54 protein-coding genes, 1 other RNA gene and 1 pseudogene (2 of these 56 only partly in view) are annotated in these 56,093 nt (G+C 59.2%); 29 read left to right on the top strand and 27 right to left on the bottom strand.

The window, feature by feature from the left end:
* Positions 1 to 315, top strand: partial view of a PA5502 family lipoprotein gene (locus BLR20_RS16785; protein ID WP_010431313.1) — the end only. The gene continues 402 nt to the left of window position 1, outside the view; only the last 315 of its 717 coding nucleotides appear in the window; its start codon lies off the left edge, out of view; it ends in the stop codon at positions 313 to 315.
* A gap of 154 nt (positions 316 to 469) precedes the next feature.
* Here BLR20_RS16785 and katE read toward each other — a convergent pair whose 3' ends face one another.
* A complete protein-coding gene (gene katE / locus BLR20_RS16780; RefSeq protein ID WP_032614348.1) occupies positions 470 to 2,620 on the bottom strand; it encodes a catalase HPII in 2,151 nt (716 codons plus the stop codon).
* A 307-nt stretch (positions 2,621 to 2,927) separates the two neighbouring features.
* Between katE and BLR20_RS16775 the strand changes: the two genes are divergently transcribed.
* Genes BLR20_RS16775 through BLR20_RS16765 form a run of 3 tightly spaced genes read left to right on the top strand, consistent with a single transcriptional unit; the run spans position 2,928 to position 5,434 of the window.
* Positions 2,928 to 3,935: a methionine ABC transporter ATP-binding protein gene (locus tag BLR20_RS16775; protein ID WP_010431307.1), complete on the top strand. Its 1,008-nt coding sequence runs from the start codon at positions 2,928 to 2,930 to the stop codon at positions 3,933 to 3,935.
* Complete coding sequence (locus BLR20_RS16770; protein WP_003317371.1) at positions 3,935 to 4,609, top strand: methionine ABC transporter permease; 675 nt, start codon at positions 3,935 to 3,937, stop codon at positions 4,607 to 4,609. Before BLR20_RS16775 ends, BLR20_RS16770 begins: the two co-directional genes overlap by 1 nt.
* Before the next feature lie 51 nt (positions 4,610 to 4,660).
* Positions 4,661 to 5,434, top strand: coding sequence for a MetQ/NlpA family ABC transporter substrate-binding protein (locus BLR20_RS16765; RefSeq protein WP_010431304.1), 774 nt, complete (start codon positions 4,661 to 4,663; stop codon positions 5,432 to 5,434).
* Between the two features lie 172 nt (positions 5,435 to 5,606).
* On the opposite strand, the gene BLR20_RS16760 is transcribed toward BLR20_RS16765, so the two are convergent.
* Positions 5,607 to 6,239 (bottom strand): SCO family protein, encoded by a 633-nt coding sequence (locus BLR20_RS16760; protein ID WP_054992829.1) that lies wholly within the window; start codon positions 6,237 to 6,239, stop codon positions 5,607 to 5,609.
* Between the two features lie 63 nt (positions 6,240 to 6,302).
* Positions 6,303 to 6,797, bottom strand: a complete 495-nt coding sequence (locus BLR20_RS16755; protein ID WP_032614344.1) for a cytochrome c oxidase assembly protein — start codon at positions 6,795 to 6,797, stop codon at positions 6,303 to 6,305.
* A gap of 278 nt (positions 6,798 to 7,075) precedes the next feature.
* Here BLR20_RS16755 and BLR20_RS16750 point away from each other — a divergent pair, with 278 nt between their 5' ends.
* On the top strand, positions 7,076 to 7,726 hold the full coding sequence (locus tag BLR20_RS16750; RefSeq protein WP_010431296.1) for a hypothetical protein: 651 nt from the start codon (positions 7,076 to 7,078) through the stop codon (positions 7,724 to 7,726).
* Positions 7,727 to 7,846: 120 nt separating this feature from the next.
* On the opposite strand, the gene BLR20_RS16745 is transcribed toward BLR20_RS16750, so the two are convergent.
* The 5 genes from BLR20_RS16745 to BLR20_RS16725 form a co-directional block, all read right to left on the bottom strand.
* Complete coding sequence (locus tag BLR20_RS16745; protein ID WP_010431294.1) at positions 7,847 to 9,376, bottom strand: SulP family inorganic anion transporter; 1,530 nt, start codon at positions 9,374 to 9,376, stop codon at positions 7,847 to 7,849.
* 104 nt (positions 9,377 to 9,480) lie between these two features.
* Positions 9,481 to 10,221 (bottom strand): carbonic anhydrase, encoded by a 741-nt coding sequence (locus BLR20_RS16740; protein WP_003432243.1) that lies wholly within the window; start codon positions 10,219 to 10,221, stop codon positions 9,481 to 9,483.
* Positions 10,222 to 10,428: 207 nt separating this feature from the next.
* Positions 10,429 to 11,487: a PA0069 family radical SAM protein gene (locus BLR20_RS16735; protein ID WP_010431289.1), complete on the bottom strand. Its 1,059-nt coding sequence runs from the start codon at positions 11,485 to 11,487 to the stop codon at positions 10,429 to 10,431.
* A 119-nt stretch (positions 11,488 to 11,606) separates the two neighbouring features.
* Positions 11,607 to 12,275, bottom strand: coding sequence for an isoprenoid biosynthesis glyoxalase ElbB (gene elbB, locus BLR20_RS16730; RefSeq protein ID WP_010431288.1), 669 nt, complete (start codon positions 12,273 to 12,275; stop codon positions 11,607 to 11,609).
* A 224-nt stretch (positions 12,276 to 12,499) separates the two neighbouring features.
* The gene (locus tag BLR20_RS16725; protein WP_010431285.1) at positions 12,500 to 13,162 is read right to left on the bottom strand and encodes a DedA family protein; all 663 of its coding nucleotides are present in this window, start codon (positions 13,160 to 13,162) and stop codon (positions 12,500 to 12,502) included.
* A 231-nt stretch (positions 13,163 to 13,393) separates the two neighbouring features.
* Here BLR20_RS16725 and hemB point away from each other — a divergent pair, with 231 nt between their 5' ends.
* Both hemB and ppk1 read left to right on the top strand, forming a co-directional pair.
* Positions 13,394 to 14,404, top strand: a complete 1,011-nt coding sequence (gene hemB / locus BLR20_RS16720; RefSeq protein ID WP_010431281.1) for a porphobilinogen synthase — start codon at positions 13,394 to 13,396, stop codon at positions 14,402 to 14,404.
* A 16-nt stretch (positions 14,405 to 14,420) separates the two neighbouring features.
* Positions 14,421 to 16,631, top strand: a complete 2,211-nt coding sequence (gene ppk1 / locus BLR20_RS16715; RefSeq protein WP_074594863.1) for a polyphosphate kinase 1 — start codon at positions 14,421 to 14,423, stop codon at positions 16,629 to 16,631.
* On the opposite strand, the gene ppx is transcribed toward ppk1, so the two are convergent.
* From ppx to BLR20_RS16690, 5 genes are all read right to left on the bottom strand, one after another.
* Positions 16,618 to 18,120, bottom strand: a complete 1,503-nt coding sequence (ppx, locus tag BLR20_RS16710) for an exopolyphosphatase (protein ID WP_010431275.1) — start codon at positions 18,118 to 18,120, stop codon at positions 16,618 to 16,620. The genes ppk1 and ppx overlap by 14 nt on opposite strands.
* Positions 18,121 to 18,409: 289 nt before the next feature.
* Positions 18,410 to 19,144, bottom strand: a complete 735-nt coding sequence (locus BLR20_RS16705; RefSeq protein ID WP_003432251.1) for an amino acid ABC transporter ATP-binding protein — start codon at positions 19,142 to 19,144, stop codon at positions 18,410 to 18,412.
* Positions 19,131 to 19,781 carry an amino acid ABC transporter permease gene (locus tag BLR20_RS16700; protein WP_054994424.1) on the bottom strand — a complete coding sequence of 217 codons (651 nt, stop codon included), beginning with the start codon at positions 19,779 to 19,781 and terminating at the stop codon, positions 19,131 to 19,133. Before BLR20_RS16700 ends, BLR20_RS16705 begins: the two co-directional genes overlap by 14 nt.
* Entirely contained in the window at positions 19,778 to 20,443 is a 666-nt protein-coding gene (locus BLR20_RS16695) for an amino acid ABC transporter permease (RefSeq protein WP_003317350.1), read from the bottom strand. The genes BLR20_RS16700 and BLR20_RS16695 overlap by 4 nt, the downstream gene beginning before the upstream one ends.
* 29 nt (positions 20,444 to 20,472) lie before the next feature.
* On the bottom strand, positions 20,473 to 21,258 hold the full coding sequence (locus tag BLR20_RS16690; RefSeq protein WP_010431270.1) for a transporter substrate-binding domain-containing protein: 786 nt from the start codon (positions 21,256 to 21,258) through the stop codon (positions 20,473 to 20,475).
* Between the two features lie 250 nt (positions 21,259 to 21,508).
* Between BLR20_RS16690 and BLR20_RS16685 the strand changes: the two genes are divergently transcribed.
* The 6 genes from BLR20_RS16685 to BLR20_RS16660 all read left to right on the top strand — a co-directional run bounded on the left by BLR20_RS16685 (position 21,509) and on the right by BLR20_RS16660 (position 27,591).
* The gene (locus BLR20_RS16685) at positions 21,509 to 22,213 is read left to right on the top strand and encodes a FadR/GntR family transcriptional regulator (protein WP_004409077.1); all 705 of its coding nucleotides are present in this window, start codon (positions 21,509 to 21,511) and stop codon (positions 22,211 to 22,213) included.
* A 120-nt stretch (positions 22,214 to 22,333) separates the two neighbouring features.
* Entirely contained in the window at positions 22,334 to 22,663 is a 330-nt protein-coding gene (gene trxA / locus BLR20_RS16680; protein ID WP_010431266.1) for a thioredoxin TrxA, read from the top strand.
* Between the two features lie 231 nt (positions 22,664 to 22,894).
* Positions 22,895 to 24,154: a transcription termination factor Rho gene (gene rho, locus BLR20_RS16675; RefSeq protein ID WP_002551560.1), complete on the top strand. Its 1,260-nt coding sequence runs from the start codon at positions 22,895 to 22,897 to the stop codon at positions 24,152 to 24,154.
* A gap of 127 nt (positions 24,155 to 24,281) precedes the next feature.
* Positions 24,282 to 25,748 carry a 4-hydroxy-3-polyprenylbenzoate decarboxylase gene (gene ubiD, locus BLR20_RS16670; RefSeq protein ID WP_010431263.1) on the top strand — a complete coding sequence of 489 codons (1,467 nt, stop codon included), beginning with the start codon at positions 24,282 to 24,284 and terminating at the stop codon, positions 25,746 to 25,748.
* A complete protein-coding gene (locus BLR20_RS16665; RefSeq protein WP_054994425.1) occupies positions 25,748 to 26,716 on the top strand; it encodes a CDP-6-deoxy-delta-3,4-glucoseen reductase in 969 nt (322 codons plus the stop codon). Before ubiD ends, BLR20_RS16665 begins: the two co-directional genes overlap by 1 nt.
* A 206-nt stretch (positions 26,717 to 26,922) precedes the next feature.
* The gene (locus BLR20_RS16660; RefSeq protein WP_003317342.1) at positions 26,923 to 27,591 is read left to right on the top strand and encodes a gamma-glutamylcyclotransferase; all 669 of its coding nucleotides are present in this window, start codon (positions 26,923 to 26,925) and stop codon (positions 27,589 to 27,591) included.
* On the opposite strand, the gene glpT is transcribed toward BLR20_RS16660, so the two are convergent.
* Complete coding sequence (gene glpT, locus BLR20_RS16655; RefSeq protein WP_004414477.1) at positions 27,592 to 28,941, bottom strand: glycerol-3-phosphate transporter; 1,350 nt, start codon at positions 28,939 to 28,941, stop codon at positions 27,592 to 27,594.
* A gap of 273 nt (positions 28,942 to 29,214) precedes the next feature.
* Between glpT and BLR20_RS16650 the strand changes: the two genes are divergently transcribed.
* Both BLR20_RS16650 and BLR20_RS16645 read left to right on the top strand, forming a co-directional pair.
* Positions 29,215 to 29,880 carry an energy transducer TonB gene (locus tag BLR20_RS16650; protein WP_412778640.1) on the top strand — a complete coding sequence of 222 codons (666 nt, stop codon included), beginning with the start codon at positions 29,215 to 29,217 and terminating at the stop codon, positions 29,878 to 29,880.
* Positions 29,877 to 30,512 (top strand): energy transducer TonB, encoded by a 636-nt coding sequence (locus BLR20_RS16645; protein WP_025990948.1) that lies wholly within the window; start codon positions 29,877 to 29,879, stop codon positions 30,510 to 30,512. Before BLR20_RS16650 ends, BLR20_RS16645 begins: the two co-directional genes overlap by 4 nt.
* A gap of 70 nt (positions 30,513 to 30,582) precedes the next feature.
* Here the strand turns inward: BLR20_RS16645 and BLR20_RS16640 are convergent, their stop codons facing one another.
* The 6 genes and pseudogenes from BLR20_RS16640 to BLR20_RS16615 form a co-directional block, all read right to left on the bottom strand.
* Positions 30,583 to 31,365 (bottom strand): hypothetical protein, encoded by a 783-nt coding sequence (locus BLR20_RS16640; protein WP_054994426.1) that lies wholly within the window; start codon positions 31,363 to 31,365, stop codon positions 30,583 to 30,585.
* A gap of 47 nt (positions 31,366 to 31,412) precedes the next feature.
* Positions 31,413 to 31,682 carry a bacteriocin immunity protein gene (locus tag BLR20_RS16635; RefSeq protein ID WP_010413539.1) on the bottom strand — a complete coding sequence of 90 codons (270 nt, stop codon included), beginning with the start codon at positions 31,680 to 31,682 and terminating at the stop codon, positions 31,413 to 31,415.
* A pseudogene (locus BLR20_RS28285) lies at positions 31,679 to 32,017 on the bottom strand (HNH endonuclease signature motif containing protein); the annotation flags it as partial. The gene BLR20_RS16635 and the pseudogene BLR20_RS28285, both read right to left, overlap by 4 nt.
* A 31-nt stretch (positions 32,018 to 32,048) precedes the next feature.
* Positions 32,049 to 32,321 carry a bacteriocin immunity protein gene (locus BLR20_RS16625; RefSeq protein ID WP_054994427.1) on the bottom strand — a complete coding sequence of 91 codons (273 nt, stop codon included), beginning with the start codon at positions 32,319 to 32,321 and terminating at the stop codon, positions 32,049 to 32,051.
* The gene (locus tag BLR20_RS16620) at positions 32,318 to 34,237 is read right to left on the bottom strand and encodes an S-type pyocin domain-containing protein (RefSeq protein WP_054994428.1); all 1,920 of its coding nucleotides are present in this window, start codon (positions 34,235 to 34,237) and stop codon (positions 32,318 to 32,320) included. Before BLR20_RS16620 ends, BLR20_RS16625 begins: the two co-directional genes overlap by 4 nt.
* An 85-nt stretch (positions 34,238 to 34,322) precedes the next feature.
* The gene (locus tag BLR20_RS16615; protein ID WP_054994429.1) at positions 34,323 to 35,324 is read right to left on the bottom strand and encodes an NADPH:quinone oxidoreductase family protein; all 1,002 of its coding nucleotides are present in this window, start codon (positions 35,322 to 35,324) and stop codon (positions 34,323 to 34,325) included.
* Between the two features lie 130 nt (positions 35,325 to 35,454).
* On the opposite strand from BLR20_RS16615, the gene BLR20_RS16610 reads away from it, so the two are divergent.
* Positions 35,455 to 35,862 (top strand): flagellar basal body-associated protein FliL, encoded by a 408-nt coding sequence (locus BLR20_RS16610; protein WP_003403230.1) that lies wholly within the window; start codon positions 35,455 to 35,457, stop codon positions 35,860 to 35,862.
* A gap of 6 nt (positions 35,863 to 35,868) precedes the next feature.
* Here the strand turns inward: BLR20_RS16610 and BLR20_RS16605 are convergent, their stop codons facing one another.
* Entirely contained in the window at positions 35,869 to 36,318 is a 450-nt protein-coding gene (locus tag BLR20_RS16605) for an EVE domain-containing protein (protein ID WP_010431235.1), read from the bottom strand.
* A gap of 193 nt (positions 36,319 to 36,511) precedes the next feature.
* Between BLR20_RS16605 and BLR20_RS16600 the strand changes: the two genes are divergently transcribed.
* Positions 36,512 to 36,664, top strand: a complete 153-nt coding sequence (locus tag BLR20_RS16600) for a hypothetical protein (protein WP_003317333.1) — start codon at positions 36,512 to 36,514, stop codon at positions 36,662 to 36,664.
* Between the two features lie 45 nt (positions 36,665 to 36,709).
* On the opposite strand, the gene BLR20_RS16595 is transcribed toward BLR20_RS16600, so the two are convergent.
* From BLR20_RS16595 to BLR20_RS16580, 4 genes are all read right to left on the bottom strand, one after another.
* Entirely contained in the window at positions 36,710 to 37,321 is a 612-nt protein-coding gene (locus BLR20_RS16595; RefSeq protein WP_054994430.1) for a 5-formyltetrahydrofolate cyclo-ligase, read from the bottom strand.
* A gap of 94 nt (positions 37,322 to 37,415) precedes the next feature.
* Positions 37,416 to 37,594: non-coding RNA, 6S RNA (gene ssrS / locus BLR20_RS16590), on the bottom strand.
* 30 nt (positions 37,595 to 37,624) lie between these two features.
* Entirely contained in the window at positions 37,625 to 37,954 is a 330-nt protein-coding gene (locus tag BLR20_RS16585; protein WP_003317331.1) for a cell division protein ZapA, read from the bottom strand.
* Positions 37,951 to 38,160 (bottom strand): TIGR02449 family protein, encoded by a 210-nt coding sequence (locus tag BLR20_RS16580; protein WP_002551573.1) that lies wholly within the window; start codon positions 38,158 to 38,160, stop codon positions 37,951 to 37,953. The genes BLR20_RS16585 and BLR20_RS16580 overlap by 4 nt, the downstream gene beginning before the upstream one ends.
* 150 nt (positions 38,161 to 38,310) lie before the next feature.
* Here BLR20_RS16580 and BLR20_RS16575 point away from each other — a divergent pair, with 150 nt between their 5' ends.
* From BLR20_RS16575 to BLR20_RS16560, 4 genes are all read left to right on the top strand, one after another.
* The gene (locus BLR20_RS16575; protein ID WP_004414488.1) at positions 38,311 to 38,865 is read left to right on the top strand and encodes a YecA/YgfB family protein; all 555 of its coding nucleotides are present in this window, start codon (positions 38,311 to 38,313) and stop codon (positions 38,863 to 38,865) included.
* A 75-nt stretch (positions 38,866 to 38,940) separates the two neighbouring features.
* Positions 38,941 to 40,275 carry a Xaa-Pro aminopeptidase gene (pepP, locus tag BLR20_RS16570; RefSeq protein WP_010431220.1) on the top strand — a complete coding sequence of 445 codons (1,335 nt, stop codon included), beginning with the start codon at positions 38,941 to 38,943 and terminating at the stop codon, positions 40,273 to 40,275.
* Entirely contained in the window at positions 40,272 to 41,459 is a 1,188-nt protein-coding gene (gene ubiH, locus BLR20_RS16565; protein ID WP_011266319.1) for a 2-octaprenyl-6-methoxyphenyl hydroxylase, read from the top strand. Before pepP ends, ubiH begins: the two co-directional genes overlap by 4 nt.
* A gap of 51 nt (positions 41,460 to 41,510) precedes the next feature.
* Entirely contained in the window at positions 41,511 to 42,740 is a 1,230-nt protein-coding gene (locus tag BLR20_RS16560; RefSeq protein ID WP_054994431.1) for a 2-octaprenyl-3-methyl-6-methoxy-1,4-benzoquinol hydroxylase, read from the top strand.
* Between the two features lie 330 nt (positions 42,741 to 43,070).
* Here BLR20_RS16560 and BLR20_RS16550 read toward each other — a convergent pair whose 3' ends face one another.
* Positions 43,071 to 44,063, bottom strand: a complete 993-nt coding sequence (locus tag BLR20_RS16550; protein WP_010437586.1) for an AraC family transcriptional regulator — start codon at positions 44,061 to 44,063, stop codon at positions 43,071 to 43,073.
* 637 nt (positions 44,064 to 44,700) lie between these two features.
* On the opposite strand from BLR20_RS16550, the gene BLR20_RS16545 reads away from it, so the two are divergent.
* The 5 genes from BLR20_RS16545 to BLR20_RS16510 all read left to right on the top strand — a co-directional run bounded on the left by BLR20_RS16545 (position 44,701) and on the right by BLR20_RS16510 (position 50,754).
* Positions 44,701 to 45,984: an MFS transporter gene (locus tag BLR20_RS16545; protein WP_054994432.1), complete on the top strand. Its 1,284-nt coding sequence runs from the start codon at positions 44,701 to 44,703 to the stop codon at positions 45,982 to 45,984.
* Positions 45,985 to 46,197: 213 nt separating this feature from the next.
* On the top strand, positions 46,198 to 46,779 hold the full coding sequence (locus BLR20_RS16540; protein WP_054994433.1) for an alpha/beta hydrolase: 582 nt from the start codon (positions 46,198 to 46,200) through the stop codon (positions 46,777 to 46,779).
* An 83-nt stretch (positions 46,780 to 46,862) separates the two neighbouring features.
* A complete protein-coding gene (locus BLR20_RS16535) occupies positions 46,863 to 47,813 on the top strand; it encodes a sigma 54-interacting transcriptional regulator (RefSeq protein ID WP_054994434.1) in 951 nt (316 codons plus the stop codon).
* A 202-nt stretch (positions 47,814 to 48,015) separates the two neighbouring features.
* Positions 48,016 to 48,798, top strand: a complete 783-nt coding sequence (locus BLR20_RS16530) for a MetQ/NlpA family ABC transporter substrate-binding protein (protein WP_003403204.1) — start codon at positions 48,016 to 48,018, stop codon at positions 48,796 to 48,798.
* Positions 48,799 to 49,506: 708 nt separating this feature from the next.
* A complete protein-coding gene (locus tag BLR20_RS16510) occupies positions 49,507 to 50,754 on the top strand; it encodes an MFS transporter (protein WP_054994435.1) in 1,248 nt (415 codons plus the stop codon).
* A gap of 101 nt (positions 50,755 to 50,855) precedes the next feature.
* Here BLR20_RS16510 and BLR20_RS16505 read toward each other — a convergent pair whose 3' ends face one another.
* A complete protein-coding gene (locus BLR20_RS16505; protein WP_054994436.1) occupies positions 50,856 to 53,954 on the bottom strand; it encodes an autotransporter domain-containing protein in 3,099 nt (1,032 codons plus the stop codon).
* A gap of 218 nt (positions 53,955 to 54,172) precedes the next feature.
* Here BLR20_RS16505 and BLR20_RS16495 point away from each other — a divergent pair, with 218 nt between their 5' ends.
* From BLR20_RS16495 to BLR20_RS16485, 3 genes are all read left to right on the top strand, one after another.
* Positions 54,173 to 55,069, top strand: coding sequence for a TauD/TfdA dioxygenase family protein (locus tag BLR20_RS16495; protein WP_010437570.1), 897 nt, complete (start codon positions 54,173 to 54,175; stop codon positions 55,067 to 55,069).
* Between the two features lie 16 nt (positions 55,070 to 55,085).
* A complete protein-coding gene (locus tag BLR20_RS16490) occupies positions 55,086 to 55,967 on the top strand; it encodes an ABC transporter ATP-binding protein (protein WP_032613608.1) in 882 nt (293 codons plus the stop codon).
* Positions 55,968 to 56,058: 91 nt separating this feature from the next.
* A protein-coding gene (locus BLR20_RS16485) for an ABC transporter permease (protein WP_010437567.1) crosses the window boundary here: on the top strand, positions 56,059 to 56,093 show its start. 832 nt of this gene lie beyond the right edge of the window; only the first 35 of its 867 coding nucleotides appear in the window; its start codon is at positions 56,059 to 56,061; its stop codon lies off the right edge, out of view.

Below are 56,093 nucleotides of genomic sequence, written 5' to 3'. Positions count from 1 at the left end.
GAAGCGGATTTGAAGGCGGCCGAAGCCAGAAGGGTTGCCAAGCTGATTGATCCGTCCGCAGAAAGCACGACGATTGAGCTCAAGATCGGCGATATGCGGGCACTGCGTCGTCAACTGGACGATATCGCAGCGGATACCGTGGCGTTCAATTGTGAAGTGCTAATGGTGGTGCCACGCACCGAAGACTATCCGTGGCTGGCGACGTTGCTGACCAAACGGGTGGTCAAGGCCAATCCGGATTTCGAACTGCAACTGCGCCGCCAGATCGAGCGCAATGAAAAAGCGCAGATCATCCTGACGCCAGCCAAGTCCTGAGTCGATCCTTCAAAGCGGACGCAGAGCGTCCGAAACTGCATTCCCACGCGGAACGTGAGGAACGAGAAGTGTTCGGGAGTCTATGCGGGGAGTGAGCATTCAGAAAAACGCTCCCACGCCGGAGCGTGGGAGCGATAGGCTTAGCAGCGTCAGATCAAGCCGGAACAGCCTTGGCTTTCACTTCACGATCCCACACACGGTGCTGAGCAATCGCGTTGAAGAACGCTTTGAACGATTTGCTATCGGATACCTCCAGCAGACCCGCATCTTCTTCCAGGCGTAGCAGTTTCAACAGCTCTTTGGCTTCCCCGGCAAAGGAGATGGCCTTGAGGTGCTTGTAGGCTTCCAGGATGAAGTGCAATGCCACACCGTCGCCTTGTAGCGCTTCGATCGAAGCCTTGCCACCCGGCACGAAGACTGCGTCGAACGCTACCGAAGGCAGGCCTTCAGCCGATGCGTCCACTGGCAGGCTCTGGCCATCAGCGGTCTTGACCGGTGCGGAGGTCGGGCCCAATACCTTGGCGTGTGCGCCTTCAGCAGTCAGAGCAGCCTTCATGGCTTCGACCGCTTTACCGTCGACGCCGTCAGCCACGAGAATGGCAACCTTGCGCGAAACGATGTCGCCAGACAGCAGGTTGACCTGGCTCAGTGCCGGCGACTCTTTAACCGAAGTCTGACGCGCAGGTACGGTACCGGCAGTCGGTGCTGGCAAGCCGAGGTTGGCAGCTACACGCTTGGCCAGCTCCAGATCGATGTTGGCCAGAATCTCGTTGACCTGACGGGCACGAATGTACTCGCGCTCGACCTTGCCCAACTCGAAGCTGTAGGCCGCGATGATGTGCTCTTTCTCGTGGTGGCTCATGCTCTGGAAGAACAGGGTGGCCTGCGAGAAGTGATCGCCAAAAGATTCGCTGCGCTCACGTACCTTGTGCGCTTCAACGCGCTCAGGGTAGGTCTCGAAACCGCCATCTACCGGGCCGGCAGGAGTTTCCTTCGGCCAGCCGCCATCGATCGAATTCGGCTCGTAGGAAGCGCGACCCTTGTCGATCGTGGTGCGATGCTGTGCGTCACGCTGACCGTTGTGGTTCGGCGCGATCGGACGGTTGATCGGGATTTCGTGGAAGTTCGGCCCACCCAGACGGCTGATCTGCGTGTCGGTGTAGGAAAACAGGCGACCTTGCAGCAGCGGATCGTTGGAGAAATCGATACCTGGCACGATGTGCCCCGGGCAGAAGGCAACCTGCTCGGTCTCGGCGAAATAGTTGTCCGGGTTACGGTTCAAGACCATCTTGCCCAGCGGGGTGACCGGCACCAGTTCTTCCGGGATGATCTTGGTCGGATCGAGCAGGTCGAAGTCGAACTTGTGCTCGTCTTCCTCGGCAACGATCTGTACACCCAGTTCCCATTCCGGGTAGTCGCCCATCTCGATGGACTCCCACAGGTCGCGGCGGTGGAAATCAGTGTCCTTGCCGGCGAGCTTCTGCGCTTCGTCCCAGACCAGCGAGCAGACGCCGAACTTGGGCTTCCAGTGAAACTTCACGAAGCTCGACTTACCTTCAGTGTTGATGAAGCGGAAGGTGTGGATACCAAAGCCCTGCATGGTGCGCAGGCTTTTCGGGATCGCCCGGTCGGACATGGTCCACAGCACCATGTGCGCGGATTCCGGCACCAGCGAGACGAAGTCCCAGAAGGTGTCGTGAGCCGAGCCGCCAGTCGGGATTTCGTTGTGCGGCTCGGGTTTCACCGCGTGCACGAAGTCAGGAAACTTGATGGCGTCCTGAATGAAGAACACCGGCATGTTGTTGCCCACCAGGTCGAAGTTGCCTTCGTCGGTGTAGAGCTTGACGGCAAAGCCACGCACGTCACGCACGGTGTCGCCCGAGCCACGTGGGCCCTGAACGGTGGAGAAACGCACAAACACCGGGGTCTTCTTGCCCGGATCACGCAGGAAGCCTGCTTTACTCAGCGCGCCGTGGTCTTCGTAAGTCTGGAAATAGCCATGCGCTGCAGTACCGCGGGCGTGGACGATACGCTCCGGAATACGCTCATGGTCAAAGTGCGTGATCTTTTCACGCATGATGAAGTCTTCGAGCAGCGATGGGCCGCGGCTGCCGACTTTCAGGGTGTTCTGGTTATCGGAAATCTTGACGCCGTGGTTGGTGCGCAGGGCCTGCTGGGTGGCGTCCGAGCGAAACTGCTCAAGACTTTCCAGCTTCTCGTTGGTATTGCCACGGTCCAGGGTGTCGGTGCCTGCCATTTCGCTCTTGGGCGTTTCGGTTACAGGTGGTGCGTTCTTGCTAGCCATCAGAGACTCCTTATCTCGCCCCAATCATTGAGTTGGGTTCGCTGATTACGACTTCCCTGGCGTAAGCGGGAAATCACGGTATCGAAGAAGTGACCGGAGCAAAAAACAGCCGTTCCTTTTATTTTCGGCATACGATCACCAACGGTCGTGTTATGCCCATTGCGCAGGACAGCCGGTAAATAAATGCTAAGCACAGCGGGCCGGACAGGCTAAAATGCGCGCCCGGCTTTATCCGGCCGAGGTAACGAAGCAGGTGGCGCCCTAGCCACTGCGCTGATTTTTTAACGCGCCCCACAAGGTTCGCTCCGTGATCGAGTTTCATAACGTCCACAAAACCTATCGGGTGGCAGGCAAGGAAATACCGGCCCTGCACCCCACCAGCCTGCGCGTCGACAGCGGCCAGGTGTTCGGCATCATCGGCCACTCCGGCGCGGGCAAAAGTACCCTGCTGCGCCTGATCAACCGCCTGGAAACCCCGAGTGGTGGACAGATTGTGGTCGATGGAGAAGACGTCACTGCGCTCGATGCCAACGGCCTGCGCCGCTTCCGCCAACAGGTCGGGATGATTTTCCAGCACTTCAATCTGCTGGCGTCGAAAACCGTGGCCGACAACGTCGCCATGCCGCTGACCCTGGCAGGCGATATGCCGCGCAAGCAGATCGACCAGCGCGTGGCCGAGTTGCTGGAGCGGGTCGGCTTGTCCGATCACGCCAAAAAGTACCCGGCACAACTGTCGGGCGGCCAGAAGCAACGCGTCGGCATCGCCCGCGCACTGGCCACCAAACCAAAAATCCTGCTGTGCGATGAAGCCACCAGCGCGCTGGATCCGCAGACCACTGCGTCGGTCTTGCAACTGCTGGCCGAGATCAATCGTGAGCTGAAGCTGACCATCGTGCTCATCACCCATGAGATGGACGTGATTCGTCGCGTCTGCGATCAGGTGGCCGTGATGGACGCCGGGGTGATTGTCGAGCACGGCAAGGTCGCCGATGTGTTTTTGCATCCACAACACCCGACGACCAAGCGCTTTGTGCAGGAAGACGAGCAGATCGACGAGAACGAGCAGCGTGACGACTTCGCTCACGTTCAAGGCCGTATCGTGCGTCTGACGTTTCAGGGCGAGGCCACTTACGCGCCGCTGCTCGGCACGGTGGCGCGGGAAACCGGCGTCGATTACAGCATCCTTGCCGGTCGCATCGACCGCATCAAGGACACCCCTTACGGGCAGTTGACGCTGGCCATCACCGGCGGCGACATGGACGCCGCCTTTGCGCGCTTCACCGCCGCTGATGTTCATATGGAGGTGCTGCGCTGATGGACGCTTTTTTGAACCTGTTTTCCAATGTCGACTGGTACGAGATCTGGGTGGCCACTGGCGACACGCTGATCATGCTCGGTGTATCGCTCGGTTTCACCATCCTGCTCGGCCTGCCGCTGGGTGTGCTGATGTTCCTCACCTCGCCGCGTCAGTTGCTGGAGCACAAGCAGCTGTATGCGACGGTCGGGGTGATCGTCAACATGCTGCGCGCGCTGCCGTTCATCATCCTGCTGATCGTGATGATGCCGTTGACCGAGATCATTACCGGTACGTCGCTGGGCATCCTCGGTACGTTGCCGCCGCTGATCGCCGGCGCCACGCCGTTCTTTGCGCGTCTGGTAGAAACAGCCTTGCGCGAAGTGGATCGCGGCATCATCGAAGCCACACAGGCCATGGGCGCGACGACTCGGCAGATCATCGTCAAGGCGCTGCTGCCCGAGGCGCGCCCCGGCATTCTGGCGGCGATCACGGTGACTGCCATTGCGCTGGTGTCGTTCACGGCCATGGCCGGTGCGGTGGGCGCTGGCGGGCTGGGCGACCTGGCGATCCGTTACGGTTATCAACGCTTCCAGAACGATGTGATGTTCGTGACGGTCGTATTGTTGCTGGTGCTGGTGCAGATTCTGCAGACCATCGGCGACAGACTGGTCGCGCATTTCACACATCGTTGATCGAATCCGTTGGTATTGGCCTGTCTCGTACGGGCCCAAAGGAGTTGTTGCATGAAAAAACTATTGGCCATATTCGCCGCTGTCACCGCCTTGTCCGCGCAGGCCAACGAAACCCTGACCGTCGCGGCCTCTGCCGTGCCGCACGCCGAGATCCTGGAGTTCGTCAAACCGACCCTGGCCAAAGAAGGCGTGGATTTGAACATCAAGGTGTTCAATGACTACATCCAGCCTAACGTGCAGGTGTCGCAGAACCGTATGGACGCGAATTTCTTCCAGCACCAGCCGTATCTGGATGAGTTCAACAAGGGTAAAGGCACTGATCTGGTAGCCGTGGCCAAGGTTCACATCGAGCCTTTCGGCGCTTACTCGGACAAGTTCAAGACGCTGGAAGAGCTGCCCACTGGCGCCAATGTCGCCCTGCCCAATGACGCCACCAATGAAGGCCGCGCCTTGCTGTTGTTGGCCAAGGCAGGTCTGATCACCCTGAAGGATCCGGGCAACATCCTGTCCAAGCCTTCGGATGTCGTGAATAACCCGAAAGACCTGAAATTCCGTGAACTGGAAGCCGCTACGCTGCCCCGCGTGCTGACTCAGGTCGATCTGGCGCTGATCAACACCAACTATGCCCTGAGCGCCAAGCTCGATCCGACCAAGGATGCGCTGATCATCGAAGGTGCCGATTCGCCCTACGCGAACATTCTGGTGGCCCGCCCGGACAACAAGGATTCGGATGCGATGAAGAAGCTGGTTGCCGCCTTGCAGAGCCCGGAAGTGAAAACATTCCTGGCCGAGAAGTACAAAGGCGCTGTAGTCCCGGCGTTCTGATCTGATCTGATCGCACCTCGCGGTTCTCGTGCCAGTGTTCTGCGTCCCTTGCGACGCAGAGCGTCGAGAACTGCTTTCCCACGCTGCGCATGGCCCTATCGCTCCCACGCTCTGCGTGATAGCGCCCTTCAGGACGCCCCGCGTTCCTGGCGATTTAGTGTCAGTGCACTGACTAATCCCTTTCCAGCAAACCCGGCAACTGCTTCACCAGTTTCTGGTTGTTCAGCGGTGCGCGGATAAAACCTCGTTGCGTGCCGTCCGGGCCGATCAGGGCCAGGTTACCGCTGTGGTCGACGAAGTAGTTCGGTTTACGGGTATCGGCCGGAATAAACGGAATGCTCACGGCATTGGCCAGTGTCTGGATATCCGCGACAGGTGCCGTCAGGCCGATGTACTGCTTGTCGAAGTAGCCCAGGTATTGCTTGAGCTGCTGCGGTGTGTCGCGGTTCGGATCGACGCTGACCAGTACCACCCGCATGCGCTTGACCGTCTCTTCGGGCAGTTCGGTCCTGATCTGCTTTATCTGCGCCAGCGTCGTGGGGCAGATATCCGGGCAGAAGGTATAACCAAAGAACATCAGCGTCCATTGGTCTTTCAAGCCATCAAGGGCCACGGCCGCGCCGTTCTGGTCGGTCACGCTCAGGGCCGGCAATTGGCGGCTTTTGGGGAGCAGGACAATACCGGCGTCGTTAAGCGCTGCCTGATCCGGCGAGCTGCGGCCAGGCAGCACCTGACTGAGGATCACGCCCAGAAGCAGGGCGACAATAGCGGCAGCAATGAAAACGGTTTTCTGAGTACGGGTCATGGTGTCAGCGCGAGTAGTGATCGGCGTGCGGCCGGGGATGATGGCCTATATTGCGTACCGAGCCTAGTGCGTGGTGACATCGAACAGCGTATAGGCCAGCGTCAGACGTTTTACATCGTCGGGCATGTCACGGTCGACGATGAAGCGCACCGGCATCTCGATGCGCTCGCCCGGCTGCAACGTCTGCTGGGTGAAGCAGAAGCATTCGGTCTTGTGAAACCACGTTGCGGCCTTTCCGGGCGAAATACCCGGTATGGCTTGGGCTTTCATGGGTCTGTCGGTCGGGTTCTGCGCGATGAAGATCATCTCGTTGACCGCACCGGGGTGGACCTGCATCTGGCGGGACTGCGGGTAGAACGCCCAGGTCATCCCGGCAGCGTTGCCAGCGGTGAACTGCACCTCGACCTGGCGCGAAGCGTCCTGACCCGGCATGCCGTTATTGTCATGTCCGGTCAGCAAGCCATAGAGCGACGGCAATGCCGATCCGCAGATCAACATCATCACTACTAAACACGTCAAACGCAGAACGAGCGGTTTGGACAAAAGAGGCTGGCCCATGCGTGGCTCACTTTTTATATCGGACAGCGTGTCGAAATAGCTGCGGGCGACTTCAGAGTAGCCTGCTTATCCAAAACGCGAGCTGCCTGGCAGCCGCATAGCCGGTATGGCAGTCATTTTCGCTTAGAAACTGAGCGAAAAATGTCTTGATAGAGCAAATGTATCTAAATGTGAGCCGCATATAGCAAAACCGTCTTAGGCATTTAGTTATGCAAGCTAACGTATGACTCTCCATCAACGAGCCAAGAGGTCTGACGCCTCAAGGAGTCCCAGCAGCCATGAACACCGCCGCATTGCGCGAGCAGATACAACTAGCCCATCAACATGAGGCCCGGACCGGCCACTTGCTGCAACAGTTGGAACAAAAGCTCCCACATCTCCATCCCGCCATCCACCTGCCGGAGGTCGACGCGAAAGACGTGCTGGCGCGTTTCGTCACGGTCTACATCGATCTGGTACCCGATCTGCTGGACGCTGCCCATGAGGTCGCGCTGGAAGCCGGGATCGAAGGGCAGATAAAGCCGGTGCTGAAAATCGCCGAGCATTTTTTTGCGGCTCCACCGTCCATCATGGATGGACATGAAGGCCTGGAAAGCCTGTTGGACGAGGCTTATCTGGCCCATCGGCTGGTCGAGGAGGTGAATGACCTGTACATCAAGCATTTCGGTCAGCCGCTGATACCGTCGAATACCACGGTTGCCAGCGTGATTGCCCACCAGTTGATCGGCGAGCAATTTGCCAACCAGCTGGACGAAGCGGTGCACCATGCTGTCGATGAACTGCTTGATGAGGAGAGTTTCGCGCTGGACTCGGTCGAGGCCTACCGCGAAAAGCTGATCAGCCCTGAAACGGACGCGGCCTGGCAGCGCTGGCCAAGCCTGTCACGGCAATTGGGCGTCGGCCTGGAGCTGGAGCACTCCGCGGTCTGATTCAGAAGCCCGAATCACTGTCTTCGCCGGCAATGGAAGGAGCCGGATATCGCTCCGCTGCTACGCGAAGACCCATCCGGCTCCCAGGTGTCCAGAGCTGTGATAACAGGGTAGCGACTATCAGGTGGCGGCCGAGCCGATCCCCGTTGTCGTGTAGACCCGCCCTTCAAGACGACGCTTCAAGCCACGCGATTCGATCAGCAACCGGGTGCCATGAGCGGCATTGGAACGACCCCATTCTTCCAGCAGTTCCAGACACGAGTGGTCGATGTAGGACAGATTGCCCAACGGCACATGCACCGTGCTGCCCTGCGGGATAGTGCCCAGTGCCTGAGTCAGCGCCGGCACCTTAAGGAAGGTTGCGGCACCGACCAGACGCAGCTCGAATTCCTTCTCGCCCAGTCCGACCACATTGATCTTCAGGCGCGAAGCCTTGAACGCCAGCTTCACCAGGGTCAGGCCGAAACCGACCAGTACACCGGTCAGCAGGTCGGTGAAGATGATCGCCACGGCAGTCGCCGCGTACGTGAACATCGGCATCCGTCCATAGCGGCCCAGACCGCGAAACGCCTTCAGATCGACCAGTTTCAGGCCGGTGTAGACCAGCACGCCAGCCAGACTCGCGACCGGAATGCTCTGCAGTACGCTCGACAGCAGCAACACGAACGCCAGCAGCCACAGGCCGTGGAAGATCGTCGAGAAGCGTGTGGTGGCACCGGCCTGGACGTTGGCCGAGCTGCGCACGATAACGCCGGTCATCGGCAGCGCGCCGAGCAGGCCGCAGAGCATGTTGCCCACGCCCTGAGCGCTGAGTTCCTTGTCGAAGTCCGAACGCTGGCCACTGTGCATGCGGTCGACCGCCGACGCGGAAAGCAGCGTTTCGGCACTGGCGATGAACGCTACGACGATAGCCGCCACCAGAATGGCCGGATCGGCCAGATTCATCAGGTCGGCCGGGCGAAGCCAGTCGATGGCGTCGGCCAGGTTGTCAGGCACTTCGACACGCTTGACCTGCAGAGCCATAAACAGGCTTATGCCGGTTGCGATACCCACGCCCAGCAGCGCGCCGGGTACGAAGCGCAGCGACTGCGGACGGAGTTTTTCCCAGCCCCACATGATCAGCATGGTGCCCAGACCGAGCATGCCGGCCTGCATGCCGGTGCCTGGCCCGAAAGCCTGGATCAGCGTGGAAGGGAAGGCGATCAGATTGTCCAGCCCGGAGGGTTTGGGACCGCTGTCAAACATCACGTGTACCTGTGACAGTACGATCAGCACACCGATACCGGCGAGCATGCCATAGACCACCGCAGGTGCCGTGACCCGGAACCAGCAGCCAAGCTTGAATCGACCTGCCAGCAGCTGAAGCAGTCCGGCGAGTACCAGGATAGGACCCAGCATGGCCATGCCGTGCTCGCGCACCACTTCAAAAACCAGTACTGCCAGACCTGCTGCGGGACCGCTGACCTGCAACGGCGAACCGGCTATCCAGCCGACTATCAAGCCGCCCACGATGCCGGTGATCAGACCTTTGGCCGGAGGCATGCCGGAGGCAATGGCGATCCCCATGCACAGCGGCAGGGCGACCAGGAACACGACCACGGAAGCGAGCAGCTCCCGTGGTAAAGCGGTTTTCAATGCTGTAATACCCATGACGCTTCTCCGGGATTCTTCAGACGAGGCAAGACGGGCGACGCGCATCCTGCGCAGTCGCCATCAGCTGATAAAGAAGGGCTTGCCGTCAGTCGGACTGGTGATCAGTCGGCTGAAAAGCGTGCTTTCGGTGAAGCCATCGGCGTCGGTCCAGAACCGTCGAGCGGTATGAAGCGATCGAGCTCGGCGTCATAAGCCAGGATTTCGCTGGTTTCGATGCTGTAGACCCAGCCGTGAATGAACAATTGGCCGCTGGCCATTTTCGCTGCGACCGAAGGGTGGGTGCGCAGGTGTTGCAACTGGGAAATCACGTTTTCCTGAGTCAGGACCTGCATGGTTTCCAGTTCGCCGCTGCAGCTGCAGTTCTGCTCGACTACGGTGCGGGCAACCTCGGCATGGCGCAACCAGGCCTTTACGGTAGGCATCTTGTCCAGGCTGTCAGGGTTGAGCACTGCGCGCATGGCGCCGCAGTCAGAGTGTCCGCAAACGATGATGTGCTGCACGCCCAGTGCAACCACTGCGTATTCCAGAGCGGTGGACACGCCGCCGTTCATCTGGCCATACGGCGGTACGACGTTGCCGACGTTACGCGTCACGAACAGGTCGCCTGGCGAACTTTGGGTGATCAATTCGGGCACGATGCGCGAGTCGGCGCAGGTGATGAACATGGCCCGTGGCGATTGGGCGGTCGCCAGCTTCTTGAACAGTTCTTCCTGCTGGGGGAAGACCTCGTTACGGAAATGTACAAAGCCATCGACGATATGTTTCAACGCTACGTCGGCGCTGTCTGAATGGCTTGATGTGCTGGACGACGTAGCCGAATGCTGTTTACCGATGTCTGTCATGTCTTCATCCTCTCTGACGAATTGATGTGGATTCTTCATGCCTGTTTGACCAGAGCCGGATGTGATCCCTCTCTAAAAGGCATCACGAACAAATCCCTTGAGCGCTATCGCTGATGACACTCCGAGTAACAGACTAATCGCCGAAGCTTAAACGAAACTGAATGCGATGGCTCTGGGACGCGGGTTTGCACGATAGTACCAAGTTCGTCACAGCAGCAACATTTGCCCTCCCGGCGGACAAAACGCATCGCAATCGAGTGCAAATCCACCACGTTTGTTCAATCCGAGTCGTTTGATTGCCAGGGCATAGCGTTGAGCCAGCAGGTCGGCAAACGGTCCTTCGCCACGCATTCGAGAGCCAAACGTGCTGTCGTAAAGGGCTCCGCCGCGACTTTGACGAATCAGACTCATCACATGCTCGGCGCGTTGCGGGTAATGCGTCTTCAGCCACTCGTCGAACAGCGGCGCGACTTCCAGTGGCAGGCGCAGCATCACGTAGCTGGCGCTCAGGGCGCCCGCAGCCTTGGCTTCGCTCAGCAGTGCCTCCAGTTCGCTGTCATTGATCATCGGGATGATCGGCGCACACAGCACTCCGACCGGGACACCTGCCTGACGCAATACCCGAATCGCCCGCAGGCGGGCCTTGGGCGCTGCGGCCCTGGGTTCGAGGATGCATTTGAGTTCGTCATCCAGCGTCGTCAGGCTGATGAAGACCGACACCAGCCGCAGCCTGGCCATTTCTGCCAGCAGATCCAGGTCGCGCAGGATCAGCGAGCCTTTGGTGATGATGCTGACCGGATGCCGATAGCGCAGTAACACCTCAAGTGTCGCGCGGGTGATGCGGTACTCACGTTCGATCGGCTGGTAGGGGTCGGTGTTGGCCCCGAGGGTGATGGGCGCGCAGCGGTAACCGGGTTTGGAGAGCTGTTGCTCCAGCAGCGCTGCCGCGTTGGTCTTGGCGATCAGCTTGGTCTCGAAGTCCAGGCCGGGCGACATGTCCCAGTAGGCGTGGCTGGGTCTGGCGAAACAATAGATGCAGCCGTGCTCGCAGCCCCGGTAAGGGTTGATCGACCTGTCAAAGGGGATATCCGGCGAGCTGTTGCGGGTAATGATGCTTTTGGCTGTTTCGCTGGTGACCTGGGTGCCTTGCGTGAGCGGCACTTCCTGATACCAGCCATCGTCTTCAGCCACCGACTGACTGGGTGCGAAGCGGTTATGCGGATTGCTGGCAGTGCCTCGGCCACGAACCGGATGGAGACTGGACATCTGGCGTTACTCGTATACTGTTTATGCATACAGTAAAGCATAAAGCCCGGATGGATCGCCATGGCCGGCCTGCAAAACACCGCCCGTCTGACAGGCGGTGTTTTGCTGGCAGCGCAACGTCAGGCATCGCCCTCGTGAGTCAGTTCCAGCACGCGGTCAACCAGCTTATTGATGCCCGAGGCCGCCTCGCTGATGCTCTTGGCGACCATATAGGCAGGTGTGCTGACCAGTTTTCGTGCTTCGTCTTCGACGATGTCATCAACCGCGCATTCCGCATGGCTGCCGCCCATTTTGGTGATGGCCGCAGCGGTTTCAGGGTCGTTGCCGATGGTGCAGGTCACGCCGGGGCCGTAGATCTTGGCCGCGAGCGCCGGGGTGATGCAGATCAGCCCGACCGGTTTGCCTGCTTCGGCAAACGCCTCGGCGAGTTCCAGCAACCCCGCTTCGACCTGGCAGGCCGGACCTTGCAGGGCAAGATCGGAAAGATTCTTTGCCGAGCCGAAACCGCCCGGGATGATCAGCGCGTCAAAGTCTTCGGCATTTGCTTCGCGGATGTCCTTCACTTCGCCCCGTGCAATGCGCGCAGCCTCGACCAGCACATTGCGCGACTCGGGCATTTCCTCACCGGTCAGGTGATTGATGACGTGATGCTGAGTGATGTCGGGCGCGAAGCACTGAACTTGCGCACCGCGCTGATCCAGACGCAACAGGGTCAGGACGCTTTCGTGGATTTCGGCACCGTCGTAGACACCGCAGCCAGAGAGGATTACAGCCACTTTTTTCTGCATCGATTTCGGCTCCTTGTGCTCGATCAACCTGAGGCTTCTTTTAATTTGTCTGTTCAGTTGATCGCTTTAAGGGCCGAGTGTTCAGTTGAGGCATTGTTGGTTGTGCAAAGCCGTGTGAGCAAAGGTGTGCGGGGAGGGCGGCGGTCGCGAGCTCTGCGCTGCTGTGCGCTGTCGCCGAGCGAGGCCTGTCAGCCTGCGCTCGGCGGGGAAGGGAGCGGAGAGTTTTATTCGTCGGACTTTTTCGTCAGATCGACGGGCACGGTGACCGGCGTTTCCAGATCGGAGGCTGCCGCCGATGCGCAGAAGCGGCTCTTTTCTTCACGCTCTTCACGGGCGATGCGGGCGTTCTTGATGCGTCTGCGTATCCACAGGGCCAGTCCCAGCAGTACCAGCGCGCCCAGCACCCAGAGTTCATATTTCTTGACGTTACCCAGCAAGCCCTCGAGAACCGCGCCGAAATGATAGGCAGCCGAACCCAGCGCTGCGGCCCAGACAGCCGCGCCGATACCGTTCAGCAGAAGATAACGTCCGGGTGGATAGCCCGACAGGCCGATGGCCACGGGCATGACCGTTCGCAGCCCGTACACGAAGCGGAAGCTCAATACCCAGATGTCCGGGTGCTTGCGGACCAGCCGCAGCGCCTTGTCGCCCATGAGTTGCCAGCGAGGCTTGCGCGCCAAAAGCTTGCGGCCGTGCTTGCGCCCCATGAAATACCACAACTGGTCGCCCGCATAACTGCCACAAAAGGCCACGAGGATGACGATATTGAGGTCCATATATCCGCGAAACGCCAGAAATCCGGCAAGAACCAGAATGGTCTCGCCTTCAAAAAAGGTGCCGAGGAACAGGGCAAAGTAGCCGAATTCATTCAAGAAATTCTGGAGCATTGTCTGGATGCTGGCGAAATGAACGCGCAGCCTAACGCGCCCAAGGCAATCATGAAAGTGTCCATATGTGTCTCGACGTTAAAGATTCTTGCAACCACAATGGTCGTATCCCCTTTAAGGCCGTGACCGCGACGTGCAGTCGCAGGTCGAACCATGACTGTCACACATTGGTCATAATGGCGGCTTATAACTGTCGCGCTTGCCCGCGTAAGCGGGCTCAGGAGTCTCGCCGTGAGCTTTACCCCCGCTAACCGCCTGTTTCCTCTCACTCGTCTGCGCCGTAATCGCCGCGACGACTTTTCCCGTCGGCTGGTGCGTGAAAACGTTGTCACTGTCGACGATCTGATTCTTCCCGTATTTGTTCTCGATGGTGAAAACCGTCGTGAAACCATCGCCTCGATGCCTGGCGTCGAGCGCTTGAGCGTTGATCTGTTGCTCAAGGAAGCCGAGCACTGGGTCGCGCTGGGGATCCCTGCGCTGGCGCTGTTCCCGGTGACACCGCCGGAAAAGAAATCCCTCGACGGTGCCGAAGCCTGGAACCCGGACGGCATTGCCCAGCGCGCGACCCGCGCCCTGCGTGACCGCTTTCCGGAGCTGGGCGTCATCACTGATGTGGCGCTGGACCCGTTCACCACACACGGTCAGGACGGCATCCTCGACGAAGAGGGCTATGTTCAGAACGACATCACTGTCGATGCGCTGGTAAAGCAGGCGCTGTCGCACGCCGATGCTGGTGCTCAGGTGGTCGCGCCGTCGGACATGATGGACGGTCGCATTCAGGCCATCCGCGAGTCTCTGGAGCTGGCCGGGCATGTGAATGTCAGGATCATGGCCTATTCGGCCAAGTACGCCAGTGCCTACTACGGTCCGTTCCGTGATGCGGTGGGTTCCTCCCTGAATCTGGGCAAGGCCAACAAGGCTTCCTATCAGATGGACCCGGCCAACAGCAACGAGGCACTGCACGAAGTGGCAGCCGACCTTGCCGAAGGCGCCGACATGGTCATGGTCAAGCCTGGCATGCCTTATCTGGACATTCTGTACAGGGTCAAGGATGAGTTCAAAGTGCCGACCTTTGTTTATCAGGTCAGCGGTGAATACGCGATGCACATGGCCGCAATCCAGAACGGTTGGCTGAGTGAAGGGGTGATTCTCGAATCCCTCACTGCCTTCAAACGCGCCGGCGCCGACGGCATCCTTACCTACTTTGCTGTTCGCGCCGCTCAACTGTTGAAGGGGCAATAGCCTCACAGGAACATTCATGAATACCGAAGCACTCATCGAAGCCGCTGTTCAAGTCGATGTCCCGGAGGCAACGCCCGTGGTCGAACCTGACATCGAAGTAATCCCGGCCATCGAGGCACCCGCCGCTGCGGTGCCCGCTATCGTCGCCCCGAACCTGGACGACAGCAGCCTGTATATCCACCGTGAACTGTCGCAACTGCAGTTCAATATCCGGGTTCTGGAACAGGCGCTCGATGAGTCCTACCCATTGCTGGAGCGGCTGAAATTTCTGCTGATCTTCTCCAGCAACCTCGATGAGTTCTTCGAGATTCGTGTTGCAGGCCTGAAAAAGCAGATCACCTTTGCCCGCGAACAGGCAGGCGCCGACGGTCTGCAGCCGCATCAGGCGCTGGCCAGGATCAGTGAACTGGTACACGGTCATGTAGATCGTCAGTACGCGATCCTCAACGACATTCTGCTGCCGGAGCTGGAGAAACATCAGGTCCGCTTCATTCGCCGCCGTCACTGGACGGCCAAGCTCAAGGCCTGGGTACGACGCTACTTCCGCGACGAGATCGCGCCGATCATCACCCCGATCGGTCTCGATCCGACGCACCCGTTCCCGTTGCTGGTCAACAAGAGCCTGAACTTCATCGTCGAGCTTGAAGGCATCGATGCCTTCGGGCGCGACTCCGGTCTTGCGATCATTCCCGCGCCGCGTCTGCTGCCGCGCGTGATCAAGGTGCCGGAAGATGTCTGCGGGCTTGGCGACAACTTCGTGTTCCTGTCGTCGATGATCCACGCCCACGCCGACGATCTGTTTCAGGGCATGAAGGTCAAGGGCTGCTACCAGTTCCGCCTGACCCGCAACGCCGACCTGGCGCTGGACTCCGAAGATGTGGAAGACCTGGCGCGGGCACTGCGTGGCGAGCTGTTCTCGCGTCGCTACGGTGATGCAGTACGTCTGGAAGTGGCGGATACCTGCCCGAAACACCTGTCGGACTACCTGCTCAAGCAGTTCAACCTGAACGAGTCCGAGCTGTATCAGGTGAATGGCCCGGTCAACCTGACGCGTCTGTTCAGCATCACCGGCCTGGACAGCCACCCCGAATTGCAATACCCGCCGTTCACACCAGCCATTCCCAAGCTGCTGCAGAACAGCGAAAACGTTTTCAGCGTGGTCAGCAAGCAGGACATCCTGTTGCTGCACCCTTTCGAGTCGTTCACGCCGGTGGTCGACCTGCTGCGCCAGGCGGCAAAAGACCCACACGTTCTGGCGGTGCGCCAGACGCTGTATCGCAGTGGCGCCAACTCGGAAATCGTCGATGCGCTGGTCGATGCCGCGCGTAACGGCAAGGAAGTCACTGCGGTGATCGAGTTGCGTGCGCGTTTCGACGAAGAGTCCAACCTGCAACTGGCCAGCCGTCTGCAAGCCGCCGGTGCAGTGGTGATCTACGGCGTGGTCGGCTTCAAGACCCACGCCAAGATGATGCTGATCCTGCGTCGCGAAGCGGGCGAGATCGTGCGTTATGCGCATCTCGGGACCGGCAACTACCACGCCGGTAACGCGCGTCTGTATACCGATTACAGCCTGCTGACCTCCGATGACGCATTGTGCGAAGACGTCGGCAAACTATTCAGCCAGTTGATCGGCATGGGCAAGACGCTGCGCATGAAGAAGCTGCTGCATGCGCCGTTCACGCTCAAGAAAGGCATGCTCGACATGATCGCCCGCGAGACGCAATTTGCGCTCGACGGCAAGCCCGCGCACATCATCGCCAAGTTCAACTCGCTGACCGATCCGAAGATCATCCGTGCGTTGTACAAGGCCAGCCAGTCAGGCGTGCGTATCGATCTGGTGGTGCGCGGCATGTGCTGCCTGCGTCCGGGCATCGCCGGGGTTTCGCACAATATCCACGTGCGCTCGATCATCGGCCGCTTCCTGGAGCACACGCGGGTGTTCTACTTCCTCAACGGCGGAGACGAGCAGATGTTCCTGTCGAGCGCCGACTGGATGGAGCGCAACCTCGACAAGCGCGTCGAGACCTGCTTCCCGGTGGAAGGCAAGAAGTTGATTCTGCGTGTGAAGAAGGAGCTGGAAAGCTACCTGACCGACAACACCCACAGCTGGCTGTTGCAGTCGGACGGGCGTTACGTGCGCAGCACGCCGACCGGTAATCAGAACCCGCGAAGCGCCCAGGCGACCCTTTTGGAGCGCCTGAGCAACCCGGTCCTCAGCGTACGCTGAAGACGATGCCGACTCGGGTCAGCCACTCCGCTTCCAGAGCGAAGTCGGCCTGAGTCAGCTGGTTGTTTTCCAGCCAGCCTTTCGGGAATTCGGCGTCCAGATTCGGGCCGTCGGCACGCAACGTCACACGTGGCATCTCCTGGGTGCCACGAATGTGGTGAAACAGAATCGCAAAGCGCAACAGCACGCACAGGCGAATCAGCTTGATGCCTTCATCGCCGAACTCGGCGAACTTGTCCTTGGGAATATTACGGCGATGACCGCGCACCAGCAGTGCGAGCATTTGCTGGTCTTCGCGTGAGAAGCCGGCCAGGTCGGAGTGCTCGATCAGGTACGCGCCGTGCTTGTGGTAGTGATAGTGAGCGATGTCCAGGCCGATCTCGTGCACCTTGGCTGCCCAGCTCAGCAGTTCGGCGTAGCTCTCGTGCTGCAATTCCCAGCTCTCGGCAACCTGCTCCAGCGCATGCAGTGCCTTGGCTTCGACGCGTGCGGCCTGTTCCAGGTCGACGTGATAACGCTCCATCAGCGAGCTGAGCGTACGCTCACGCACGTCTTCATGATGATGGCGGCCCATCAGGTCATACAGCACGCCTTCACGCAGGGCGCCTTCGCAGTGATCCATGCGCTTGAGTTCGAGGGCGTCGAAGATGGCTTCCAGAATCGCCAGGCCTGCGGGGAAAATGGCGCGACGGTCGGGCTTGATGCCATCGAAGTCGATCTTCTCCACGTCACCCATTTTGAACAGCTTGCGCTTGAGCCAGGCCAGCCCTTCGGCGTTGACCTCGCCTGCGCCGTAACCATTGGCCTTGAGCGCCAGGCCGATAGCACGAATGGTACCTGACGAACCGATCGCTTCATCCCACTTGAGGCGATGCAGCGCGTGTTCGATGCTCATGATTTCCAGACGGGCAGCGGTGTAGGCCTGGGCGTATCGGGCCGGTGTCACCTTGCCGTCGCGGAAGTAGCGCTGGGTAAAACTCACGCAGCCCATCTGCAGGCTTTCACGCAGCAGCGGCTCGAAACGCTGGCCGATGATGAATTCGGTACTGCCGCCGCCGATGTCGGCGACCAGACGTTTGCCCGGGGTGTCGGCCAGCGTGTGGGAAACGCCCAGATAAATGAGGCGCGCTTCTTCGCGGCCGGAAATCACTTCCACCGGATGGCCGAGGATTTCTTCGGCGCGGTGAATGAAGTCGTTGCGGTTACGCGCCTCGCGCAGGGCATTGGTGCCCACGATGCGCACCGCACCGAGTGGCAGCCCGTTGATCAATTGGGCGAAGCGTTTCAGGCAGTCGAGACCGCGCTGCATTGATTCTTCGGTCAGTTGGCGCTCTTCGTCGATGCCAGCGGCCAACTGCACCTTCTCGCCCAGGCGCTCAAGAATGCGAATCTCGCCCTGATTGGCTTTCGCCACAACCATATGAAAGCTGTTGGAGCCCAGGTCGATAGCGGCGATCAGTGAAAAATTCTTGGGTGTTGAGTGCGGCATGGTCAGAAAATCCGGTTCGATAACCGGACCATCGTGCCACGATCCATGCTTGCCGCCAACGCGAAGCTGTTCAGGCACCGGAAATACCCGGTATTACTCGTGGGACATGGCGCATGGCTATCTGATGTGTGGGAGCAACGTTTTATCAGAAAGCCTGGATCGTGATGCATAAGCTCGTTGATTCTGGCCGCAGGCTGTAGGAGCGAACTTGTTCGCGAACAAGTTCGCTCCTACAGATACCTGAACGTCTCGCCTTAACGGTTCTTCAAGGCGTATGTATTCGGCCCTGTCAGGCGTGCTCCACTGTGCCGATGAAGTTCGCCAGTTCCGGGGTTTTCGGGTTGGCGAAGAGCTCTTTCGGATCGCCCACTTCATGCACCTTGCCTTGGTGCATGAACACCAGCTTGTCGCCCACTTCACGCGCGAAGCGCATTTCGTGGGTGACCATGATCAGGGTCATGCCATCGGCTGCCAGCTGGCGCACCACGCTGAGCACTTCGTTGACCAGTTCCGGGTCCAGCGCCGAGGTGATTTCGTCGCACAGCAATACCTTGGGCGACATCGCCAGTGCGCGGGCAATTGCCACGCGTTGCTGCTGACCACCGGACAGGCGATCCGGGAAAGCGTCGAACTTCTCGCCGAGGCCGACGCGTTCGAGCATCTTCCTCGCCAGTTTGGCGGCCTCGGCCTTCGGTACTTTCTGCACGACCTGCGGCGCAAGCATGACGTTCTCGCCCACGCTCAGGTGCGGGAACAGGTTGAACTGCTGGAACACCATACCGACCTTCTGGCGCAGTGTGCGCAGGTCGGCGCGTGCGGCGTCGAGGTATTCGCCATCGACCTCGATCACGCCATCGTTGATCGACTCCAGGCCGTTGAGCGTGCGCAACAGGGTGCTTTTGCCCGAGCCGCTGCGACCGATGATCGCCACGACCTGGCCCTCTTCGACCGACAGATCGATGCCTTTGAGCACGTGATGATCGCCATAGTATTTATGCAGGGCGGAAATTCTAAGCAGAGGCATGCAGTCTCCTTTCCAGATGGCGCGCGCACAGCGACAAGGGGTAGCACAGGATGAAGTAGCCCAGGGCAACGAAGCCATAGACCATGAAAGGTTCGAACGTGGCGTTGGCCAGCATGCTGCCGGTCTTGGTCAATTCGGTGAAACCGATGATCGACGTCACCGCAGTGCCTTTGACCACCTGCACGGAAAAGCCGACCGTCGGCGCGACCGCGATGCGCAACGCTTGCGGCAGAATCACATAGCGCATCTGCTCGAACGGGGTCAGCGCCAGGCTCGCGGATGCTTCCCACTGGCCCTTGGAGATCGATTCGACGCAGCCGCGCCAGATCTCTGCAAGGTAAGCGCTGGTAAACAGCGTCAAGGCCAGTGCCGCCGCAGCCCAGGGCGAAATGTTCAGGCCCATCAGCGCGACACCGAAGAACACCAGAAACAACTGCATCAACAGCGGTGTGCCCTGAAACAGTTCTATATAGAGTTTCGCGGTCATGCGCGGGCCGGATTTTTCCGAGGTGCGCATGCCCATGATCAGCAAGCCGATCAGCCCGCCGCCGATGAAGGCCACCAGCGACAAGGCCAGGGTCCATTGCAGGCCGATCAGCAGATTGCGCACGATGTCCCAGAGGGTGAAATCCATCAGCGGTTCCTCGAGATGTAGCGCCGCCCGATCCAGGCCAGCAATTGCCGGATCAGCAGCGCCATGGCCAGGTAGATCAGCGTGGTCACAATGTAGGTTTCGAACGAGCGGAAGTTGCGTGACTGAATGAAGTTGGCATAGAAGCTCAGTTCTTCAGTGGCAATCTGCGAGCAGACAGACGAGCCGAGCATGACGATGATGATCTGGCTGCTCAGTGCCGGCCAGACCTTGCCCAGCGCCGGAACCAGTACCACGTGGCGAAAGGCTTCATAGCGACTCATCGCCAGCGCCGCCGATGCTTCAAGCTGACCCTTGGGAATCGCCTGTATACCTGCCCGCACGATTTCGGTCGAGTAGGCACCCAGGTTGATGACCATCGCCAGCACCGCTGCCTGCCATTCCGTGATCTGCACGCCCAGCGACGGCAGACCGAAGAAAATGAAGAACAGCTGAACCAGAAACGGCGTATTGCGGATCAGCTCGACATAGATGGCAAAGATCGTCGCAAAGGGCTGAATCTTCCAGGCCCTCACGACGGCACCGACAATACCGAGACTGACGCCCAGCAGGGTGCCAATGGCCGTCAGTTCCAGCGTGAACAAAGCCCCGCGCAACAGCAGATCGATGCTCTGCAGGACCGGTGTAAAGTCGAAGTGATAAGCCATTGGTGAATCCTGTTACCGGAAAGCAGTGATCAGAGATCGGCAGGCAGCGGTTGCTTCAGCCAGGTCTGGGAAGCTTTTTCCAGCGTGCCGTCAGCCTTGGCGGCGTTCAGAATCTCATCGACCTTGCCCAGCAGTTCCGGCTGACCCTTGTTCACGCCGACGTAGACCGGCGAATCCTTGAGTTTCACTTTCAGCGCCGGGATGCGCTTGGGGTTGCGCTCGCTGATCGCGACCATCACCACGTTGCCGCTGGCGATCAGGTCGGTCTGACCGGCCAGATAGGCTGCGATGGTCGAGTTGTTGTCTTCGAAGCGCTTGATGACCGCGCCTTCCGGAGCCACTTTCGACAGCTCGATGTCCTCGATCGCGCCACGGGTGACGCTGATGGTCTTGCCTTTAAGGTCAGCGATGTCCTTGACCGGCGAATCAGGTGGACCGAATACCGCCAGGTAGAACGGTGCGTAAGCGCGCGAGAAGTCGATGACTTTCTCGCGGTCCGGGTTCTTGCCCAGGCTGGAGATCACCAGGTCGACCTTGCCGGTGGTCAGGAACGGAATGCGGTTGGTGCTGTTGACCGGGGTCAGTTCCAGCTTGACCTTCAACCTGTCGGCCAGCAGCTGTGCGGTGTCGATGTCCAGGCCGCGGGGCTTCATGTCAGGGCCGACCGAGCCGAACGGCGGGAAGTCCTGCGGAACGGCCACCTTCAGGGTGCCGCGCGCTACAACGTCGTCCAGGCCGTTCGCGTGGGCGGGTGTCTGGCTCAGCATCAGACTGGCAAACAATGCAGTAAGCAGGGCGCTGTAACGCTTGGTCATATGAAATCTCCGGGCGAAACGAAAGGTGTTGGCCTGTCTCCAGTGCACAGCGCATGCCATCCGCCGGTTACCGGCCATGAATCAAGGTTTGCAGCGTGTTTATGGTCTTACTGGTCTGACCAGTCTGAGGGCAGTGCGCCCTGCTTTGGCGCGCTTTAAAGCCTTGCCGCCCCAGTGCTGGGCGTCGCTTGCCGAATTTTCAAGATGGGGATAAAAGGGATTTTTACTGGACTGACTGGCCTGAACAGTGATGCCGCACACTTCACTCGCAGTACCCGAATCAGCCCTCCGGGCCATTCGCAAATTGATCGCCGAGCAAGGCTACAAGCCCGGCGAGAGCCTGCCGTCGCAACGCGATCTGGCGGTTCTGCTGGGGGTCAGTCGGGCGTCTTTGCGTGAAGCCTTGTCGTCGCTCAGTGCACTCGGAGTGGTCAGTGTCCAGCCCGGCAAAGGCGTCTTCGTGCAGTCGATTTCTGAACCAGAACAGCGCACGAGTGGTTTTTCCTGGCCTTATGAAGCTCAGGTTTCCCCGGCTGACACTTTTCAGTTGCGCTATGCCCTGGAAGGTTTCGCTGCAGGCATGGCAGCCGTGACCCTGACCGCCGATGAGCGGGATGTGCTGGAGGACAACGTCGAGGCCATGCGCCTGGAGTTGCGTGCCGGTGACTTCGAGGCGGCGGCGCGGCTGGACTTCGAGTTTCATCGACACATTCTGGTCGCCAGCGGCAATCAGGCGATGCTGGGTATCGTGACTGCCGGGGCCGACATCTTCCTTGAGAGTCAGAAGATGCCGTTCATCCGCGCGGCCAGGGTCATGGAAACCTGGCAGGAGCATCGCAAGATCCTTCGCGCACTGGCCCGACATGCTTCAGGGCCTGCGCAAAAGGCCATGCAGGACCATATTCGTGGCGCGGCACTGCGCACCGGTATCGTGTTCGTTTCGCCCGCCAACTGAACGCCTGCCATAACTCCAGTCATGGAGCATCATAGTCATACTCAATGATCCTTCGCTTCCTGAATCACCTGAGGCCCGCTATGATGGGCGTCGTTTTAGCCTATGACCTCGGAGACTTCCATGAGCAGCGACCTTATCAAACACGTCACCGACGCCACCTTTGAAGCCGAAGTGCTCCAGGCTCAGGGCCCTGTGCTTGTTGACTACTGGGCTGAATGGTGTGGCCCGTGCAAAATGATTGCCCCGGTTCTGGACGAAATCGCCAGCACCTATCAAGGCAAACTGACGGTTGCCAAGTTGAACATCGATGAAAACCAGGACACGCCTGCCAAGCATGGTGTTCGTGGCATTCCTACGCTGATGCTGTTCAAGAACGGTAACGTTGAAGCGACCAAAGTCGGCGCTCTGTCGAAGTCGCAGCTGGCTGCGTTCCTCGACGCCAACATCTGAGGCGTTTCAAAGCCCCGCAAATCGCGGGGTTTTTTTCGGGTGTCGTACTAGACGCCTTGAAAATCAGGTGGTACATTCGGCCCCGCAACGGCTTCTCCGTTGCCCCCTGCTAGCCGTCGCCGACGCTCTCCTTTCGATTTAGTACGCGATCCTGTCGCCTTCTCTGCGGCGCGGCCTCATTAAGCCAAAAGCTTAATTTCCCCCTCCATACATGATTACGTCATTCCCCATATGAACCTGACTGAACTCAAGCAAAAGCCGATTACCGAATTGCTCGAAATGGCCGAACAGGCTGGCATAGAAAATATGGCCCGTTCGCGCAAGCAGGACGTCATTTTCTCCCTGCTCAAACGGCACGCCAAAAGTGGCGAGGAAATATCCGGTGATGGCGTGCTGGAGATTCTCCAGGACGGCTTCGGTTTCCTGCGCTCTGCAGACGCTTCCTACCTGGCCGGCCCGGATGACATCTATGTCTCCCCCAGCCAGATCCGCCGCTTCAACCTGCGTACCGGCGACACCATCGTTGGCAAGATCCGTCCACCCAAGGAAGGCGAGCGTTATTTCGCTCTGCTCAAGGTCGACACGATCAACTACGACCGTCCGGAAAACGCCAAGAACAAGATTCTGTTCGAAAACCTGACGCCGTTGTTCCCGACGATCCGCATGAAGATGGAAGCCGGTAACGGTTCCACCGAAGACCTGACCGGTCGTGTGATCGATCTGTGCGCACCGATCGGTAAAGGTCAGCGTGGTCTGATCGTTGCTCCGCCGAAGGCGGGCAAGACCATCATGCTGCAGAACATCGCGTCGAACATCACGCGTAACAATCCGGAAGTGCATCTGATCGTTCTGCTGATCGACGAGCGTCCGGAAGAAGTGACCGAGATGCAGCGCACCGTGCGCGGCGAAGTGGTCGCTTCGACATTCGACGAACCGCCAACCCGTCACGTACAGGTTGCCGAAATGGTGATCGAGAAGGCCAAACGCCTGGTCGAGCACAAGAAAGACGTCGTCATCCTGCTCGACTCCATCACCCGTCTGGCACGTGCCTACAACACCGTCATCCCGAGCTCCGGCAAGGTATTGACCGGTGGTGTCGACGCTCATGCACTCGAGAAGCCAAAGCGTTTCTTCGGTGCTGCGCGTAACATCGAAGAAGGCGGCTCGTTGACCATCATCGCCACCGCACTGGTTGAAACCGGTTCGAAGATGGATGAAGTGATCTACGAAGAGTTCAAGGGTACCGGCAACATGGAGCTGCCTCTGGATCGCAAGATCGCAGAGAAGCGCGTGTTCCCGGCCATCAACATCAACCGCTCCGGCACACGCCGCGAAGAGCTGTTGACCGCTGATGACGAGCTGCAGCGCATGTGGATCCTGCGCAAGTTGCTGCACCCGATGGACGAAGTCGCAGCTATCGAGTTTCTGATCGACAAGCTCAAGCAGACCAAGACCAACGACGAGTTCTTCCTGTCCATGAAACGCAAGTAACTGGCAGGCTGAAACAAAAAATGGTGTCCTTCGGGGCACCATTTTTTTTGCCTGCATGCCGCCGATTAGCTGCCTTGAAGGGCTGGAGCAGGTACGATGTGCGTCTATTGGATAAATGGCCGGGTTAATGAAATTCAAAGATCTTAGGGATTTCGTGCAGCAGCTTGAGCAGCGCGGAGAGTTGAAACGCATCCAGATGCCGATCTCGCCTGTGCTGGAAATGACTGAAATCTGTGACCGTACCTTGCGTGCCAAGGGCCCGGCCCTGCTATTCGAAAAACCGGTCGGTTTTGATATCCCGGTGCTCGGCAACCTGTTCGGTACACCGGAGCGCGTCGCCATGGGCATGGGCGCCGAAGCGGTCAGCGAGCTGCGTGAAATTGGCAAGCTGCTGGCGTTTCTCAAAGAGCCCGAGCCACCCAAGGGCCTGAAGGACGCCTGGTCCAAACTGCCGATCTTCCGCAAGGTCATCGCCATGGCGCCGAAGGTTGTCAAGGATGCGCCCTGCCAGGAGATCGTCATCGAAGGCGACGACGTCGACCTCGGCATGCTGCCGGTACAGACCTGCTGGCCGGGCGATGTTGCGCCGCTGATCACCTGGGGCCTGACGGTCACCAAAGGCCCGAACAAGGAGCGCCAGAACCTCGGCATCTATCGCCAGCAGGTCATCGGTCGCAACAAGATCATCATGCGCTGGCTCAGCCATCGCGGTGGCGCGCTGGACTTCCGCGACTGGTGCGTCAAGCACCCTGGCGAGCCTTATCCGGTGGCCGTCGCACTGGGCGCGGACCCGGCGACCATTCTCGGTGCCGTGACGCCGGTACCGGACAGCCTTTCCGAATATGCCTTTGCCGGTCTGCTGCGTGGCTCGCGCACCGAGCTGATCAAGTGCCGTGGCAGCAATCTGCAGGTTCCGGCCAGCGCCGAGATCGTGCTCGAGGGTGTGATTCACCCGGGCGAGATGGCCGACGAAGGGCCTTACGGCGACCACACCGGCTATTACAACGAAGTCGACAGCTTCCCGGTGCTCACCGTCGAGCGCATCACGCACCGTATCAAGCCGATCTACCACAGCACCTACACCGGTCGTCCGCCTGATGAGCCGGCCATTCTGGGCGTCGCGCTGAACGAAGTGTTCGTGCCGATTCTGCAAAAGCAGTTTCCGGAAATCGTCGATTTCTACCTGCCGCCCGAGGGTTGCTCGTACCGCATGGCGGTGGTGACCATCAAGAAACAGTATCCCGGCCATGCCAAGCGCGTGATGCTGGGTGTCTGGTCGTTCTTGCGCCAGTTCATGTACACCAAGTTCGTGATCGTCACCGACGACGATATCAATGCGCGGGACTGGAATGACGTGATCTGGGCCATTACCACGCGTATGGACCCCAAGCGCGACACGGTCATGATCGACAACACGCCCATCGATTACCTCGATTTCGCCTCGCCGGTGTCCGGCCTGGGATCGAAAATGGGGTTGGATGCCACGAACAAATGGCCAGGAGAGACCAGCCGCGAGTGGGGCAGGGCGATCGTCAAGGACGAAGCCACTACACGCCGGGTGGACGAAATCTGGACTCAGTTGGGAATAGATTGATGCGCGTAACCTTGCAGCCATCAGGTGCGGTGCTGGAAACCCTGCCGGGCGAGCGGATACTCGATGCCGCACAGCGTCTGGGTTACGAGTGCCCGCAGAGCTGTCGCAATGGCAACTGCCATGTCTGTTCGGCCCTGTTGGTCGAGGGCCGGGTGATGCAGTCGGGGCAGACGCTTGATCACGGCGAAATTCATACCTGTGTGGCCGTGCCGCTGACGGACTGCGTAGTGCTGTGGGATGGCGTGCTGGCCAAGGGTGAACTGCCGGTGCGCAGTTTTGCCTGCCAGCTGAGCGAGTGCGTCGAAGTAGGTGGTGATGTCTGGCGGGTCGGCCTGCGCGCGCCGGCTGGCAAGCCACCGCGTTATCACGCCGGGCAGTACCTGATGATCGAGCGTGAGAACGGCGAGAAGTCGGCGTTTTCCATCGCATCGGCGCCGCACAGCGGTCGCGACCTGGAGCTGCACGTGCTGGCTCGTGAAGACAGTGCGCGCAGCCTGATCGAGCAACTGCAACGCAACCGCATGGCACGGGTCGAGCTGCCCTTTGGCGACACTCACCTTGCCGAGCTGCCGGACGGGCCGCTGGTGCTGATCGCAGCCGGTACGGGCATGGCGCAAATGAACAGTTTGCTGGAACACTGTCGCTCCACAGGCTTCAGTCATCCTGTACACCTTTACTGGGGCGTGCGTCGTCCTGAGGATTTCTACCAGGTCAGCCATTGGGATGAGTGGGCGAAACTGCCGAACCTGTTCCTGCACAAGGTCGTCAGTGACCTGTGCGGCTGGGAAGGACGTTGCGGTCTGCTGCACGAGGCGGTTTGCGAGGACATCAAGGACCTGTCGGCCGTCCACGTCTACGCCAGCGGCTCGCCAGCGATGATCTATGGAACCCTGGACGCCCTGGTCGACGCCGGAATGGACGCGCATCAGATGCGCGCAGATGTGTTCGCTTACGCACCGCGTCCTTAATGCCGGACTGACGGCTGCATGAGTGGAGTGTAAATTGCTTTATTGATTACAACCGATGGCGATGCATGGTCGTCGCCAGGCAACTTTAGTAGAGGCAGGCCGTTGGCCTGTGGCAACAACCGAACCACGACACCCTGATGCCGCTCACCCACGAGCGAGTCGGCGGGGCTCGGTAAAAACTGACAGTCAGACTGTCAGGGAGGCAAATGGAGAATCCAATCAACGAGTTGGCCGCTGCGGTGCATGACGGCCTTGGCCTGACGTATCCGCCTGTTATCGATATGGGCCCACAGCTTACCCGCGAGCAACTGCTCGCATCCATGAACACCACCATGCGTCGTCACAAGGGCGGCCCGGTCTGGCTGTTCGCTTACGGCTCACTGATCTGGCGTCCCGAGTGCACCGCCGTGGAGAGCCAGCGCGCCCGAGTGCACGGTTATCACCGCGGGCTTTACCTCTGGTCGCACGAACACCGAGGCACGCCGGAAGTACCGGGGCTGGTATTCGGTCTGGACCGTGGCGGCTCATGCACCGGCTTCGCCTATCGTCTGCCGGATGAATGCCTGGAGAAATCGCTGCTGGCCTTGTGGGAGCGCGAGATGCCGTACCCCTCGTATCGCCCGCACTGGCTCAATTGCCGCCTTGAAGATGGCAGGAAGGTGCAGGCCCTGGGCTTCGTGCTCGAGCGGCATCTGCCCAGCTACGCAGGCAACCTGCCGGACAGCGTGCTGAGCCAGGTGCTCGCCAGCGCCAGAGGGCGCTATGGAACCACCCGCGAGTACGTGGAGCAGACCGCCAAGGCCCTGCGTAGCCACGCCATGCCAGACCTGAATCTGGAGGCGCGGCTCAAGCGCTGCAAGTCGGAGACTGCCTGATCAGCCTTTGATGTCGCGGGACGTGCTGGCGACCTGTTTGTGCCGCAGCGTCGGCGCAAGGAACACCATCGCCAGAATGCACGCGCCGATCAACAGCACGAAACCACCATCCCAACCGAAGTGGTCAACCGTGTAGCCCATCGCCGCGCTGGCCGCAACCGACCCGCCCAGATAGCCGAACAGCCCGGTAAAACCAGCGGCCGTGCCTGCTGCCTTCTTCGGTGCCAGTTCCAGCGCCTGCAGGCCGATCAGCATTACCGGGCCGTAGATCAGGAAGCCGATGGACACCAGCGCGATCATGTCGACGGTCGGATTGCCCTCAGGGTTGAGCCAGTACACCAGCGTGGCAATGGTCACCAGAAACATGAACACCATGCCGGTCAGGCCGCGATTGCCCTTGAAGATCTTGTCCGACATCCAGCCGCACAGCAGCGTGCCCGGAATGCCTGCCCACTCGTACAGAAAGTAAGCCCAGGAGGTCTTGTCGACCGTGAAGTGCTTGGCTTCTTTCAGATAGGTAGGTGCCCAGTCCAGCACGCCGTAGCGCAGCAGGTAAACGAACACGTTGGCCATGGCGATGTACCACAGGAACTTGTTGCGCAGCACGTACTTGACGAAGATTTCCCGGGCGCTGAATTCTTCTTCGTGGCTGGCATCGTAGCCTTCCGGATAATCGTTCTTATAGTGCTCGATAGGCGGCAGGCCGACCGATTGCGGGGTGTCACGCATGGTCGCGAAGGCGAACACTGCGACCAGCAGCGCAACCGCCGCTGGTACGTAGAACGCCGCATGCCAGTCGTTGGTCCAGCCCATGCCGAGCAGGAACAGCGGGCCGATCAGGCCACCGCCGACGTTGTGCGCTACGTTCCACACCGACACCACACCGCCGCGCTCTTTCTGCGACCACCAGTGGACCATCGTCCGCCCGCTCGGCGGCCAGCCCATGCCCTGCGCCCAGCCATTGATGAACAGCAGCACGAACATGATCGTGACACTGGACGTCGCCCACGGCGCGAAGCCGAAGATGAACATGATCCCGGCAGACACCAGCAGGCCGAACGGCAGAAAGTAACGCGGGTTGGAGCGATCCGAAACGATGCCCATGAGGAATTTCGACAAGCCGTAGGCAATCGCAATGGCCGACATCGCCACGCCCAGCTGGCCACGCGTATAGCCTTCGTCGATCAGATACGGCATCGCCAGCGAGAAATTCTTGCGTAGCAGGTAGTAACCCGCATAGCCGATAAAGATGCCTGCGAAGATCTGCCAGCGCAGACGGCGATAGGTGCTGTCGATCTTTTCTTCGGGAAGGGGTGCCTGATGCCTGGCGGGGCGGAAAAACCCAAACATGGAGAAGCTCCTGATTATTGTTGTTTTTGCGAATGCGAATATTACATTTTCATTACAGAAAAAAGCAGTGCCTTCGGGCTGATTCTTTGTAGGAATTGCAGGCAATCAGCTGTTGTTTTACGAACATTGCGTAAATGTTTGCAGGCGTTTCAAGTGTTTGGGATTGGTCCTACAGGCGTATCGGAAGTCGTGCGCTAACTGAGATGTCGGCAGGCTCTTACCATCGTCATCACTGCGCCCCGGAGGTGCACCACGACGATGAGCCCTACAACAATGAGAATGACCGTGTTCATGATTGCCGCAGCACTGGCCCCTCACGTCAGCGCTGCAGAGCCATTTCTGGTGCCGATATACACGCCGGCACCGGTTTTTCCGCCTGAGCTGGTCAAGACCCGCTATGCGGGCAAGGTCCGCGCCCAGTTGTGGATCAAGTCCGACGGCCAGGTTCGTGAAGTCCGGGCCATCGAGAGCGGCCACCCGCAACTCGCCGAAGCGGTGGAGCAAGCACTGCGCCAATGGCGCTATAAACCCTGGGTCGGAACAGTCGGCGCGCCGCCCATGACCACGATCACCGTGCCCGTCATTTTTGGTTCCCACGGCTATCGGCGCTTCAACACCGAGGTGACCGTGGGCCTGGGCAATATCCGCTGTGGCTACCTGAACCACGAAGTGAAAGCTGCCCGCCAGGACTATCCCAAGGAACCGCTGAGTAAAGTCGACGTGTTCTGGTACACCGGGCAGGCGCTGTTCGGCAGCCATGTTGCCCACCTGCGTAGCGAGCCCCAACGCCAGGTGCTGCTTGAGCAACTGGGCGCCGCGATACCGATGATGGTCAGCAATTGCCGAAGCAATCCCGATCGTCTGTATGGCGACTATCTGCCAGCGCCGATCAAGACGTTGATGGTGGGGTTGGCTGAGCAAGCGGAGGGCAGCGAATGAGCTGCGTGCTGGGTTGCATGATGCTTACGGGATTGCTTTGGGCGGGGGGAGCACAGGCGTTGCCGTCTTATCCTGTGCCCTTGCACATGCCTGAGCCGGGCTATCCGACATCGATGCTTCGTTCCTCCGTAAAACGCAGTGTCAGCATCAGAGTTTTCATTCAGGCCGATGGAGGCGTGCGCTTCCTCGAAGTGCTCGGGGCGCCCGATCCGAGGCTCATCAGCCTGACCCGAAGTGCTGTCGAACAGTGGGTCTTCGAACCTTGGCAGCCGCCGGCCGCTCACCCCGAGGGCGAAGCAGTTACGGTCACGTTCAATTTCACGGGGCGGCCACATGTCAACCCGCCGCTGACATCCAATGTCGAGCTGAAGCAGGTGTTGTGCTGGCAGTTGAATACGGAAATGTTCGAGGGACGCAGATGGCGCAAAGACGTCAAGCCGGATGCGCTGATGCGCACAGAACTGTACCTGTCGAGCAGTCCGGTCATAGAGCAATTTCTCACCCTGGACGAGCGTCAGGCGCTGGTTCTTGAACTGCTGGAGGCGACGCCGGGTATTGTCGCTCAATGCCAAAAAAATCCGATGCGCAGGTATGTTGATTATTTGCCGGAGAGTGTGAGGAAGGCGTTGTAAGGGAGGGCGCGTTAGCGAAGTGCCGGGGCCAAAGCATTATTGCCTTGGTCCCCGCACTGTTGGTGAGCGGTTAGTGAGTCGCGCTCATATTTTGAATCGCTTCAAGCTGACTCATGTCGAGCGCCCCGTGAGCGCTGATCGTATTCGAGAAGTCGGTGATCGCGATTTCGATAGTGCCTCTCAGCACCTTGATCGCATTATCGTTTTCTCGCGACGCCTCAGGCCCGAACGTCATCTCTATCGCTCGGTTGGATTCGGCCTCTTTAGCGCGAGCTTCCTCGGCGTTGCGTAGGGCCAATGCGTGCTCGGCTTCTTCGACCTGACGCTGTGCAAGCTGGAACGCTGCCTCTATGGCTCGCTGCTGCGCAGCCTGCTCTTCCGCGAGTCGGCGAGCCGCCTCTTCCGCCTCGGCTCGCGCGCGCGCTTCTTCTTCGGCTTGGCGTTGTGCGGCTTCTTGGGCCATGCGCTCTGCGTGTTGGCGACCAAGTTCTAATAGCCGAGTAAGTAAGTCTTCGATGCTGCGTTTGAAATTCTCTAGGAACAGGATACTTTCCATGAAGAATCTGGCTTCGGCAATTAAATCTATACGACCGTCGCTAGGAAGCGTTCGTAGGTATGCGCTCATTTCCATATCTTCTTTGGTTGAGCGTTGGTTACCCCAAAGTGTATGGGCATACTCGATATTAATCGGCTGCAGGGGCGCTCGTTTACTGCTTATCAGATGGTTGACAGCATGTATGTGTTTGTCGGTTATTTCGATATAATTCATCCCGCTCCAGTCGCCGACGTAAGCCGCAATCTCGGCTTGCAGAAAACCAGGTAATTGCCGTAGGTGATGATGTAGTTCTTCCATGGATGATTTCCTTTTTATAGTGTTTTAGCTGTTAGTTTATGGAGTGCTTAACTTTTGAATCCAGGCTTGCCATTTTTAGCTCGCCATTCTTTGATTTCTTTCATAACCCCTGCGGCGCTATCCTCTCTGCCTTCGAGCGGGTAATACAGGAGGTCCGATTTTTCCGGATGCTCTGTCACTTCTGTAATGTGGTCTACAAGGCTGTTCACGTACTCTTCGGCATCTTCCCTCGTTTCGCTTACGCCAGTGAAAAGCTCACTTAGAATTTCCATGAACTCAGCTTCGGTGTAATCGCTCAGTTTGGATTTCAGTTTCATTGGTTATTCCTGTGAGTCTGGATGTGGTCTTTAGGGGTCATAATTATAAGGTTGTCCAGATCATAAACTGATCCCCCTTCACTGACCCGGTGTTTGTGATGGATTTCATACTTCACGCGCTTGCCGACTCGATCTGCTAGCGGGGCACGAGGTGCACGTTTGTTTGATAGCTCCTGAAGGTTTAACTCTCCAAGCTGTCGGCTCAACTCCGGGTCGTTTGATACCTCTAACCAGATCGCTTCCCTTAACTTGGCAAAGCTTGCGAATGGTCGCCCACTCAGCTTTTCCGCAACACTGGAAGGAATCGGCGCTGGTTGGCTTGCCGTTGGTCCTCTCATAGTGCGTAGCCAATATCGTGTGGGATATTTAGCTTTTGAATCCAGATTTTCCAGTTTGTGCTCGCCATTCTTTGATTACCTTCAGAACTCCTTCGGGGCTGTCCTCTTGGCCTTCCTCAGGATAAAATATTACGTCCGACTGTGCGGGGTGTTCGGTCACTTTAATGAAATGCTGCAACAATATGTCGACATATGCCCCATATTCTTTCCCTTCAAGCTTGTTGCGCTCGGGAGAGAACTCCCTCAAAAAATCAAGAAACTCTTCTTCAGTGTAATCTTCAATTTTTTCTTTCATAATCATTGTGAACGGTTCCTATGATGCTCTATATGTTGCTTTGGTGTCATGATTACTAAATTGTCTACGTCATACACCGACCCGCCGTTTGCAATTTCTTCCTTGTGATGAATCTCGAATTTCGTACGCTGTCCTACCTGATCTTCTAATTTTGGATGTGGTGCGTTACCGGCCTTCATTAATTGCAGGTTCCGCTGACTAAACTGTTGACTGATTTCTGAGTCATTCGCCACAGCTTTCCAGATGGCTTCTCTCTGACGGCCGAAATTGCTGAAGCGTACCCCACGCAATTGATCTGCAACTTGCGAAGGAATTGGAGCCCCCTCAGCCCGAGTCCTAGCGTCTAACCAAGTGTTTGTTATGCGCTCACCATACCCACTCGCAACCCCCGGAATCGACCTCGGGTCCTTGAACAGCAGGTAGCTATTCGGCAGCCCTGAATCAATCGGCGATATGAGAATGTAATCATCAGGATCATCTCGATCAATCGCCGGGTAAGCTTCAAGCTCGGGTACAAAAGGTGTCACCAGGTTGCCTGGATCTACCGGCAAAGCGGGTGGTCCTGCGGGTGAGCTTGTCGAGCTGTCCGCCGGTCGTGCTATTGGCGTCCATATCAGTGCCGGTGTCGATTCCCCGTCACGGATAAACTCGTAGGAATTGTTCTGTGCGTTATAGGTGAAAGTTCTTACGCGAACCTTGGTACCAACTTTCACACCGTCCGTAGCTACCCAGCGTGCAGCGCCGCTTGTGCCAGCTTCATCGGATGTCAGTCGATGAGGCACATCCAGCGTGCCTTTGACGCTGGCAAGGTAGTGCAGATCGATATGCGGTGGCAGGTTGAGCTGCGACAGAGGTGTGGCGATCACAGCGGGCGGCAGCTCTGAGTCGCCCAACGGTTGTGGATACATCGCCAGCAAGGTAACCAGATTGCTGCCCAGTGTTCTGCTCGCAATCCTGATGAGCTGGTCTTTCGCGATGTTGGTCGCGATTGCCTTGATTCCTGGCGCTGTGGAGGGGGCGGTCGCAGGTGCAACGACCGACCACAACTTGCTGACACTGGCCGCCTGACGCGATGAAGCCTGTTCGATTTCCTGTGCAGCGGTCTTGCTGGCCAGCGACAGTTCAGCATGGCGCATGGACAGCGCTGCCGATTGTTCATTGAGCAGCGTGACCGACTGGGCAAGAAGCTTTGCTTCGTAGGTCTGAGATAACGCATTTATCCACGCTTCATGGGCCTGCTGCACACGTGGCGGATCACCCTGGCTGTAGTACACCAGATAGTTCAGGTGGTCTTTTTGTGTAGCATGTTCAAGTTCTTGACCGGTGAGACTCAGAGTCTGAGCGCGACGCTCTTCCAGTAACGACCCTTTGGATTCAATTAAATAATTTATCCTGGCCTTTTCCTGGAGTATCAAGTCACGTAGTTGCTGTTCGTTCGAGTGGGTGACATTCAGATCGAGCCTCGACACTATTTCTTCTTGAATAGCATTCGGCAGCGCTGCAGAAGCCTGAGAGTAGCGTTGTGCCAATCCAGATTGTAAAGATGGAAAGACATTTGTCAGCGCTTCAAGAGCCTGTCTATGTGCCTGATCTTTTTCAGCCTGTGCGCGTACCTGCGCTTCAATACGTGCTCGTTCTGAGGCTTCTGCCTGGGCTCTTGCTTGAGCCGCTGCATCTTCTGCAGCCCGACGCTCTGCCTGCGCTTGAGCTTCAGCATAGGCTTGAGCCTGCGCTGCTTGCTGTTGTGCTCGCGCCCGTAAACGTCTTCTTCTGCGTTTACTGCTAGAGGCTCCAGTATTAGTAAAGCCGCCTCCAAAAAAGCCAGTGTTTTGGGGCTTGGATGAGCTTCCATGACTTATGGTTACAGTGCCGCTTGTCTGGTCATGTAATATATTTGTTTGTCGCTTTCTTCGTGTGGCCATACAGTCTCCTTATCTGTATGGCTATGTTGTTTTAATTTCTAAGTGTCAGTGATATACATAGTTATTAATAAGCTCGTATTTCTGGCTAATGGGATGACTTTATGAGATCGGCGCTTAACGCGATCACCACCTTCCCCCCAGCCCTGCGCCCACCCAACAAATCAATCGCCTCCCCAGCCCTTTCCAGCGGATAAATCGTCGACACCAGCGGCTTCAATTTTCCTTCTTCAAACCACGCAAACAGATGCTTGAAGTTCGCCGCATTGTCCTGCGGTTGCCGCTGCGCAAACGAGCCCCAGAACACGCCGACCACCGAAGCGCCCTTGAGCAGGGTCAGATTGACGGGCAGGTCGGGGATGCGGCCGCTGGCGAAGCCGACGACCAGCAAGCGGCCGTTCCAGGCGATGCTGCGGATGGCCTGGTCGAAAAGGTCGCCGCCGACCGGGTCGTAGATCACGTCGGCGCCGTTGCCATTGGTGAGGCGTTTGACTTCGTCCTTGAGGCTGGCCTCGCTGTAGTTGATCAGTTCGTCGGCGCCTGCGTTTCTGGCGACTTCGAGTTTTTCTGCGCTGCTGGCGGCGGCGATGACGCGGGCGCCGAGGGCCTTGCCGATCTCCACGGCGGCCAGGCCGACGCCACCGGATGCACCGAGGACCAGCAGGGTTTCACCGGGTTGCAGGTGGGCGCGTTGTGTGAGGGCGTGCATGGAGGTGCCGTAGGTCATGCTGAATGCGGCCGCCGTGGTGAAGTCCATTCCCGGCGGAATCGGCAGCACGTTGTAGTGGGGAACGGCGACCTGCTCGGCGAAGCTGCCCCAGCCGGTGAGCGCCATGACGCGGTCGCCGGGTTTCAGGTGGCTGACGTTTTCCCCGACGGCGGCTATCACGCCTGCGGCCTCGCCCCCCGGTGAGAAAGGGAAGGGCGGCTTGAACTGGTACTTGCCCTCGATGATCAAGGTGTCGGGAAAGTTGACCCCGGCGGCGTGCACGTCGAGCAGAATTTCGTTCTTTTTGATCGCGGGGCCGGGGACGTCTTCGAGTACCAGTGTGCTGGCAGGACCGAAGGCTTTGCATAACAGGGCTTTCATCGGGCTATTCCTTTTCCGGTAATGGCCGATAAAGTCAGTTAAGCGGGTTCCCGGGTCAACAAGCATGGCCCTGCCTGATAAGCACACATAAGCTGTAAGCTACGTGGCAAACCGTATTAAGGAGTGGACTGTGAAAGCGTGGATTCTGATGTTGCTGGCCTTGTCATTGCCTGTCATGGCGCAAGAGGAAGCCAAGGAAGAAGGCGGCCCGCCAAAGGCGGCGTATGTCTCGCTGACGCCTCCGTTCGTGGGTAACTATGCGCTCGATGGCGGCCCGAAGCTGCGTGTCTACAAGGCCGACATTGCCTTGCGTGTAACAGGTGCCGACGCCGAGGCTGCGGTGAAGCGCAATGACGCATTGATCCGCAATCAACTGGTGTCGCTGTTCACTCAACAGACCGTCGATTCCATGAGCAGCGCCGAAGCGAAGGAAAACATTCGTCAGGAAGCACTCAAACAGGTTCAGCGCGTCATGAACGATGAGGAAGGCAAACCGATTGTTGAAGACTTGCTGTTCAATAACTTCATCGTTCAATAACGTTCGTCAGCGCAGTGCCAGGATCGCCGCCCATTGTTCGGCGGTGACCGGCATGACCGAGAGCCGGCTGCCTTTCTGTACCAGAGGCAGTTGCTCCAGTTGGCTTTGCTGCTTGAGATAACCCAGCCCCAGCACACGCTTGAAGGTCTCCACGAACTCGACGTCGATGGCACTCCACGGGTTCTTTTCCTCCGTGGCCTTGGCGTCGTGGTAGTGGCTCTCGGGGTCCAGCGCAGTGGGGTCCGGATACGCTGACCTGGCGATTTTGCCGATGCCGGCGATTCCCGGCTCCGGGCAACTGGAGTGATAGAAAAAGAACTCGTCGCCCTCTGTCATGGCCCTCAGAAAATTACGTGCCTGATAGTTGCGTACCCCGTCCCAGCGAGCGTTGCCCAGTCGTTGCAGGTCGCTGATCGAGAATTCATCAGGCTCGGACTTCATTAGCCAATAGGCCATTGTGCTCACTCCACAGACAAAAGGTTCACGGTATTACGAACAGTTTGATGACAAACCGACAATCGGTTCGCGCCACTATTTGCGTACTGGTTCACGTTACCGCAAAATGCCGCCCTTCAAAGTTCCACGCTGTTGCACGGCCTACACAAAACCGATGCTGACATCGTATTGATTTGCCTAAGGAGGGCAGTCAATGAAACGCAAGCCTGATTTACTCTGGATTCTGGTTATTCTGTTTGGCTTGGGTGTCGTGACAACCGGTTATGCACAGAGCTTGTGGTCCACCAAGGATGATGCTCCAGTCGAGATCACTCAGCAGCAGCAAAAAGTCCCCGGCAGGCATTGAGCCCTGCTTGTACTCTGATCGTTGATTGCCTTGTTGGCTGAACGATCAGAGTGTCTGCGTCACATACCAGCCTTTATCCGATACCGTGCCTTGCAGCGGTACATCCCAACTGGCCTGCGCTAGGCGATCGACTTTCTGACACTCATGAGCCAGCCCCAGTAATACCGGTTTGCGCCAGGTCTTTCTGCGCGCCAGGTACGCCAGGCTGCGGTCGTAGAAACCACCGCCCATGCCCAGGCGGCCGCCTTCGTCATCGAAACCTACCAATGGCATCAGAATCAGGTCGAGCGCCCATATAGGGCGTTGCCTTGCCCGGTCGATGCGTGGCTCGGGGATGCGAAAACGATTGGGGATGAATTTTTCGCCGGGACGCACACGCTGAAAAACCATGCGCGTGCGTGGCCATGCGTTGAGCACCGGCAGATAGGTTGTCTTGCCACGGCGCTGTGCTTCACGCAGTAACAGCCGCGGGTCGATCTCGCCATCCATCGGCAGGTACAGCGAAACATGCCGGGCACGCCGAAACAGCGGGTGCTGCGCCAGTTGACGATAAATATCCCGTGCGGCTGCGCGTTGCTGGCTTTGACTCAAGGCTTTGCGTGCCTTGCGTAGCTGGCGGCGTAATTGCGGACGGGTAAGTGATTGGGCGCTGATCATGAGCAGAAGGTCATGCAGGCTGATCCGGAAAGGAGGTTGAAGCCGGAGCGGGGTAGTCGTTGCCAGACAGCAGGGCTGGCAACGAACTGAATATGGACTCCCCGACGAACCGCTGTCGGTTTAGCCCTTGAACCCGAAAGTTCAAGGTGGAGATTGCAGGAGGTTTTAAGGCTTTCCGTCGAGCGGACATGCACACCAACCCCAACGTGCAACCCCCGTGGTTGTGCGTATCGGCTCAGGGACATGACCGACTGGCAAGCACTCCAGGGAGCAGCGCGAGTATACAGAAATGCCCCGCAATAATCAGCCCCGAGTTGAATCCGGTGTGCCGGGCGTGTCTGTCGCCAGCACCAGATCGACCTTGTCGAGCAGGTCGCGTACCTGTTCGCGGGTCGAACCGCTGGTCTGTACGTCAGGCAGATGTTCCTTGTGCAGCAAGTCGTGAGTGATGTTCAGAGCAGCCATCACGGCGATGCGATCGGCACCGATGACTTTGCCGCTGCTGCGGATCTCACGCATCTTGCCATCCAGGTAGCGGGCGGCGCTGACCAGGTTGGTGCGCTCTTCCTGAGGGCAGATGATCGAATATTCCTTGTCCAGGATCTGAACGGTAACGCTGTTGCCATTGCTCATGAGTCTTGCTCCAGGGCTTTAAGGCGCGAAATCATTGACTCGACCTTCTGCCGGGCGATTTCGTTTTTTTCAATCAGTTGGGCACGTTCCTCGCGCCAGGTCTTTTCCTGAGCTAATAAGAGTGCGTTTTGGCCTTTAAGTTGCTCGGCATACTTCAGGAGCAGCTCCACACGTTTCATCAGCGCTTGCAGGTCGGTGTCTTCCATTGTTTTCCACTGAATACTTTCTGATGAATGGCAGGGGGAGCGATGCTTGTGCTCAAGCTCGAACCGCCGTCCGGGTGATCTTGTCGCGCGGATAGTCTAGGATACAAGGCCTTCATTCTAGACATTGCGCCGTTTGGCGACTAGCTACCCATGCCCATTCAGAATTCTCCGTACAAAGCGTTCGCCACTCTGCTCAACAGTGGCGGTCACCAGGTATCTCCTGCCGAGCTGCATGGCCTGTTGCTGGGGCGCAGTTGCGCAGGTGCCGGTTTCGACAACGAAGGCTGGTTTGCCGACGCGTCGGTCCTGCTCGAAACCGAGCCGCAGGACAATATCCGTCAGGCGCTCGTCGGCTTGCAAGAGATGGTCAAGGGCGAGCTCACCGGTGACGACATGACCGTCGTGCTGTTGCTGCCGGGCGACGACGAACCGCTGACCGAGCGTGCTGCTGCGCTGGGCCAGTGGTGTCAGGGGTTCCTGGCAGGTTTCGGTCTGGCCATTGGCGACAAGCCGCTGGGCACTGAAGCCAAGGCGGTTCTGGAGGATCTGGCGGCGATTGCCCAGGTTCAGGACGCGCTGGAAGAGTCCGAAGACGGCGAAACCGACTACATGGAAGTCATGGAGTACATGCGCGTAGCGCCGCTGCTGCTGTTCACTGAATTCAACGAGCCGTCCGCGCCGCAACCCAAGCCTTCACTGCACTGATAGCCGATCACTGCGACACCGGCCTGCGCTTGCCATAGCGCGAGCCGGTGGACTCCATCAGGACGCCTGCTGCCCATGATTCAGATCCCGAAGTCCGAGTACGCCCGCCGCCGCAAAGCTCTGATGGCTCAGATGGAGCCGGACAGCATTGCCATCCTGCCTGCCGCTGCGGTTGCCATTCGCAATCGTGACGTCGAGCACGTCTACCGGCAGGACAGTGACTTTCAGTACCTGAGCGGCTTCCCCGAGCCGGAAGCGGTGGTGGTGCTGATCCCCGGTCGTGAATACGGCGAGTACGTATTGTTCTGCCGCGAGCGCAATCCCGAGCGCGAGCTGTGGGAAGGCCTGCGCGCAGGACAGGAAGGCGCGATCCGTGAGTATGGTGCGGACGATGCGTTCCCCATCAATGACATCGATGAAATCCTGCCCGGCCTGATCGAAGGCCGGGACAGGGTGTATTCGGCGATGGGCAGCAATCCCGAATTCGACCGGCACCTGATGGACTGGATCAACGTGATTCGCTCCAAGGCGCACCTCGGTGCCCAGCCGCCCAAGGAATTCGTGGCCCTGGACCATCTGCTGCACGACATGCGCCTGTACAAGTCCGCAGCGGAAATCAAAGTCATGCGTTGCGCAGCGGATATCTCGGCGCGGGCTCATGTGCGTGCGATGCAGGCCTGCCGCGCAGGGCTGCATGAGTTCAGCCTGGAGGCCGAGCTGGACTACGAGTTTCGCAAAGGCGGTTCGAAGATGCCTGCCTACGGCTCGATCGTCGCCTCGGGTCGCAACGGTTGCATCCTGCATTACCAGCAGAACGACGCGGTGCTCAGGGACGGTGACCTGGTGTTGATCGACGCCGGCTGCGAAATCGACTGCTACGCCAGCGACATCACCCGCACCTTTCCGGTGAATGGCAGGTTTTCCCCTGAGCAGAAAGCCATTTACGAGCTGGTGCTCAAAGCCCAGCATGCCGCTTTCGAGGCCATTGGCCCCGATAAGCACTGGAACCAGGCGCACGAGGCGACGGTCAAGGTGATTACCGCCGGGCTGGTTGAACTGGGCCTGCTGCGCGGCGACGTCGGCGAGCTGATCGAAAGCGAGGCCTACAAGATGTTTTACATGCACCGTGCCGGGCACTGGCTGGGCATGGATGTGCATGACGTCGGCGAATACAAGGTCGGCGGCGAGTGGCGCGTACTGGAGGTCGGCATGACGCTGACCGTTGAACCCGGGATTTACATATCCCCCGACAACCTGGAAGTCGCGAAGAAATGGCGAGGTATTGGTGTGCGAATCGAGGATGACGTGGTTGTGACTAGGCAGGGGTGTGAAATTCTGTCCGGCGGCGTGCCCAAGACCGTCGCCGAGATCGAGGCGCTGATGGCGGCTGCACAGGAACAGGTCGCATGAGCCGCTTCAATATCGCCATCGTCGGCGGCGGACTGGTCGGTGCAAGCCTAGCGTTGTCGCTGCAGGCCGGTGCCAAGGCGCGCGGCTGGAAAATCGTGCTCATCGAGCCCTTTGCGCCGGGTGAAGCCTGGCAGCCCAGCTACGATGCGCGTTCTTCGGCATTGTCGTTTGGCTCGCGACGCATCTATGAACGGCTTGGCCTGTGGCAGCAGATTTCCCGACGCGCCGAGCCGATCCTGCAAATCCAGGTGTCGGACCGTGGTCGCTTCGGCGCCACTCGCCTGTCTGCGATCGAAGAGGGCGTTCCGGCGCTCGGCTATGTGGTTGAAAACGCCTGGCTCGGTCAGGCTCTGTGGGCCGGGCTGGATCGTGATGTGGTCAGTTGGCGTGTGCCGGCCGAGGTCAAACACATGCAGCCATTGGCCGACGGTTATCGCCTGAGCCTCAGTGATGACAGCGAACTGGACTGCGACCTGGCCGTGCTGGCCGACGGCGGCCGTTCCAGCCTGCGCGAGCAACTGGGCATCGGGGTGCGGCAACGGCCCTACGACCAGCATGCGCTGATTGCCAATATCACGCCGAGTGAAGCTCACTGCGGGCAGGCGTTCGAACGTTTTACCGAGGACGGGCCGATGGCGCTGCTGCCATTGCCGGATAACCGCTGTGCGCTGGTATGGACACGTCCGGGCAACGATACCCAGCGTCTGGCCGAACTGGACGACCGCAGTTTTCTGGAAGAGCTGCAGGGCGTGTTTGGCTATCGCCTGGGCACGCTGCGTCAGGTCGGTGCTCGGCATGTCTACCCCTTGGCACTGATCGAAGCCGAAGAGCAGGTGCGCTCGCATCTGGTGATCCTGGGCAACGCGGCGCACAGCCTGCATCCGGTCGCCGGGCAGGGGTTCAATCTGTCCTTGCGTGACGCCGATGCACTGGCCGAGACACTGCTGGACAGCGACGCTCCGCCCGGTGCGCTGCCGACGCTGCAGCTCTACCGTGAGCGTCAGCGCCAGGATCAGCAATTGACCGTGGGCTTCTCCGACAAGGTGACGCGCCTGTTCGGCAGCTCCCGGTCGGCCGTTGCCACCGGGCGTAACGTCGGGTTGCTCGGCCTGGACCTGCTGCCGGCCGCCAAGCGCTGGTTTGCCCGCCAGGCCATGGGTTTGGGGACTCGATCCGATGTGTGAATCAGACACTTTAAACACAGGGCTTCGGCCGCAAGCGAGAACGGTTTGACCATGGAAACGCGCGCAGATGTGCTGATTGTCGGAGCCGGAATGGTTGGCAGTGCCCTTGCTCTGGCATTGCGGGACAGCGGTCTTGATGTGCTGGTGGTCGACGGTGGACCGCTGAGCGTCGAGCCATTTGATCAACAGTCGAGCTTCGAACCGCGGGTCAGTGCTTTGTCGGCGGCCAGCCAGCGAATCCTCCAGCGGCTGGGTGTGTGGGAAGGCATCGCTGCGCGCCGCATCAGCCCGTATGCGCATATGCAGGTCTGGGATGGCAGCGGCACCGGGCAGATTCACTTCTCGGCCTCCAGTGTGCATGCCGACGTGCTCGGTCACATCATCGAGAATCGTGTGGTGCAGGACGCGCTGCTCGACCGACTGCACGCCAGCGACATCGGCTTGCTGGCCAACGCGCGGCTTGAACAGATGCGTCACTCCGGCGATGACTGGCTGCTGACCCTGGCCGATGGTCGTCAGTTGCGCGCGCCGCTGGTGGTGGCCGCCGACGGTGCCAATTCCGCTGTGCGCCGCCTGACTGAAACGCCGACGCGTGAATGGGATTACCTGCATCACGCCATTGTCACCAGCGTGCGCACAGCCGATCCCCACAGAAAAACCGCCTGGCAGCGTTTCACCGACGACGGGCCGCTGGCCTTTCTGCCGCTGGAGCGTGAGGGCCAGCACTGGTGCTCCATCGTCTGGTCAGTCACACCTGCCGAAGCCGAGCGCCTGATGGTGCTGGAGGATGATCTGTTCTGCCGCGAACTGGAGCAGGCGTTCGAAGGACGACTGGGTCAGGTGCTGTCTGCCGATAGCCGCCTGTGCGTGCCGCTGCGTCAGCGTCACGCCAAGCGTTACGTTGCCAGGGGATTGGCACTGATTGGCGATGCGGCGCACACCATTCACCCACTGGCCGGGCAGGGCGTGAACCTCGGCTTTCTCGACGCTGCAGTACTGGCAGAAGTGCTGACCCATGCCGCAAGGCGCGGCGAGCGCTGGTCTGACCTGCGCGTGCTGGGCCGCTACGAGCGCCGCCGCATGCCGCACAACCTCGCGCTGATGGCTGCAATGGAAGGCTTCGAACGCCTGTTCCAGGCCGACCTGCTGCCCTTGCGCTGGTTGCGCAACACCGGCTTGAAAATGGTCAACCGCATGCCCGAAGCCAAGGCGCTGTTCGTGCGCGAAGCGCTGGGTTTGTCGGGGGATCTGCCTGAGCTGGCGCGGATCGAAGCACGCTAGAAGCCAACACATACCTGCGCGGAGCCCAGGCGCGACGGTGTTCTCGAGAGCACTATCGCTCCTCACGCTCCAGCGTGGGAATGCCTGTCGTGACGCTCTGCGTCACATAATCAGGAGAGGACGCAGAGCGTCCAGAACGGCATACCCACGCGGAGCATGGGCACGATAGAGCGTTCTTCCGAGCACGTTACGCTTGCGATCTACCAGACAACTATCGTTCCTCACGCTCCAGCGTGGGAATGCCTTTCGTGACGCTCCGCGTCATGGATGTGCGCCGCGCCGCTTAATCAAGAGCGGACGCGGAGCATGGGTAAGAGGGTGTGCCCCCCATCAGCGCACCACGGCGCTGCGGTACTGTTCCGGTGTCAGCCCGGTCCAGCGTTTGAAGGCGCGGCTCAGGCAGTCGGTGTCGGAAAAACCCAGCAGGTAGGCGATTTCGTTCAGCGAGCTTTGCTGATCGTTCATGTGCAGCAGCGCCAGGTTCTGGCGGCACTGATTGAGCAGCAGGTCATAGCAGCAGCCCTCGTCGGCCAGATGGCGCTGCAGGCTGCGCGTGCTCAGGTGCAGGGCTTCGGCGATGCTCTTGACGGTGGGTTCGCCGTCCGGCAGCAGCGTTTCTATGGCCGAGCGTACGCGCTGTTCCCAGATCAGTGACGGTAACGGATCCCCTTGGGATTCCTGACCGTTCAGCTGCACCGGGCCGTCATCCAGGTGGCTGTCGAATTGATCACCGCCAAACTCCAGCAAGTTCTCCTGCGCCGCAAACATGACCGGTGACCGAAACAAATCGTACCAAGGCCGCGGGTCCTTGGGTGCCGGACGTTGCAGATGCACCGCGAGCGGCGCATAGCCCCGTCCCAACCGATTGCGGCAGGTACGCACGTAAATGGCGGCAAATGCATCCAGCAGCTCATGAACCGGTGACTGACAGGATGGCGGTGTACCGAAGCGGAATTCATAACGTTCGCCGACGGTTCTGAAATCCAGTTCCAGAGAGTCCTCGGCCATCGAGCGGTAACGCACAATGCGCTCGAAAACTTCACGCAGTGATCCGCTGGCCACCAGCGTGTAGCCCAGCGCATGAAACGCCGTCGGGCTGACGAAGCGTGAAACGCGCAAACCCAAGGCCGGGTCAAGGCTGGCTTGCACTGCACGTTGCCAGAGCGTGGCGGTGACATCCGGTGAGAATTGCGCATCGGGTTCACTCAGCCTGTTCAGGTCAATGCCCGCGCTCTGGCACAACGCATCACTGTCCATGCCCAAGGCAGTTAGCTGCTTGCGCAGAGCGGGGGTCCAGCTGGCGAGACTGCTTGGCTCAGGCATGCGCACGCCTCTTCCTGACATGAGGTGACTTCAGCGTCAGGCCCGTGTCGACAAGGTCTCACCGGGCAACCCGCTTGCCTGACGCCAGCTTCAAGAATGAGAGCATTTATGACAGTTGTGCAAGTGCCAGGACACGTTTCTTGTCATCACCCCGAAAATAGTCCGCGCTGTGAACACTGAGCGGTGTCCGATAGGCCCAAACGAGCTATCCGCAGGCGCCTATTGCGCAGTCGTCGTATAACGTAAAAGCTCCTTGATGTTCTCAACGCTCCGCTAACCCATCGCTGATGCAGGTCAGAGCATTTCTGTCATTTGACACCGGAATGTCAAATGGCTATAAGTGCATCATGTTGTACGACGACATAAGACTCGAAGAAAATTACAACCACAAAAATAATTCAAAGAGTAACAACCCGATGATCAGTCTGAATTCTCAGGCCATAAAAGCGTGCCCTTCGTGCGAAAAGTCTATTTTTACGCATGAACGTCGGCGGAAAGCGCCTAAAAGTCTTCTGCAGAAACCGTAATCTGAAGTTACATAAAACCAGCCGCCTCACGGTCTTGGCCGCGGGACGCTCATCGCCAATCTAAAAATAAACAGGGTGAAGAGATGAAGATAAAAGGCATTCGGTGGTGGATGGTGGGGCTGGTAACAGCTGGCCTGGTCGTCAACTACCTGGCACGCAACACGCTGTCCGTCGCAGCACCGACGCTCATGAGCGAGCTGAGCATTTCCACCGAGCAGTACGCGCACATCGTTGTCGCCTGGCAACTGTGCTACGCCATCATGCAGCCCGTGGCGGGCTACATCATCGACGCGATCGGCACCAAGATGGGCTTTGCAATCTTCGCCATCGCCTGGTCTGCTGCCTGCGCTGCCGCCGCATTCGCGACCGGCTGGCAGAGTCTGGCGATCTTCCGCGGCATGCTCGGCCTGACCGAGGCGGCGGGGCTGCCGGCAGGCGTCAAGGCGACCACCGAATGGTTTCCGGCCAAAGAGCGCTCGGTGGCCATCGGCTGGTTCAATATCGGTTCGTCGTTCGGCGCATTGCTTGCGCCCCCGCTGGTGGTCTGGGCCATCCTGCAGAGTGGCTGGGAGCTGGCGTTCCTGATTGTCGGCGGTCTGGGGATTGTCTGGAGCGGCCTGTGGCTGCTGCTGTACAAGCATCCGCGCGATCAGAAGCGTCTGGGCGATGCAGAACGTGACTACATCCTCAGCGGCCAGGAAGCACGTCTGAAGGATGCACCCGCCCAGAAAGGCAGTTGGAAGCGACTGTTCAAAAACCGTAATTTCTACGCGATTGCCTCGGCGCGAATCCTTTCCGAGCCTGCCTGGCAGACCTTCAATGCGTGGATTCCGCTGTACCTGATGACCGAGCGCCACATGAACATCAAGGAAGTCGCGATGTTCGCCTGGCTGCCGTTTCTGGCGGCTGATATCGGCTGTGTACTGGGCGGCTACCTTAGCCCGTTGTTCCACAAGTACTGCAAGGTATCGCTGTTCACCTCGCGCAAGATGGTCATGCTGTTTGGCTGCTCATGCATGATCGGACCCGCGTGCATCGGGCTGGTCGAGAGCCCCTACACCGCCATCGCCTTACTGTGCATCGGCGGCTTTGCCCACCAGACCCTGTCGGGCGCGCTGTATTCGATCACCTCGGATTCATTCGGCAAAAACGAGGTGGCCACAGCGACCGGGATGGGCGGAATGTTCGGCTTTTTCGGGGCGGCGGCGTTCACCATGGTCTTCGGCGTGCTGGTCACCAAAATCGGCTACAGCCCGCTGTTCGTGGTGCTGGCGATCTTCGACATTATCGCTGCGATCGTGGTGTGGAACGTTGCCCGTGAAGTCCCGCAGAACGACGAGCCAGTGCCGCTGACTTCGGGCGAGCAGGGCCCGCGTACTGTGCCTGCAACCTGAGGCCGTCGTAATCCTGTAATGAAGCGTGGATATTCTTTGCCCTGAAAGTGATTTTTATTAGAGGCCGTTCCTCGAAGGCAGGGAGTGGCCTCTTTTTTTGTCTATCAGCTGATATTCGTTTTGGGAATTAACAAATAGCTTCTTATTCCTTAGCGAATATAACTTCCATCCCTATACTCGCCTCATGAACGCATACATGCAGGAGGCGAATCCATGCATAACGAGTCGATCCGGTATCTGATCGTGCCAGGCTGGCAAGGGTCTCCTGATGATCATTGGCAGACCCACTGGCAGAACAGCCTGCCCAACAGCACACGTGTGGAGCAGGCCGACTGGCTCAAGCCACGGCGTGAAGACTGGGTCGGCGAGTTGCAGCGCACGATTGCCGCGCATGACACGCCCGTGATCCTGATCGCGCACAGCCTGGGCTGCGTCACGGTCGCGCACTGGGCCCGACTCGCGCCGCTGGACACCTTGCGTCAGGTGCAGGGCGCACTGTTGGTGGCACCGGCCGACGTCGAGCGTCCGAATTGCCCGCCTGCATTGCGTAATTTTGCGCCGATCCCTGCCGACCTGTTGCCGTTTCCGACACAGATTGTCAGCTCTGACAACGATCCTGCGGTCAGCTCCCAGCGTGCGATGGAGATGGCACGTCATTGGGGTGCCGAGATCGGCTTTCTGAGTCAGGCCGGGCATATCAACGTCAAGTCCGGCCATCAACGCTGGGAGCAGGGCTTCGCCTACCTGTACCGCCTGCAGAATCGTCTGGAGCAACACGCGCGTCGTCGCGCATGACCGGGCAGTTTGTTTATCGGACTCACCGGGTCCCGTCTTTTTAAACGCTTGAGCCTTTGCAAGGGCTCAGGCGGGAGTGTGTCATGAGCCTTCACGAAAACTTTGGGCAGCCGCTGCTGACCTTTCCCGATGCGGAAAAAAGCCCACTGAGCATTCGCGCCAAGGCGCTGGTGTTCATCGACCCACGCTCGCGCCAATTGCGTGAAGAAATGGAGCAACTGGCTCCCCGTTCTCTACCGGTACTGATCCGTGGCGAGTCCGGGACCGGCAAGGAATTGCTGGCCAGGCATATTCATCGCGGCAGTGATCGCTCGGGTCTGTTCGTTTCGGTGAACTGCGGTGCCATCAGCCCGACGTATGCCGACGCCGAATTGTTCGGCTATACCGCCGGAGCCCACAGTGGAACGGTCAGCAGCCGCGCAGGCTGGTTCGGTTCGGCCAATGGGGGCACCTTGTACCTGGACGAGATCGGCGACCTGCCGCTGCCGATCCAGGTCAAGCTGCTTGCGGCCCTTGAAAATCACGAAGTCACGCGAGTGGGCGCGCAGCAGCCGAGCCCGGTCGATGTGCGTCTGGTCGCCGCCACCAGCATCGATCTGGCGCAGGCCGTGGCTGCCGGGAAATTCCACGAGCGTCTTTATCATTACCTGAGCGAGGGCCGCCTCGATCTGCCTGCGTTGCGCGAGCAGCCGGGCAACATCCTGCCGTTGGCCGAGTATTTTGTCGGGATCTACAGCCAGCGTCTGAACCTGCCGGTGCAACTGATCAGCGAGGATGCGCAGCGCACGCTGGAGGCCCATAGCTGGCCCGGCAATACCCGTGAACTGGAGAATGTCATTCACTTTGCCTTGCTGGTCAGCAGCGGTGATGAAATTCGCGCACACGATATCAATCTGCCGGACATCGCCGATCCGTTGGTTCTGATCGAGCGTCAGACGCAGCTATTGCTTAAAGGTGGTGATCGCCGGCAGCTTTCCGCGCTCAGGCAATTGCTTGAAACAGTCACCTCGGAGCTGGATCGGCGTCCCGCTTGAGCCCGCCCCAGAGCGGTTGTGATGAGGTACAGTAGATGCCGATGCAAAAAAGCATAAGCACTCGATTAAAAAGTATTTTATCGGAATATAAAACACCGGTAATGTCAGCGTGATGTCGCAGGGCTCGGACAGCTGTGGCAAACCATTGAATAATAAGGCGTCATTTCTGGATGACGCTCTCGGATTTCGTTAAGGACATTGCATGAAAAAGACGTTTTTGCTGACCGCCCTGGCGGCTGTGTTCTCGATTGGCCTGGCTCACGCAGGTGAAAAGCTGGTAGTCGGCGCAACGCCTGTACCGCATGCGGAAATCCTCAAGTTGATCCAGCCGACGCTGGCCAAGGAAGGTGTGGACCTGGAGATCAAGGTCTTCACTGACTACGTTCAGCCGAACGTCCAGTTGAGCGAAAAGCGTCTGGACGCCAACTACTTTCAGACCAAGCCTTACCTGGATGGCTTCAACAAGGGTAAAGGTACCAACCTGGTGACCGGCGTTGGTGTACACGTCGAACCGTTCGGCGGCTACTCGAAAAAGTACAAGAGCGTGAAAGATCTGCCTGAAGGCGCAACCATTGCCATTCCGAACGAAGGCAGCAACGCCGGGCGTGCGCTGATCCTGCTGGACAAGAACGGCCTGATCACCCTGAAGGATCCGAAAAACGCACTGTCCACGCCGAAAGACATCGCCAGCAACCCGAAGAATTTCAAGTTCCGCGAACTGGAATCGGCTGTACTGCCACGCGCCTTGAGCCAGGTTGACCTCGCGCTGATCAATACCAACTACGCGCTGGAAGCCAAGCTCAATCCGAAGAAAGACGCGCTGATCATCGAAGGTTCGGATTCGCCTTACGTGAACTTCCTCGTGACCCGCGAAGACAACGCCCACACCGACGCCATCGAGAAACTGTCGAAAGCGCTGACCAGCCAGGAAGTGAAAGACTTCATCAACAAGAAGTACGACGGCGCGGTACTGCCTGCGTTCTGACCCACTGACTCTCGTTCCCCCAACTATCGTGCGACGCTCCGCGTCGCATGCCGGTCTGGACGGTCCGATGTTGAATGTGCGGCGCGGCACAGATGTGTGACGCAGAGCGTCACGAAAGGCATTCCCACGCCGGAGCGTGAGGAACGATAGTCGTCAGGGAGATCGCGGAACGGATGGCGCGCGAGGTTGTACGGGCAAACACTATCGTACCCATGCTCCGCGTGGGTATGCCGTTCTGGACGCTCTGCGTCCGATGTTGAATGTGCGGCGCGGCACAGATGTGTGACGCAGAGCGTCACGAAAGGCATTCCCACGCCGGAGCGTGAGGAACGATAGTCGTCAGGGAAATCGCGGAACGGGTGGCGCGCTGTTGTACGGGCAAACACTACCGTGCCCATGCTCCGCGTGGGTATGCCGTTCTGGACGCTCTGCGTCCGATCTTGAATGTACGGCGCGGCACAGATGTGTGACGCAGAGCGTCACGAAAGGCATTCCCACGCTGGAGCGTGAGGAACGATAGTCGTCAGGAAGATCGCGGAACGGGTGGGGCGCTGTTGTACGGGCAAACACTATCGTACCCATGCTCCGCGTGGGTATGCCGTTCTGGACGCTCTGCGTCCTCTTTGAGCATGACGCACGCAAATCCAATAAGCTCCAATGCCTGGCTCGGTCAATAGCGACGCACGTCCCGGCATACAGGAGTTCTCCATGCGTAAGGATTACCTCGCTTTCTTCATCTCGCTTTTCCTGTCCAGGCTGGCGGATCAGATTCTATTGTTCATTGTGCCGCTGGTGGTGTTCCAGACCACCAACAGCGCTTCATGGGCGGGGCTGGCGTTTTTCGTCGAATCGCTACCGAGGTTTCTCGCGTTTCCGTTGTGCGGTGCCCTCTGCGACAAGTTCTCGCCAGTCAAAATCCTGCACATCAGTCAGGTCTACCGGGCATCGCTGTGCGTGCTGGCGATGGTGCTCTACGCCATCTTTGGCGGTATTGGATGGCTGGTGGTGCTGTCGGCATTGTGCGGGGTGCTGACCACGCAAGGCATCATGGCGCGCGAAGTGCTCATGCCGCATATCTTTCAGCATTACAGCTACACCAGAACGCTGTCCTATTCCCAGATTGCCGACCAGTCCGGGCTGGTTCTCGGGCCCTTGGTCGCGGCACTGATGCTTGAAGTGTGGGCCTGGCACTGGGTCGTACTGTTGACCGCTGGCCTGTTCCTGCTGGCAGACCTGAGCATGCTCGCGTGGCAACGTCTCAGCCGTATCACGCTGGAGGTGTTCGAGCAGCATCAGGACATCTGGCTGCAGCCGTTACGGATTGCCTTCGGGCATATCCGCAGCCTTACGGAATTGAAAAAGATCATCACGCTGGCAGTAGGCGTCAACCTGATCGTCGGTGTAACGCTGGCGACCTCGGCAGCCATGGTGATCGGAGAGTACAGCGCCGGCAAAGACAGCTACGCCGGGCTGCAGGCGGCGGGTGCGGTGACGACCATCGTGATCCTGTTCTTCCTGGCCCGCGTGGCTCTGCCTATGCGCGTGCTGGGTAGCGTCGGTTTTTCGATGATCGCGACCGGGGCATTCATCAGCGCCCTGAGCCCGAACCTGATTGGCTATGCGCTGGGGTTTCTGTTGATCGTCGGCTTCGACAAGATGTTCAACGTCTACATGCGCACCCTCCGGCAGCGGGTGATACCGCCTCAGGACTTCGGCAAGACAGTGGGCGTGATCACGTTGCTCAACAACCTGTCGCAGCCTCTGGCGGGTTTGCTGGTGGCCCTGCTCGCAGCGCCCTTGGGCGTCCGCCAGGTCATTCTGATGCTGGCCGTGCTGACGAGCGTTATTGGGGCGGGTGCCCTGTGGTGGTTCGCAAAGGCACGCAGCCCATTCCCGACCGCTATTGTTGAGGCTGATCGGGAGGCCGGGAAACGAAAAGGCGAGGGTTGGAGTTGAATGGAATCGAGGGCCAACGCAAGAGTGATTAGCCCCCTGATCGATTCGACAGGCTGCTCTCCGTCCCTACAGAGAGCAGCCCAATTGCCGTTGCTTCAGCCTTAAAACGCCAATGTCACCCGAGCATTCAGCGACTGGTCCGATGCGTCGTTGCTCACCTGACCGTCGTAGCTCAGGCCTACGCTCAAGGTATCGCTCAACCCCAGGTCGACACCTGCGCCGAGGACGGCTGCGCTGCGGGCGATGGGGGCGCCGGAGAGTTCGAAGGTGTCACCGCCGCTGAAGGCCGAGCGGCTTTCCGGGGTGACGTCGCCGTAGGCGCGGCGCCAGCCCAGTGTTGCGTTGGGTTTGATCACGACGCTGCCAGCGCTCAGGCGGGTCGCTGCACGCAGGCCCACGGTGCTGAAGGTGATGTGGTTGTCCTGGGACTTGTTCTGCAGGCTGATGGCGTTGCTGTTCTCGTCGAAGGCGTCGGTGTCCAGGCGTACGTGCGCCAGGTTGGCGAAGGGTTCAAGTTGTGCGTTGCCCATTTCCAGGGTGTAGCCCAGTTCGCCGAAGACCTGATTGGTCGCTGCCTTGTAGTCTTCCTTGAAGTGCTCGGACGAGCCCGGCAGGTCCAGCGTGCGCTTGGCGGTCAGCTCGTGCCAAGTGCGTACCGCGCCGAGGCGCAGGCCCAGTTGGCCCCATTTTGCGCCGCCATAGACACCCAGATGATAGTTGTCGCTGTCGGTCGAACCGGACGCGTGGCGCAGGTCGAAGCTGCTGTTGCTGAAGCCGGCCAATGCACCCACACGCCAAGTGTCGTCGAGCGGTACGTCGGCGCCGAACAGCAGGCCGCTGGTGCGGGTTTCGAGGCCCGAAGCGTCGCGGCTGCTGTCGGTCTGGCCGGTCGCACCGATGGCCTGGGTCCACACCACACCGCGCGAGGCATCACCGGCCAGGGTTTGCGTGGTGCTGCCGAACGCCTGTGCGGATTGCGCTTGTTGCATGCGACCGTTCATGGCATTGCGCACCAGCCGGCTGTCTTCGATCAGTGCAGATTGTGTCGATGCATGCAGCTCGTTGGACAGCGCCTTGAAGGTCGCCTGTGCTGTCGAGGCGTCGTCCTGCACCACCTGACGCCACAGCGCATTGCCTGCTCCCGCGCTGTCCAGACCCTGCGCGACTGCCTTGGCGTTGCGCGTGGTCGCCAGGCTGGCGAAGGTTTGTGCGTTGCGATCCAGCGTCAGCCCGACATCGGTGGCGGTGTAGTTCAACGTCGGGGTAAGGAACGCGAAGTTGGTTTGCACGGCGGCAAATGCACCGCTCACGCCACCGGCTGCGGAGAGGATCGAGTAACGGCTGGCGGCCAGCCAGTTACCGCCCTCGACCAGTGACAGCGTGCTGTTATTGATCGTCGCGCGACCGCTGGCGACGATACGGTCGGCATTGCCGTTGGCGTCCGACTCCACCTGATAGACCGAACCCTGAGCCAGGTTGACGTCACCGTTGACGTTCAGTTGCCCGACCGAATTACCCGGCGCAACCGTGCCGCCCTGAGCGACATTGATGCCGCCGACGGTGCCGTTGCCACCCAGCGTTGCGCCTTGCTGCACGCTGACGACGGAGTTACCGAGGTTGCCATTTACCGCCAGGCGACCGGCCTGTAGGGTCGTCGCGCCGGACAGGCTGCTGTTGCCGGTCAGGTTCAGTGAACCGACGCCGCGCTTGATCAGCGCACCGTTGCCGGTCAGGGTGTTGGCGAGGGTGTCGTTGGTGGACTGATCGACCACCAGCGTTGCGTTGTCGGTGATCGTGCCGCTGCCGAAGGCCTGGGCATGACCGGTCAGGGTGCCGCCGTTGATCAGCGTGCCGCCCGAGTAGGTGTTGTTGCCGGTCAGGATCAGGTTGCCCGTACCGTTCTTGATCAGCGCACCGCTGCCGCTGATGTCGTTGCGCCAGGCGTCGATGGCGTTATAGCCGCCTAGGCTGGCGTTCATGTTGACGGTGACGTTGGAATTGAACGCGCCGTAACCATCGCCTGCGACATACAGGTTCAAGCGACCGTAGCCACCTGACTGATCGATCACTGCATAGCCCGACGACAGTTCGGTGGTCGCCAGAATCTCGCGGCGCTGGCTGGCGTCGAGGTACGGGAAGCGTGTTTCCAGCAGCACTTCAGCGTTGGTCGGCACGACCGGGGCGAGGTTGGTCGGGCCGACCGGGTCGAAGCCATAGGTCATGCGCGCGGTGTACAGCGCCTTGTCCTGTGCATGTTGGGAAGTGCGGTCGGTGGCCGGGTCGATGGCCGTCATGCAATTGTTGACGTTGCCGCCGCACTGAGCGGTGAAATAGGCCAGCGCCTGGGCGCGAGCATCGGCGCGCAATTGCGTGTTGGCGGAATTGGACAGGTTGTCGATGGCGAAATAGGTCGCCGTGATACGCCCGCCCATCACGTCGAAGGGCGAGTGCATACCGGCTTCTATGCGGTTGTCGCCGATCTCCGAAGCACGCAGCATCAACTCGCTGAACCGCTCGGGGATCGCGTAGGCCAATGCGTAGGCTGAGAGGTAGGCGGCGTTGGTGTGACCGCTGGGGAAACCCGAGTCGCTTGCCGGTGTGGTGCTTTCGGCCGGGCGCAGGGAGGGTGCGACGACGAATGCCAGGCTCTGTCCGTCCAGGCTCTGCCGCCATGGTCGTGGATACAGATAGTGGGACTTGGCCGGGGTCGTGGAGGCATCGTTGCGTACGGCACCGACCAGATCGACCACTTTGCCCAGCGCCGAGGACGAACTGCCTGCGCCGTTGCCCTTGTCGTCGTACTTGACGGTTTTGTTGCTGTCGTCGAATTGCGTGATGGTCGTGAAAGCGCCCGCGCCTGCTTTATAGGCATCGCTCAGCGAGCCCAGACCGCTGATGGCGCTATAGCTCTGGTCACGGCGGTCATCGAAATAGGCGGCGGTTTCCTGCGCCAGCGTGCGCGAGTTGGCTCGGTCGACCACGATTTGCAGGTTGCGCCGAAGCAGGCTCTGGCCGAGGACCGTCGGCGTGCCGGTGTCCCAGGTTGCGCCGGTCGTCCACAGGGTGTTGAACCCCGAGAGCAGGTCGACGCCGTTTATACGATTGTCACTGGAACGGCTCGCTGCCTGAACCGAGACGGCAAGCAGCGACAGTATCAATGACGACACCATGACATGGACAACCGGTTTATTGGATCGCATAGCGGGCGCTTCACTCAGGTCGAATAAGGCGCCGACCCTAGCAAGCCGTTCTGACACTTCGATGTAACTGTCATGACACATTTATGCTGGCTGACGTTACACAGCGAGGCAGTGAAAAATTTCAGCACTATCGATATTCTTTAACGGTATTTAAATTCTCTTTCTTATAGCTATAGAGTTTCGTCTTTCAGTCACATTGTTCTGGAGTCGGAGTTCTCATGCCAGCAGCCTCCCTCGCTTCATCGTCCGCCCAACCTGCTTCGCAATCCTTCGAAGTGCGTCCATTCACCGAAAAGGTGGGCGCGGAAATCGTTGGGCTGGATCTGTCCAGGCCGTTGAACGATGCCGACTTCGCTCGTGTGCATCAGGCACATCTGAATCACCATGTCGTGGTGTTCCGCGATCAGCAGATCACGCCGCAACAGCAGATCGATTTCAGTCGGCGTTTCGGAGTGTTGCAGATCCATGTGCTCAAGCAGTTTCTGTTGGCCAACCACCCGGAAATCCTGATCGTCTCCAACATTGTCGAGAACGATAAGCCCGTGGGTCTGGGCGATGCCGGTAAATACTGGCATTCGGACCTGTCCTACAAGGAGCTGCCGAGCCTGGGCTCGATGCTTTACGCCCAGGAGCTGCCGAGTGAAGGCGGCGATACGCTGTTTGCAGACATGCATCTGGCGTGGGAGACGTTGCCGCAACACCTGCGCGATGCAGTCCAAGGGCGTTCAGCGGTGCACAGTTACACCGCACGCTACGCCGAGGGCCATAACGCCGCCAACTGGCGTCCGACCCTGACCGCCGAGCAACTGGCGCAGGTGGTGGAAGTCAGCCACCCGATCGTTCGCACTCACCCTGAAAACGGGCGCAAGGCGCTGTTTGTCAGCGAGGGTTTCACTACGCGCATTCTCGGTCTACCGGAGGACGAAAGCCGCCAGATTCTCAACGAGATTTACGCCCACAGCGTGAAGCCCGAGCACATCTATCGGCACCAGTGGCGGGCCAACGACATGGTGTTCTGGGACAACCGCTCCCTGATCCACCTGGCTGCCGGCTGCCCGGCGCATCTGCGCCGCAAACTGCATCGCACGACCATTCAAGGCACCGCGCCATTTTGATTCAGGAGAGCCGTTCATGAATGCTGTCGCGCAAGGCCACACGGCCAGCACCAGCACCCAGCCGCAACCGGCTGCACAGCCCACCGCTGAAGCCTTGTTGCAAGTCCGCGGCGTGAGCCTCGAATACCGCACCCCGGAACGGGTGGTGCGGGCGACGCATCAGGTCAGTTTCGAAGTCGATCCGGCCGATCGTTTCGTGCTGCTCGGCCCGTCCGGTTGCGGCAAGTCGACCCTGCTCAAGGCGGTGGCCGGTTTCATCGAGCCCAGTGAGGGCGAGATTCGTCTGGCAGGACAGCAGGTCACCGAGCCTGGCCCCGACCGCATCGTGGTGTTTCAGGAATTCGACCAGTTGCCGCCGTGGAAAACCGTGATCGAGAACGTCATGTTTCCGCTGCTGGCATCACGCACGTTGAAGCGCCCCGAAGCGCTGGAGCGTGCACGTTATTACCTGGAAAAGGTCGGCCTCAGTGCGTTTGCCGATGCCTACCCGCACACCTTGTCCGGTGGCATGAAAGCCCGCGTGGCGATTGCCCGAGCCCTGGCCATGCAACCGAAAATCCTGCTGATGGACGAACCGTTCGCCGCGCTGGATGCACTGACCCGACGCAAGATGCAGGAAGAGTTGCTCGAGCTGTGGGATGAAGTCCGCTTCACGCTGCTGTTCGTCACCCACTCCATCGAGGAAGCGCTGGTGGTCGGTAACCGCATCCTGCTGCTGTCACCGCATCCGGGCCGTGTACGGGCTGAAATCAACAGCCACCAATACGACCTGAAAAGCCTCGGCGGCGTCGGCTTTCAGCAGACCGCGCAGCGTATTCATCGGTTGTTGTTCGATGAAGGCGAGGCCGGGCCGGTGGAGCAGGATCTGAATTTTCAGGACATCCGGATTGCTTACTAGGCGACTGCCTTGATCGTTCCCACGCTCCGCGTGGTAATGCCTTTCAGGACGCTCCGCGTCCTCTCTACACGAATACCGGGAAACCCGAATCATGAGCCTCGCACCTCCCGCTCGCGAAGAATATGA

It is taken from the genome of Pseudomonas congelans (genome assembly GCF_900103225.1).
Classification (GTDB): Bacteria; Pseudomonadota; Gammaproteobacteria; order Pseudomonadales; family Pseudomonadaceae; genus Aquipseudomonas; species Aquipseudomonas congelans.
The sequence above is the reverse complement of the archived record's forward strand: the minus strand, read 5'-3'. Positions and strand labels throughout refer to the sequence as shown.

Coding starts and splice junctions, on each gene's coding strand:
- katE (WP_032614348.1), bottom strand. CDS start 2,620: ATGGCTAGCAAGAACGCACCACCTGTAACCGAAACGCCCAAGAGCGAA.
- BLR20_RS16770 (WP_003317371.1), top strand. CDS start 3,935: ATGGACGCTTTTTTGAACCTGTTTTCCAATGTCGACTGGTACGAGATC.
- BLR20_RS16765 (WP_010431304.1), top strand. CDS start 4,661: ATGAAAAAACTATTGGCCATATTCGCCGCTGTCACCGCCTTGTCCGCG.
- BLR20_RS16760 (WP_054992829.1), bottom strand. CDS start 6,239: ATGACCCGTACTCAGAAAACCGTTTTCATTGCTGCCGCTATTGTCGCC.
- BLR20_RS16755 (WP_032614344.1), bottom strand. CDS start 6,797: ATGGGCCAGCCTCTTTTGTCCAAACCGCTCGTTCTGCGTTTGACGTGT.
- BLR20_RS16750 (WP_010431296.1), top strand. CDS start 7,076: ATGAACACCGCCGCATTGCGCGAGCAGATACAACTAGCCCATCAACAT.
- BLR20_RS16745 (WP_010431294.1), bottom strand. CDS start 9,376: ATGGGTATTACAGCATTGAAAACCGCTTTACCACGGGAGCTGCTCGCT.
- BLR20_RS16740 (WP_003432243.1), bottom strand. CDS start 10,221: ATGACAGACATCGGTAAACAGCATTCGGCTACGTCGTCCAGCACATCA.
- BLR20_RS16735 (WP_010431289.1), bottom strand. CDS start 11,487: ATGTCCAGTCTCCATCCGGTTCGTGGCCGAGGCACTGCCAGCAATCCG.
- elbB (WP_010431288.1), bottom strand. CDS start 12,275: ATGCAGAAAAAAGTGGCTGTAATCCTCTCTGGCTGCGGTGTCTACGAC.
- BLR20_RS16725 (WP_010431285.1), bottom strand. CDS start 13,162: ATGCTCCAGAATTTCTTGAATGAATTCGGCTACTTTGCCCTGTTCCTC.
- ppk1 (WP_074594863.1), top strand. CDS start 14,421: ATGAATACCGAAGCACTCATCGAAGCCGCTGTTCAAGTCGATGTCCCG.
- ppx (WP_010431275.1), bottom strand. CDS start 18,120: ATGCCGCACTCAACACCCAAGAATTTTTCACTGATCGCCGCTATCGAC.
- BLR20_RS16705 (WP_003432251.1), bottom strand. CDS start 19,144: ATGCCTCTGCTTAGAATTTCCGCCCTGCATAAATACTATGGCGATCAT.
- BLR20_RS16695 (WP_003317350.1), bottom strand. CDS start 20,443: ATGGCTTATCACTTCGACTTTACACCGGTCCTGCAGAGCATCGATCTG.
- BLR20_RS16690 (WP_010431270.1), bottom strand. CDS start 21,258: ATGACCAAGCGTTACAGCGCCCTGCTTACTGCATTGTTTGCCAGTCTG.
- BLR20_RS16685 (WP_004409077.1), top strand. CDS start 21,509: ATGCCGCACACTTCACTCGCAGTACCCGAATCAGCCCTCCGGGCCATT.
- trxA (WP_010431266.1), top strand. CDS start 22,334: ATGAGCAGCGACCTTATCAAACACGTCACCGACGCCACCTTTGAAGCC.
- rho (WP_002551560.1), top strand. CDS start 22,895: ATGAACCTGACTGAACTCAAGCAAAAGCCGATTACCGAATTGCTCGAA.
- ubiD (WP_010431263.1), top strand. CDS start 24,282: ATGAAATTCAAAGATCTTAGGGATTTCGTGCAGCAGCTTGAGCAGCGC.
- BLR20_RS16665 (WP_054994425.1), top strand. CDS start 25,748: ATGCGCGTAACCTTGCAGCCATCAGGTGCGGTGCTGGAAACCCTGCCG.
- BLR20_RS16660 (WP_003317342.1), top strand. CDS start 26,923: ATGGAGAATCCAATCAACGAGTTGGCCGCTGCGGTGCATGACGGCCTT.
- glpT (WP_004414477.1), bottom strand. CDS start 28,941: ATGTTTGGGTTTTTCCGCCCCGCCAGGCATCAGGCACCCCTTCCCGAA.
- BLR20_RS16650 (WP_412778640.1), top strand. CDS start 29,215: ATGAGAATGACCGTGTTCATGATTGCCGCAGCACTGGCCCCTCACGTC.
- BLR20_RS16645 (WP_025990948.1), top strand. CDS start 29,877: ATGAGCTGCGTGCTGGGTTGCATGATGCTTACGGGATTGCTTTGGGCG.
- BLR20_RS16640 (WP_054994426.1), bottom strand. CDS start 31,365: ATGGAAGAACTACATCATCACCTACGGCAATTACCTGGTTTTCTGCAA.
- BLR20_RS16635 (WP_010413539.1), bottom strand. CDS start 31,682: ATGAAACTGAAATCCAAACTGAGCGATTACACCGAAGCTGAGTTCATG.
- BLR20_RS16625 (WP_054994427.1), bottom strand. CDS start 32,321: ATGATTATGAAAGAAAAAATTGAAGATTACACTGAAGAAGAGTTTCTT.
- BLR20_RS16620 (WP_054994428.1), bottom strand. CDS start 34,237: ATGGCCACACGAAGAAAGCGACAAACAAATATATTACATGACCAGACA.
- BLR20_RS16615 (WP_054994429.1), bottom strand. CDS start 35,324: ATGAAAGCCCTGTTATGCAAAGCCTTCGGTCCTGCCAGCACACTGGTA.
- BLR20_RS16605 (WP_010431235.1), bottom strand. CDS start 36,318: ATGGCCTATTGGCTAATGAAGTCCGAGCCTGATGAATTCTCGATCAGC.
- BLR20_RS16600 (WP_003317333.1), top strand. CDS start 36,512: ATGAAACGCAAGCCTGATTTACTCTGGATTCTGGTTATTCTGTTTGGC.
- BLR20_RS16595 (WP_054994430.1), bottom strand. CDS start 37,321: ATGATCAGCGCCCAATCACTTACCCGTCCGCAATTACGCCGCCAGCTA.
- BLR20_RS16585 (WP_003317331.1), bottom strand. CDS start 37,954: ATGAGCAATGGCAACAGCGTTACCGTTCAGATCCTGGACAAGGAATAT.
- BLR20_RS16580 (WP_002551573.1), bottom strand. CDS start 38,160: ATGGAAGACACCGACCTGCAAGCGCTGATGAAACGTGTGGAGCTGCTC.
- BLR20_RS16575 (WP_004414488.1), top strand. CDS start 38,311: ATGCCCATTCAGAATTCTCCGTACAAAGCGTTCGCCACTCTGCTCAAC.
- pepP (WP_010431220.1), top strand. CDS start 38,941: ATGATTCAGATCCCGAAGTCCGAGTACGCCCGCCGCCGCAAAGCTCTG.
- ubiH (WP_011266319.1), top strand. CDS start 40,272: ATGAGCCGCTTCAATATCGCCATCGTCGGCGGCGGACTGGTCGGTGCA.
- BLR20_RS16560 (WP_054994431.1), top strand. CDS start 41,511: ATGGAAACGCGCGCAGATGTGCTGATTGTCGGAGCCGGAATGGTTGGC.
- BLR20_RS16550 (WP_010437586.1), bottom strand. CDS start 44,063: ATGCCTGAGCCAAGCAGTCTCGCCAGCTGGACCCCCGCTCTGCGCAAG.
- BLR20_RS16545 (WP_054994432.1), top strand. CDS start 44,701: ATGGTGGGGCTGGTAACAGCTGGCCTGGTCGTCAACTACCTGGCACGC.
- BLR20_RS16540 (WP_054994433.1), top strand. CDS start 46,198: ATGCATAACGAGTCGATCCGGTATCTGATCGTGCCAGGCTGGCAAGGG.
- BLR20_RS16535 (WP_054994434.1), top strand. CDS start 46,863: ATGAGCCTTCACGAAAACTTTGGGCAGCCGCTGCTGACCTTTCCCGAT.
- BLR20_RS16530 (WP_003403204.1), top strand. CDS start 48,016: ATGAAAAAGACGTTTTTGCTGACCGCCCTGGCGGCTGTGTTCTCGATT.
- BLR20_RS16510 (WP_054994435.1), top strand. CDS start 49,507: ATGCGTAAGGATTACCTCGCTTTCTTCATCTCGCTTTTCCTGTCCAGG.
- BLR20_RS16505 (WP_054994436.1), bottom strand. CDS start 53,954: ATGCGATCCAATAAACCGGTTGTCCATGTCATGGTGTCGTCATTGATA.
- BLR20_RS16495 (WP_010437570.1), top strand. CDS start 54,173: ATGCCAGCAGCCTCCCTCGCTTCATCGTCCGCCCAACCTGCTTCGCAA.
- BLR20_RS16490 (WP_032613608.1), top strand. CDS start 55,086: ATGAATGCTGTCGCGCAAGGCCACACGGCCAGCACCAGCACCCAGCCG.